The sequence below is a fragment of the Chitinophaga tropicalis genome, assembly GCF_009758205.1.
In the GTDB taxonomy this organism is placed as follows: domain Bacteria; phylum Bacteroidota; class Bacteroidia; order Chitinophagales; family Chitinophagaceae; genus Chitinophaga; species Chitinophaga tropicalis.
The window spans coordinates 230687-288357 of the sequence record NZ_WRXN01000006.1 but is presented as its reverse complement, the minus strand read 5'-3'; the positions used below and the strand labels follow the sequence as shown (position 1 = coordinate 288357).

Here is a 57671-nt window from a genome sequence, read left to right as displayed (position 1 = left end):
TTCTGTAGTGTCTACTTCAAAGCCATTTTCTTTTCCTAATTGCTGAATAGCTTTTATTCCAGCCGGTATAGAGGCGTGGCGGAAACCCGCGGTTTTTGTAAATACCAGTACTCTGGGGTTTCCTGGCCGGGTTTTCTTCTGGCAGCCGGACATTACTGTTCCCAGTAATGCCAGCAGGATAATAGCATACCTGATTTGCATGATGGTTTTTATGTTGATTTACATATTATGTTTAGTCTTTCGATCGTATGTTCATCGCGTAACGAAGCCCGCCCAGCACATGCTGCAGGTATACCGGATCAGCATAGGACTCTTTAGTATGTCCCAGTTCAGTATAAAAAGCCCGTCCACCCTCAAAATCATGGTACCAGCACATGGGATGTTCTGTTCCGTTGGTGCCGCCTTCATAAGAGCTTTCATCTATTTTTATCAGCACGTGTACGTCAGGGTTCAGGTCTTTGAAATTGTACCATTCGTCTTTCCGTACCCATTTCTCCTGGAGGTGTTTTGTAGCGCCGTTATTCCTGTCTACCACCAGCAGGGTAGCTTCCTGCTGTTTCGGGTGACTGGTAAACCAGGCGCCGGCCAGTTTATTATACCAGGGCCAGCCGTATTCTGTGTCTGTTGCTGCATGGATCCCCATATAACCGCCGCCGTTATGGATATATTTTTCCATAGCAGCCTGTTGTTCATCATTCAGTACATCGCCGGTAGTGTTGAGGAACAATACGGCGGCATACTTCTTTAAATTTTTGTCATTGAATACGGAGGCGTCTTCCGTGGTATCCACACTAAACCCGTTTTCTTTTCCGAGGTTTATCACGGCCAGCCTGGCTGTGGGGATACAGTCATGCCGGAAGCCGGCGGTTTTGGAGAATACGAGCAGCCTGGGTTTAGCTTTGGCAATTGCGGCTGCCAGGGGAAAAGCTGCCAGCATTGACAAAAGCAATGCCGGCAGTATATATTTCTTTACGTGGAGGATCTTCATGTTCATAGTTGATTATTACAGCACGAGGATTTTGATATTGCGGTACCATACGCCATCACCATGGTCCTGCAGGGCGATGTGGCCTTTTGCATATTCCCCGAAACCTTTCCAGGTCTTGAACTTGCTGTTGGCAACTAACTCTTTCCATTCATCTGTGCCCATAGTTGTTTCCACTGTTTTGGTACCGTTGAGCCAGAAGGTGAGTTTACCGTCTTTCTTCCTGATCTTCACTTTGTTCCATTCTCCTACAGGTTTTGCTGCGAAGGATGTTGATTTCTTCAGGTCATACAGATCGCCGGAGTTGTGTTTAACGATCTTTCCGTCTTTGTGTTTTGCGTCGTCCAGCACCTGCATTTCGGGGCCGGTCAGGTAAGTAGCGCTAAACTCAGGCGCTTCGTGTACGCTGAAAATGATACCGCTGTTACCGCCTTCTGAAATCTTCCATTCCAGGGTCAGTTCATAGTTTTCATATTCATCGTTGGTAACGAGATCACCACCGGGAGCTCCGTTTTTCTTAGCCTGCTGATCCAGTGCCAGGGCCCCATCTTCTACTTTCCAGGCTGCGCTGGCTTCTTTCTTCTGGTAGGTATGCCAGCCATCGGTGTTGGCGCCATTGAATAACAGTTTCCAGCCAGCGGCTTTTTCCTGTTTGGTAAGTGTGTTTAATTTTTGAGCTGAGGTAGAAACAGTGATCAGACTGAGTGCCAGAACGGGAATAAAATGCTTCATTGCAATGAGTTTTTTTAAGGACCGTTAGTCTGCAGGCTGAGAGCTTGCAGACTAACGGTATATTGAAAGTTGAGAGACCACTTAATAAAATAAAAAATAATGGGGGCCACGGGGGCCATCCTCTATTTCAATGAGAGGATATACTTCACCATTTCTTTCGCATCGTCTTTGGAGAGGTCGGCATGCGGCGTCATTGCCACTTCACCCCAGTGACCGCTGCCACCGCTGATGATCTTGTCTGCCAGCATCTCTATATTGGCATCTGTAGCTTCATATTTCTGTGCTACTTCCTTGTAGCCCGGGCCTACCAGTTTGGTATCTACTTTATGGCAGGTTTTGCAATCTTTCTGCTCTATCAGTCCTGCACCTTTCGATGCTGCTGCCTCGGCTGCCTTGGTATCTACCATTGAATTGTCTACAGGCGCTTCGCTGGAAGCTTCTTTCTTTTCAGTTTCAGTGGTTTTGCTGTCGCTTCCACCGCCGCAAGCGGCAAGTAATACTGCACTTAATACTACAGGCGCCAAAAAACGCATTCTCATTTTTTTCAATCGTTTATAAGTTCCTAAATACAAATTTGACTATGGGTAAAAATAGTGACGAATCATGAAAATACCTTGTCCGGCCTCACGAATATGATAGCCGGTAAATAGTCCCTATGTCCATCTTTTTTCATGTTCGTATTTACAGTTTACAGGCCCAGTATTTTCCTGTTCATGGCTTCGTCAGCCCCTGTACCTGCAAAGTCGTCAAATGCCTTTTCAGTAACGCGGATAATGTGATCTTTGATGAAAGGCGCGCCTTCTCTTGCTCCATCTTCCGGGTGTTTGATACAGCATTCCCATTCCATAACGGCCCAACCGGAAAAATCGTATTGGGTGAGCTTACTGAATATGGCTTTAAAGTCTACCTGTCCGTCGCCGAGGGAGCGGAAGCGGCCGGGGCGGTCTATCCATCCCTGGTAACCTCCATATACGCCGGAGCGGCCTGTAGGATTGAATTCTGCATCCTTTACATGGAACATTTTAATCTTTTCATGATAGATGTCGATGTATTGCAGGTAATCCAGGCATTGCAGTACAAAATGGCTGGGATCGTAGAGGAGGCAGGCACGGTTGTGGTTGCCGGTTGCTTCGAGGAAGCGTTCGTAGGAAGCTCCGTCGTGCAGGTCTTCTCCGGGGTGGATCTCATAGCAGACGTCTACGCCGTTCTCTTCAAATTCGTTGAGGATAGGCAGCCAGCGTTTGGCCAGTTCTTTGAAACCGGTCTCTACCAGTCCGGCGGGACGCTGAGGCCATGGATATACTGTATGCCACAGCAGAGAGCCGCTGAAAGTAGCGTGCGCATTCAGTCCGAGGTTACGGCTGGCTTTGGCTGCATATTTCATCTGGTTTATGGCCCATTCTGTGCGGGCAGCGGGGTTGTTCCGCTTATCAGCAGGCGCGAAGCCGTCAAACAGTTCATTATATGCCGGGTGAACGGCTACCAGTTGTCCCTGCAGGTGCGTGGACAGTTCGGTAATTTCCAGTCCGGCAGCATTTACAATGCCTTTGATCTCATCTGCATAGGTCTTGCTTTCGGCCGCCTTCTGCAGGTCCAGGATCTTAGGATCGTTGGTAGGGATCTGTACCCCTTTAAATCCGAGGCTGGCAGCCCATTTACAGATATTCTCCAGGGTATTGAAAGGAGCGCTGTCCCCCAGGAACTGCGCCAGGAAGATCCCGGGTCCTTTGATCGTTTTCATGTATCTGGTTATTTATGTGGAATGAGAAGATCAGATTTCGAATTTGGTCCACTTTTCAGTGCTCTGGCTGGAACGTACTACGTTGTCGATAAACGCCATGCCACGTACGCCTTCTGCAACGCCGGGGAAGTCCAGTGATTCAGGAGAAGGGGTGGTACCATTGATCTTAGCCTGTAATGTCTGGGCAAAGTTGCGGTACAGGTTGCCAAAGGCTTCCAGGTAGCCTTCCGGGTGTCCGCCGGGAGTACGTGTGTTGTGTACAGCGTAGCTGCTCAGGTGGCCGCCATAGTTTCCACCTGCGCGGTAGATCTCTGCAGGTTTGTCCAGCCATTTTACCAGCAGGGTGTTAGGCTCATGCTGTGCCCATTCCAGGCCGCCTTTTTCTCCGTATACCCTTATTTTGAGGGCGTTCTCTTCACCTGCAGCCACCTGGGATGCCATGAGCACTCCGGTAGCGCCGGTATCAAAACGCAGCAGTACGGCGCCGTCGTCATCCAGTCCGCGGCCTTCCACAACAATGTTCAGGTCGGCGCACATCTGGTCTATTTTAGCGCCGCTGATATATTCGGCCAGGTTAGCGGCGTGGGTGCCTATGTCTCCCATACAGCCGCTTTTGCCGGAACGTTTGGGGTCTGTTCTCCAGGCGGCGCCGGCGCTTTCTTTTTCTGCCGGTTTGCTGAGCCAGCCCTGGGGATATTCCACCCATATCTTGCGGACCTTTCCAAGGGCTCCGTCTGCTATCATGCGGCGGGCCTGTTTTACCATTGGGTAACCGGTGTAAGTGTGGGTCAGCAGCAGGGAAAGACCTGTCTGCTCAACTTTAGCTTTCAGCTGCTTTGCTTCTTCGAGAGTGAAGGTGATGGGTTTTTCTATCACCACGTTAAAACCATTTTCCAGCGCCAGCATAGCGGGCTCGAAGTGGGCGAAGTTGGGAGTAACGATGGTGATGAAGTCGAGCCTTTCTCCTTCAGGCAAAGCGGCTTCTTTTTCCAGCATGGTCTTGTAATCAGTATACGTACGGGCAGGGTCAAGGAAGATAAGCTTTCCGGATTCAATAGCTACTTCAGGATTAACGCTCAGGGCGCCTGCTTTCAGCTCTATCAGCCCGTCCATATTGGCTGCTATACGGTGAACAGCACCGATGAAGGCATCTTTACCGCCCCCGATCATTCCCATTCTTAACTTACGGTTCATTGGCAAAACTTTTAATTCTTTATAATAGGATTTGAGTTGTCAGTTGTTTAATTAATTAACGCGGAAATAACGTTTACTTCAGCTACACCAGTTGGCAGTGCAGTATCTGCGGGCACACTACATCATAACGTTTTTCAACAGCTGAGACCAGGCTTGCAAATATAAATCCTTAAATGTAGAAAACTCCATGCACATTTTCATGTGATATTTTTCTGAGGAATTGAGGGGTAACCTCTACAACCTGATAGAAAATTATCCTACGAAAGTGTTATAAATAACACTATTCTGCACAACTTTATACCTGGAAAAAAGGCGGGGAAGGATCTTAAGAAGCAGGAGATAATCAATTTGGAAACAAGGGGTTATAAAAAAAAGAAGAGCCAAATAAGACTACCCGGCTCTTGTTTTACTATCCTATGAAAACCCTAATGATGTAAAGGTAAAATGTTGTAACAAATAAAGGTGTTAAGCAGTCGTTAATAAATGAAGATTTTTGGGGACTGTGCTCAGAAGTGGGGGGAACATGCTTAGAATAAGCCTGGAACGTGCTTTGCACCACGCCTTTGACATGGATTTGATGTGGAGATGATGAGAAGGTTGTGTGCTGTTTCTGACAGCTATAGAGGGGGAGCTGCAGATGGAAAGTACTACTTTCTTTCAGAAAGCACTGTGGCGCTAAAGTGATACCGCAATGCATACACTATCCATACTTTATAGTAGGCTTTGAGTGGAAGTATCCCTACAGTATCTATACTTTGGACGGGGCATAAGTTAACCTGCCTTTTGGGGTGAAAGTTCTTTTTGAAAGGGGGCTTTCCGTCTGGTTATATTTAAACAGCCCGTTATGTTACTTATTTAATATTTTTTTTCTACATACTTTTTTTGCTTCTTTGCGGACATTTAGGGGTAATCCTCAATAGAAAATTGTCATTATGTCAGAATACCTGCTTTCCGTGATCATTCCTGCGTACAATGAAGAGAGATATATCTATGATATACTTGAGCGTGTACAGGCTGTAACCCTTATCGGAAATGTACAGAAGGAACTGGTGGTAGTGGATGATCATTCAAAAGATAATACCGGTGCGGAAGTAGCCCGGTTCAGCGCTGCCTATCCGCATGTAAAGCTGCAATATGTACGACATGAGGTAAACCTGGGCAAGGGCGCCGCCCTGCGCACGGGTATACAGAAAGCCAGCGGCGACTTCACTATTATACAGGATGCTGACCTGGAATACGACCCGGAGGAATTTAACAAGCTGCTGAAACCTATGCTGAAAGGCGTGGCTGATATTGTATACGGCAGCCGTTTTATGGGAGAAGGTCCTCACCGTATCCTTTTCTTCTGGCATACTATAGGCAACAAGATACTGACCTCTCTCTCCAATGCGTTGACCAACCTGAACCTGACGGATATGGAGACATGCTATAAGCTGTTCCGCAGTCATATCATCAAACAGGTAGATCTGAAGGAAAACCGGTTTGGGTTTGAACCGGAAGTTACCGCCAAAATAGCCCGCGTACAGGGCATCCGTATTTATGAGGTAGGTATAGCCTATTATGGCCGTACTTATGCGGAAGGTAAGAAGATCAACTATAAAGATGGTTTCCGTGCTATCTATTGCATTATTAAATACAATATCTTCTCCAGGCAAAAACGCCGGATTGAGCTCAACTAAATAAACGGCCATGCTGTTCCTGCTTTTAAAGTTCCTGTATATTATCATACTGTCATACCTGTATGGATATCCTATACAGCAGTTATTACATAATAAAGTACTGAAGAACACAGCAGCACGGCCGTCCTTTGCACTTACGGCGCTGACGGGCTTCTTTGGCATTACTGCGCTGGGAGCCATCCTTTCACTCTTTATGCCGATAGCGGCCACTGCTCATGTTATTATACTGGCAGGCGCTGTTGTCTTCTACCTGTTACAGCGAAGCAGTATTAATGCTGAGGTGAGTGTTTATGTGCAACGGGCGCGCAGCGCATCTCCGGGTATACAGCTGTTCTTCCTGGCAGCGGTATTATATGTGACATATCTTTCGGCTCAGCAATCCTTCACATATGATGAGGGGCTTTACTATGCGCAATTTGTTAAGTGGATACAGCATTATCCCGTTGTACCGGGGCTTGCCAACCTGCATTACCGTTTCGGGCTGAATTCCCACTGGCATGTGCTGGCTGCCGTATTTAACTTCTCCTGGTTTACCGGCACGGGGGATAATCACCTGAATGGTGCACTGTACCTGCTCACAGTACTGTACATGCTTCCCGGCAAACAGGATTCTCCTTTTATTACTTTTCTGAAAACAGGTCTGCTGGTTATGATCAACATGCCACAGCTCTGTGTATATAATATCATTGCTCCTGCTGCTGATCTGCCTGTATTTTATATAGGCCTGCTGGTTATACTGGTATGGCTGGAGCAAAGCGCCCGCAGGGAATCGCTCACAGAAGGGGCAGACAGTGTATTCCTGCTGCTGGCACCTATCTACCTGGTTACTGTAAAAATATCTGCGGTCCCGATATTACTGCTGACAGCTATACTGTACCTTCAGTTGCTTCGTAAAAAACAGGTTGTGCAGTTTGCCTTGTTACTTGTGCCGGCTGTATTGATCATGGGGCCCTGGGTGGTACGCAATATTATCCTTACAGGTTACCCGGTATATCCTATGCAGCTGCCGGCATTCTTTCATACCGGCTGGGAAGTGCCGGCAAGCGTTATACATACGCTCAGGCTTCATATTACATCATTTGCCTTTTACCGTACTGCGGATGTGGAACGGCTGATGTCAGACTCTGTCATACAGCGTTTCAGTGCCTGGTTTATGCAGAATCTGCGTATATATGATAAGGTGATGGTATTGTGTGCTTTTATTTCTCCGCTGATAGTGTTCCTGCGCCGTAAGCAGCTGCCGGCGGGTTTTCTGTCGCTCTATCTTTTCCTGATGCTGGGACTGTGTTTCTGGATCATACAGGCTCCGGACCCTCGTTTTGGTTATAGTTACCTGGCGCCGTTGCTGGTGCTGACAGCTGTGCTCTGCATACCTGCTCTTCAGAAGAAAACTGTTTTTACGCTTGCATTATTTGCTGCACTGTTATTTGAAACAGGTACGCTTTTCCTGCAGGCACGTCTTCACAGGGCTTTTGCAGCTGAGGGACTGATCACTTCTGTTTCAAAACAAAACTGGATAACACCTGCTCCATATACAATACAGCCTGTTAATACGCAACAAGCTCCTTTCCTTATGTATGTTCCTGTGGCTACGGAATTATGCTGGGATAATCCACTGCCTTGTGTAGATCATCTGCCAACAGGGATTAAGATGAGAGGGAGTTCTCTGGCGGATGGTTTTGCTCCTGTGCAATAATATAAAAATATAAATGTGTTGCAGTATAGAAACTCACACAAGAAAAAAGGTTTCGCCGGCGGCGAAACCTTTTTTCTTGTGTGAGTTTCTGACTGGCCTGCGGCCAGTCAGAAACAATTTTACAAACATTTTGTACTTTTATTTAATATTTCAATTTCTATGAATAAGATCCTATTATCCTTATCCCTCGCAACCGTGATATATGGCTGTGGTGCAGCTGAGCGGGCGCGGAATCCGTTTCTGGAGAGAGACTACGTAATGGCAGACTCCATGCACTACGATCACCTGGTGATCGATGAGCTCAGAAAAATTGTTCCGGGCACTATCAGCGGGATAAAAAAATCGACGAACAATGAAACAAAGACAGGTGGTATTACAGAAGCAATGCAATTCGAGTATGAAGCTACTCCGGACAACAACAACGACTATGATAAGGTAAAAGCAACTTTGAAGAAGAAAGGTTACCTGCTTTTTAAATCGGAAGAGAATTTTGGTAACGGGCCTGATAAATTTGCGGTGATCAAAACAAAAGACCAGTTTGATATACTGCGGTTCAAAGCTACCAATGGCCGCAACTACGACATTACAACAGACAGCATACTGACAAAGCTGAAAGCATGGTATACCCGTTTTCAGTTTGAGATAACCGGGGCTGATGATGACTGGGTGGAAATAAAGCTGGGAAATATCTCAGCACCGGACGCTACTGAATTTGCAAAGGAAGTGTATGAGTTCTGCCCTGGTATTGCCGAACAGGACGAAGAAACAGTGGATAACCTTGCTATTGATATCCTGCAGACGAAGATCATGTTCCTCTGGTGGCAATAACATCGTTTACTCCCGTCAATATTGCTGGTCCCGCTCAATGCGGGACTTTTTTTATTCTTAACCGCCACAATACCGCATTTAGCCTTCACTATGTGCAAATAATTCATAATTTTACACGCCTTGCCTGAATCTTACGCATGACAGCTTGTCATTATAAGTTAGTAAGCACAATATTTGGGTAAGGAACGAACAGACCATTTCCGCCGGCAAGTACCAGTAATGCCAATGCTAACCGGAGTCCTGGGGCTGTATCGCAACTGTTTTAACAATCATTCGTAATAAACTAGACATGTTAGGTTTTTTAACTAAACTTTTTGGCGGGCATAAGTCGGAGAGAGATATCAAAGCTATTGAACCTCTGGTGAGACAGATCAATGAAGCGTTTGAAAAGCTGCAATCCCTGCCTGTAGACCAGCTCCGTGCCAAAACACAGGAGTTCCGCCAACGTATAAGCGTACATCTGTCAAAGATCGACGGCACCATTTCTGAAAGGAAAACGGATGCTGAAACTGCACAGAATGTAGCAGATAAAGACGCCATCTACCAGGAAATAGATAAGCTGAAAAAAGAACGTGACACCCAGCTGGAAGAAGTGCTGAAGGAGATCCTGCCTGAAGCCTTCGCTGTTGTGAAAGAGACTGCACGCCGTTTTTCACTGAATCCTACCATTACAGCTACCGCCACTCCCCTGGACAGGCAGCTGGCAGTGGTAAAAGATTATGTCACTATTGAAGGTGACAATGTGACGTGGAAAAATTCATGGACCGCTGCCGGTAACGTAGTGACCTGGAACATGGTACATTATGATGTGCAGCTGATAGGTGGTGCGGTACTGCACCAGGGTAAAATATCCGAAATGGCCACTGGTGAAGGTAAAACGCTTGTTTCTACCCTCCCGGCCTATCTCAACGCCCTGGCAGGTGAAGGTGTACACGTGGTAACCGTGAACGATTACCTGGCCCGCCGTGACTCTGAATGGAACGGTCCTATCTTCGAATTCCTCGGTATTACAGTAGATTGTATCGATAAACACCAGCCTAATACTGCAGATCGCCGTAACGCATACCTGGCAGATATCACCTATGGTACCAACAACGAATTTGGTTTTGACTACCTCCGTGATAACATGGTGCATAACCCGGATGAAATGGTGCAGCGCAAACACCACTTCGCCATGGTGGATGAGGTGGATAGTGTATTGATCGACGATGCGCGTACCCCGCTCATCATCTCCGGTCCTATTCCCCGTGGTGAAGAACAGGAGTTCCATATTCTGATGCCACGTATCCAGAAACTGGTGGAAACCCAGCGTAACGCTACCAACCAGTATCTCCAGGAAGCCAAGAAACTCATTGCTGAAGGTAAAGACGATCCTAAAACAGGTGGTCTGGCCCTGATGCGTGCATGGCGCGGCCTGCCCAAGAACAGCGCGCTGATAAAATACCTGAGCGAGCCCGGTATCAAAGTACTGCTCCAGAAAGCAGAGAACTACTACCTGGCAGACCAGCAGCGTGAAATGCCTAAAGTAGATGAAGGACTTTACTTCAGCATAGATGAAAAGAACAACAGTGTAGACCTGACTGAAAAAGGTATTGCCCTGATCACCAAAGCAGGTGAAGATCCTCACTTCTTCATCATGCCTGATGTTGGTTCCGAGATCGCCGAGATTGAAAAGCTGGCTATCAGCGCAGATGAGAAACTGCACCGCAAAGAGACCCTGCTGAAGGACTTTGCCCAGAAATCAGACCGTATCCACTCCGTACAGCAGCTGCTGAAAGCATATACCCTCTTCCATAAAGATGTGGAATATGTGGTAATGGACGGTAAAGTGAAGATCGTAGATGAACAGACAGGCCGTATCCTGGATGGACGCCGTTATTCTGACGGTCTGCACCAGGCTATTGAAGCGAAAGAGAACGTAAAGGTAGAAGCTGCAACACAGACATTTGCTACCGTTACCCTTCAGAACTACTTCCGTATGTATCACAAACTGGCTGGTATGACCGGTACAGCGACTACAGAAGCGGGTGAGTTCTGGGAGATCTACAAGCTGGATGTGGTAACCATTCCAACTAACCTGCCTATTACCCGTAAAGATGCGGAAGACCTGGTTTACAAAACCAAACGTGATAAATACAAAGCGGTGATCGAAGAGGTGAGGACCCTGCAGAATGCTGGTCGCCCGGTACTGGTAGGTACTACTTCTGTAGAAGTATCTGAATTGCTCAGTAAGATGCTGGCTTTTGAGAAGATCCCTCACAACGTACTGAACGCCAAACAGCATGCCCGTGAAGCACAGATAGTAGCGGAAGCTGGTCTGGCAGGCGCGGTGACTATTGCTACCAACATGGCGGGTCGTGGTACGGATATCAAGCTCGGACCTGGCGTGAAGGAAGCTGGTGGTCTGGCCATTATTGGTACAGAGCGCCATGAAAGCCGCCGTGTAGACCGCCAGCTGCGTGGTCGTGCCGGTCGTCAGGGAGATCCCGGTACTTCACAGTTCTTTGTATCCCTGGAAGATGACCTGATGCGTATGTTCGGTTCTGACCGTATAGCTGGTCTTATGGACCGCATGGGTTATAAAGAGGGAGAAGTGATCCAGCACAGTATGATCACCCGTTCTATTGAAAGGGCTCAGAAGAAAGTAGAAGAGAACAACTTCGGTATCCGTAAGCGCTTGCTGGAATATGATGACGTAATGAACAAGCAGCGTACTGTTATCTATAACAAACGTAACCACGCCCTGTTTGGCGAACGTCTGGCTATAGATACTGACAATGCTTTCTATGATGTAGCAGAGAATATCGTTACCACTCACAAAGATTCCGGTGATTATGAATCTTTCAAGCTGGATGTGATCGTCAACTTTGCTATTGATACAGATATTACCCAGGAAGAACTGGCAAGAACAGATATCAATACCCTGGCCGGCCGTCTTTATCTTCAGGCTAAGGAAAGCTACCAGCGTAAAACATCTGAGCTGGCGCAGAATACCCTGCCTGTAATAGAGCAGATCCACAGGGAGCAGGGCCATCATATTGAGAACATTTCCATTCCGTTCACTGACGGAACAAAAGGTATCAATGTACTGGCTAACCTGCAGAAAGTAGTAGATACCAAAGGCTTTGAAACGATCAATGCACTGGAGCGTTCTATAACCCTTTCCCTTATCGATGACGCCTGGAAAGAGCACCTGCGCGCCATGGATGATCTGAAACAATCTGTACAGGGAGCGGTTTACGAACAGAAAGACCCGCTGCTGATCTACAAATTTGAAGCGTTCAACCTGTTCAAACAGCTGACTGCCGATACCAGCCGTGAGATCGTATCTTTCCTTTGCAGATCAGGTATTCCTGTTCAGCAGGAAGATCGTCCGCAGCAACCACAGCAGATACGTGAAGGCCGTGAGGAAAAAACTGATATGAGCCGTATGCGGGCAACCCACCAGGAGTTTGAAGAAGCTCCTCAGAATGGGAATACTGCTGTAGCGCAGGAGTATGCCGAGCCGGTGAAACAGGATCCGGTGCGTAGTGGTCCGAAGGTGGGAAGGAATGATCCTTGTCCTTGTGGAAGTGGTAAGAAGTATAAACAATGTCATGGTAAGGATTTCTAAACCATCACTTTATAAAGAGAAAGCCTCCGCAATGCGGGGGCTTTTTTTTTGTTACTAGCGAGCATTTGCAGGATAACATAAGTCATGTTATTGTGCAAAATGCCTGTTAGTATCGGGTTATTTCCCTGTTCTACAGGCAATAAAAGCCTGACACCACTATTTGCGTTGCTTTACGTTATAACCAGTTAAAATTTCAGGGGAAGTGATTACTGGAATTGACAGGGGGTACTTAAAAATCAATAGGATTTTGCAGGAAGAAAGAACGGCGCATAGCGGCGTATTCAGTGCCATCTTTGAGGCTATCTTCATAATACCGGGTAATTACATTCTTTGCGCTGCGTTTTAATTCAGGAGTAGTATCAGGATAACCTTTTGCCAGGTTGTACAGATCCCTTATCATATTCAAAGTGCTTCTTCTCTGCTCATTTAAAGCCTCTCTATCCAATCCCAGTCTGGAAATAGTTATAGTACCTCTTTCATTTCCATCAACTGAAACCGGAATTTCCTGATTAAAAGAGATAAGTATTGATGGATCATCAACTACAGGATGTACAAATAACGGATCTTCATTTGTAATATCATCAGTGTGCGATAATGCCCGGTTGGCAGTATTTCTAACCGGGAAAAGGTTCTTTTTATGTCGCTGATTACACATCTGACATGACAGTAATAAATTATCCCAATTATAAGATAACCAATAATATCCCGGCTTATTCAACGCCTCGTTATCCTGTACCCAGGCAGCTTTAGGTCTGTAATGCTCGACATCACCGTAACTGATATGTGTTATTTTAGATTCGCAAAAACAGCATTTACCTTCCTGGACATCTATCAATGTGTTTTTCACATCTTCATGCCCATAGATCTTCCCATCAAAATCATCTTTTGTAAATGTCCGTTCTCCATTATTATAACGTGCAATCAGATTGTTTGTGGCGTTAACACCTTTATTTAATAGGATATCCGGTACAGGAACTGTAGTTTTTCTAACGATTTTTATCATTCTCGTCCCTTATGTTGTTTTTCTTTTAAGTAAGCAGCTGCTTTGCGGATAATATCCATTGCCTCAATGTCTTCTTTATTTGCAGCTGTAGGTAATGAGTGGGCCATTTCATTCAGCTCCTCAAGCCTTGCTTTTTCTTTTTCTGAAAGAGGTGATCTTTGTAGTAAAACAGTTCGTTCTTTAAGCAATTCAGCTGTTTCTGTATCACGGGCACTGTCTATTCCAAAGAGATCGCTTGTAAGTATCTGGTCTATTCTCCATCTTCTGACATTTTCTACTTCCTGATCAATCACGACAGTATCTCCTTTCTTCTGCAATACAACAAGGTTTACATCTTCCGGTGCAGCCTGAACAATCAATGGGCTGTGTGCGGTGACAATAAACTGAGCAGCTGGGAATCTGTCAGAGAGATATTTGAAGATATTTCTTTGCCATTTGGGATGAAGATGAAGATCTATTTCATCTACGAGAACAATAGCGGGTTCTGCTAATGGGTTTTCACTATCGGGATACTTTATAAACATCCTGGCAGCAAGGTCAACAACCCAGGCGATCATAGTTTTATACCCAAGGCTTAGCTGATCAAGATTTAGCCAGCCGAAACTTGTTTTGAAAGCAACGCTCGGCTTTAACTGATCCTTAGTTGGATCTAATATTTTGATGTCCTCTATATCCGGCAACAGATCTATCAAAATTGATTTAACCTGTTCCCTTTTTCTTATTGCAAGTTGTTTAACATCAGAATCTTTACTAGCAGCATAATCCAATTGCAACAACCATTCCTCTGCATTGATCAAAGTTCTGTTCTCGAAAAATAATGTTTCGGAATTCATTTTAATAAAATCATTTGCAAGAGAAGTCTTGCTCATAGTTCGATTGGCTCCGTAAGAAAATACTACGAAAGATCTTGCTACATCTCCACTTATGGAGCTTGCTGTAGAACTTTCATCAGAAGATAGAATTTCACGTTCAATATATGATCTTAAATGGATGTCGGCTAACGGAGGTTTAATAAATTTCCCTTCTAACTTAAATGCTACTTGTCCTAACTGCGTCCAATTGGAATATCCATAATCCACAAAAGAATATCTGGCAAAATCAGTTCCCTTATTCTCAACCGGCTCCAGACTGGCTATCGCCTGTAACAATGTTGTCTTTCCCACCCCATTATCCCCCAAAATCACGGTCCACTTCTTCCAGTTCTTCTTCTCCTTATCAAGAAAACTCAGTTTAACCGGCTCTTTAAAGCATTTAACATTCTTCAGATACAACTCTGAGAAATAAACACCCTTATTTTTTGCATTTTCTGCCATAAAACAAAAATAACTATAAATCCCCCTATAAGTTACCCAAAATCCCATTCCCCCTCCCCTCATTCCTTAATTTCCATTACTTTCGCTCCTGAAACCTGTTGTTATGCAGCTGAACAAATATATTGATCATACCATCCTGAAACCCACCACCACCCTGGAGGATATTAAAAACCTCTGTATGGAAGCCGTGGAATATGATTTTGCCGCCGTATGCGTGCCTCCACCGTTTGTGAAGCTGGCCAAGACCTTTACAGGTAGTACAGACGTTAAAGTAGCTACCGTTACGGGGTTCCCTTTCGGATATTCTGCGATAGAAGCTAAAGTAGCGGAAACGGTGCTGTGCATCGTTGACGGAGCTGATGAAATAGATATGGTAGCCAATATCCTGGCCATCAGGAATAATGACTGGGAATACCTGGAGAAAGAGATCGCTACTGTTATGCCGCTTATCCGTAATCACGGCAGGGCTATCAAGGTGATCATCGAAAGTGGCATATTATTGGAAGAAGAGATCATTAAGTGCTGTGCGTTATATGCTAAATACCAGGTGGATTTTGTAAAAACCTCTACCGGGTATGCTGAAAAGGGGGCTACTACAGAAGCTGTCAGACTGATGAGGGCCCATTTGCCGGCAAATATTCAGATAAAAGCTTCGGGCGGTATTCGTACCTTTGCATTTGCACAGGAGCTGATTGCGGCCGGCGCTACCAGGCTGGGATGTAGCGGAAGCGTGGCCATCATGAAAGAATCTGCTGTAACAAAATGACAATGAAACACTTACTAATATTATTCTCCGGATTACTGACCGGTACTTTTGCATGGGCGCAGGATGCACCTATAGCCAGCACCGGTAGTGTTAAAGTGGTAAAAGACAGCCGGCTGGACCTGCTGATCAAAAAACAGATCTATATCAACACCCTGGCCATCCGCAACCAGCCAGGATTCAGGGTACAGCTGATCTCTACCAATAAAAGGAATGAAGCCAGTGATATAAAAGCACGCGCCATGCAGCTTTACCCTGAGTACCGTACTTATATGGATTACCAGGCGCCTTATTTCAAGGTGCGTATTGGCGACTTCAAAAACCGCGATGAGGCGGCAGAACTGCGTGAAAAATTATCCAACAGCTTCCCGGGCGGCGTATTTGTAGTACCAGCCATTATTAACTTGTCACCAGAGAAAGAAGCGGGGAATGAAGAATCGTATTAAGGAACTGGCGCAGCAATATGCGCCGGAATTTGTTGCTATCAGGCGTCATATCCACTCTCATCCTGAGTTGTCATTCGAGGAATATGAGACATCTAAATTCCTGCAGCAGAAACTGGATGAATATGGCGTTACCTATACCGCAGGCGTTGCCGGCACCGGCATTATTGCCACTATCGAAGGAAAAAATCCATCGTCCAAGATCATTGCATTAAGAGCAGACATTGATGCGCTTCCTATTACAGAGGCCAATGATGTTCCCTATAAATCACTTAATAAGGGCGTTATGCACGCCTGCGGACATGATGTACACACTACCTGTATACTGGGCGCTACCCGCATCCTGCAGGAGCTGAAGAATGAGTTTGAAGGCACTATCAGAATATTATTCCAGCCCGGGGAAGAGAAACATCCCGGCGGCGCCAGCCTGATGATAAGGGAAGGCGCACTGGAAAGCCCTCGTCCGGATGCTATCCTGGGTATGCACGTGCAGCCTTCCATGGAAGCGGGTAAACTGGGTTTCCGTGCAGGGCAGTATATGGCCAGTGCAGATGAGATCTATATTACCATCAAAGGGAAAGGCGGACATGCCGCCCAGCCTCACCTGACCATAGATACCATCCTGGTGGCATCACACCTGGTGGTAAGCCTGCAGCAGGTGATAAGCCGGAACAACAATCCCTTCTCTCCTTCCGTATTAAGCATTTGTGCTTTCAACGGCGGTTACACTACCAATGTAATACCCAGCGAAGTGAAGCTGATGGGAACTTTCCGTGCTATGGACGAGACCTGGCGTTTCAAGGCCCATGAGATCATCAAAAAGCAGGCAACCGAACTGGCACATGCCATGGGCGCCGAAATAGAGATAGATATACTGGTAGGTTATCCCTGCCTGTATAACAATGAAGCGGTAACGGGCCGCGCCCGTTCACTGGCGGAAGAATATATGGGGCTGAGCAATGTAGAAGATACTGAAGTGCGTATGGGGGCGGAAGATTTTGCCTTCTATTCCCAGATCGTTCCTGCCTGCTTTTTCAGACTGGGTACCGGCAATGTGGCCAGGGGCATTACTTCCGGCGTACATACGCCTACTTTTGATGTGGATGAAAACGCAATAGAAGTAGGTATCGGTACAATGGCATGGCTAGCTACACAGTTCTAAGATATAAAAAAAGGCCCCGTAAAAACGGGGCCCTATCAACATAGCCTTTTTGTCTTATCGTTATTGAAAGCGTTTGTTAGCTACTATTTTGATTGCATTTCCTTCATAGAAGACAGTGAGCTACCTGTCACCGATAATTCCCTCAGACTGTCCAGCTGCAGATGTGTATAACGGAATGGCACATCATACATGTACAGCGCACTATGTTTACCCAGTGCCAGGTTTAAGGAATCTATCGCGCTGTTATTGCTGAATTCTACGGTAGCGGAGTTTCCTACTTCCATATCCAGATGGTCTATATTCGAATTCACCACTCTTACTTCAGCTCCATTCCCTGCCACTATTTTCAGGCGGTCCAGCTTCATCTCGCTGAGATATACATTCGTATTTACCAGTACGAGAGCTGACAGGTCCGGGCATTCCAGGAGCCTGAAGTCAAGATCTTTTTCGTATTTCAGGAACAACGTATCGTCCCTGCGGGAATACTCGTAATGCTTATAGTTCTGGTTCCCGAAGATGATCCTGGCTGAATCACCATAGGAAATTGTCAGTGTATGGGATTCCTTTCCTTCTACCTTCAACACTTTAAATGGGGGCAGGCCTTCTATCCATGTTTTTTTGTCTCCATCTTTTGCTTTGTCACTAAATCTCCCATTATTGTAATTAGCCCGCAGTATAACATCAGATGCTATCATCAGGAGAACGACGAAGCCTATAAAAGAGAACAATAGCTTATTGCTTGTCTTCATAAATTTCTTTTTGACAAATTATCTGAAATGGGATTTTTTATATTTCTCATAATGTGGTTTCAGTTCATCCAGCTCCACATCCAGCAGGTAAATATTGCGGAAGAACTGTGGTAATTCGTTGACCAGGAAGCGCTCTTTCTTCAACTGTTTTATCTTCTTAGCGGCAGCTGCTTCCACGAAATACCCGATCCCTCTTTTATTGTAGATGATCTCGTACTGTTGCAGATATTCACAGGTACGCATAACTGTATTGGGATTTACTTCCAGCTGCACAGCCAGCTCCCGCACGGAAGGCAGCCTGTCTTCCGGCTTCCATTTTTCCAGCAATATCTGTTCGCATATGTGGTCTGCTATCTGCAGATAAATAGCCTGTGATTCTTTGAATTCCATGATCCCTATTTTTTATATCTCTTTATCTCTCAGCCGGAAATAAGCCATTGTCCACAGGCAGGGCGCTACCAGGTACTTCCCGATGAACAGCAGGAAATCCGCGTATTTCTTTGGTACTACCAGGAAGTCATCCATCGGATAAGCGGCATGGCTTACTGACTGGTCTATCATCACCCTTACACCAACGAAGGGAATATGTTCATTCCATTTGTGCAGTTTGCTGCCGAAGAACGTATAGGCAGTAACGGTATGCAACAGGTAGATCGCGCCTGCAAACAAGAGGAAGAAGAACACTGTTTTAATAAAGCTGTACTTATGTGTATAAATAGCTCCCAGCAGGAACAGCGCCTGTACAATAAACCAGAAATAGTAGCTGTACCACCATTTGTTATCTGTTGTATATCTCTGCAGGTCGTTATTGATATGGTTACCAAAGCGGGCAAAGGCGATTGATTCACTCATTGTTGCTGCGAAGTAAAAGGCGACATGATACATTACCAGGAAACCGACTACTGTTACCAGTAATGTGCTCAGAAATTTTTCCAGGTGGGAGGCCGGGAATAACAGGTAATCAATCCCCCTGGGATTAGTGCCCAGCTCCGAGAAAGACATGCTGGTAAAGATGCCTCCGGCCAGGAACATACCAACGAGATAGATAGGTATCAGGTCACTGTATTTTCTTTGCGGGTTACCATCATTAAAAAAATAGAAGCCCATTATGAGGAGCAATAACCCTGTCAGTACTATCAGGGCCATGCCATAGAACCGGTAATTGTCCAGCAGGTGTTTCCTGAAATAGGCGCCGAGCCTGCCGGCACTGAGAATATTGTTTGCTTGCATAAGGTTAGTTGAAGATTTGGGTGATACGCTCAGATTTCTCCAGTACAGCGTTGAATAACAGTTCCATATCGATGCGGCTGTGCTCCAGGCCTCCGTTCTCTGTGATAACGGTATGACCGCGCAGGGAACTGTCTGAGAAGATCACATTGCCTGCATCATCTATTGAGCTGACTGTTTTGAAACAGAGTTTCTCTGTTACGGCTTCCACATTCTGCCGGAAAATGATCCTGTGATTGTCGATGATGACGATACTGTCTATCAGGTTATCCAGATCGCGTACCTGGTGAGTGGAGATGACAATACATTTCTCATCGCTTACAGCGGCGGCAATTACTTTACGGAACTGGCTTTTGGAAGGGATGTCAAGACCGTTGGTAGGTTCGTCCATGATCAGTGTTTTTGTGTTGGTTGCCAGGGCAAAACTGATCAGTACTTTTTTCTTCTGTCCATAGGACATTTCTGTTAACCGCTGGTCCTGCGGAATGTGGAATTCTTCCATGTAGCTGCCAAATGCTTTCCTGTCAAAGTTGGGATAAAACGGTGCATAGGTGCTCAGGTAGTTCTTAATGTGTACAGGGGGCAGGTAAAATTCTTCCGGTACCATGAAGATGTTCTGCAGGAATGCCGGCTGCCGACGAAAGGTGTCGAAGCCCTGTACTTTACAGGAGCCGCCCTGGGGGAATAATAATCCTGCCATGTGTTTCAGCAGACTGGATTTTCCGGCACCGTTCTTTCCCAGCAAACCATAGATGTGACCGGCTTCAAGCTGCAGGTTCAGATGCTCGAACAGAGGTTTGTTCTTCCTGTAGCTGAAGGAGAGGTTCTGGATGGATATCATATAGGTAAGTGCTTTAGTGTACTACTTAACTAGTACACTGTAAAAGTAAGTTCTTTTTTGAGACTTCCAAATATTTTTTACTGAGGGAGGTCTGGCCATTACTTATGGCTAATTAAACTGAGTACCCGGAGGCAGACAATTATCTAACCGATTTATTATATTATACTATACTTCGTACAATGCAAAACTGTAGACGCAATTCTACACATTAGTTTTTTTTAATAGGTTATATTTGCCCTGTGGTTTAAATTAAATACTATCCCCTATGAAAGGTAACCTATCCGCCTTGCTTAGTTTAAGCCTCTTATTATCAGTAATAACAACCTCTGCGCAGTTCGTAAAAATGAAAGACCTGGAAAAAATGAGAAAGCGGACTAAGATCATTGTGGTGAAAGAAAAACCTGATAAGAAGATACTAAAGCAACTGGCCCGAAAATCCTCTGCCGAAGCTGATGCTTACCGGCAGGCCATCAAACAGTTAAACCAGGACTTCCCTGAAGCGGTCAGGCAGTTCTGGACAGTAAACGGAGATGCGACCATAGAACAGAGAACAGAAAAAGAACTAGCCCGCATCAGGAAAAGAAATGACAGGAATTACATTGTGATGGATTGTCAGTCGTTACATGTAAAACCAGGAGTAAGAAGCCGTTATGCCCGTTCACGCTATGCACAGACCTATACTGCTTCCCTGGCCTGGGAATCGGACACCAACAACCTGAGCGTACCGGTCATCAACATGTCTTTTATAGAAAGTGATCTGGCTTATCCTTTCTATATACAGAACATGTCGGAAAGATTCCCTGCCTTCATGGACCTGGCCGTAGGCCTGCGCCTGGCCACCTATGTGTTCTCTGAACAGATTGATGGCAAAAGCAGTACCATCCTCCAGAATGAGATGAAACACAATGCCATTTTCATGAAAGGGAAAACACTGATCCTTTGCAGTGACTGGCTGGATGAGGCATTCTCGCTCAACAAAGCAAAATCAGATTACCCCTTCCCCATCCGCCTGGTCAATGGAGATGAACTGGAAGGCCTTTTCCGTAAAGATTCGTTTGACAGCACCGTACTGGCATATGTACCAGCCGGCGTGTTCTCTACATTTGACCGTAAAACACCATCTATGGAAGTGCATGTACCGGTTGTAGTAGATCCCGATAACGGCATGCCGCTCTGTCATTCTGATATCAGTGATGAAATGTTCCAGGCATGGGGTTATTCACTGATCCCCAATATGGGAAAGAAAATAGTGGGATTTAAAAAAATCAGGAATGAAGATATTGTGAACTTTGCAAAATCGATGAAAGAATAACATCAATATAACGTTATCGTATATCCGCATCGCAGGAATTGTTAATACAATTCCTGCGATCTTTTTTATGACCGGGTTGGGAACACACACATTGTTTACTAATTTTAGCACGTAAACCTATTTTATTATCCCTCATTAAAGGAACATGCTTAAGCGAATTTATCTGTACTGCCTGACGGCAACCCTCATGCTATCTTATTATAGCTGCTCTGAAAAAGAGACTACTAAGATCCCAAACTCTGATACTGAGAGCTCCATCAACGAAAACGATCCTGTTATCCAACGTATCCTTAAAGCCGGATTCAAAAAAGAGGAGATCGTAGCGTTTAAGGATTACTACATGGTACAGGGAGATATCATGTTCGACAAAAAAGATACTGTTTCCCGTGGCGTGCATACGGAACAGGGTATGTCAGACTACCTGGTAGTGTATGGTATGCGTACCATCAACGTATACCTGGCAGGTGGTTTCAGCAGCATCAATCTTGACGGACCGCTGAATGATGTTATACGCGCTTACAATGACATTGGCTCAGAACTGAAGTTTGTAAGAGTATATTCCCAGGCACAGGCGCATATCTCCATTGTACGGAATGATGGCTTAGAGCCTAATGTATGTGGCGCCGCAGGCTTTCCCAGTCCTGCAGGCAAGCCATACGGCACTGTGAACATCTCTGAATCAACATTAACGGGCAACAATTTAGCAAACGCATTGCAGCTCACACAGCTGCTGGCTCATGAAATGGGTCATTGTATAGGCTTACGTCACACCAACTACCTGGCTCTTTTTGAGCCTACGCCACGTCCTATTCCTAATTCGCCTACTTCAGATCCTTTCTCTGTTATGAATGGCAATTCCTGCGGAAAAGAATGGTTTGGCTTTCCATTTTTTGATCAGATGGCTGTTCAGTTCATGTACGCTCCAACCAACACCAGCATCCCTTCTATACTGAGCCCTGGCCAGACCCTTACCCAGGGACAATTTATCCGCTCTTCCGATTACCGCTTTACACTGGTAATGCAGACAGATGGTAACCTGGCGTTGTATCATTTTAACCAGCCTATCTGGGGAAGCGGTACCCATGGCGATCCCAGCATCAATCGCTGCGTGATGCAGACAGATGGTAACCTGGTATTGTATGATGCAAATAATGTTGGACGCTGGAGCACTGGTACACACAGGTATCCTGGTGGCTCTCTCACTTTACAGCCGGATGGTAATCTTGTTATTTACCAGAATGGTGTGTCAAGATGGAGTTCTAATACTTGCTGCCGCTAAATTATAAAGAGGAGAAATTGCACAAAAAAACGGGTTTGGCCTTCGGCCAAACCCGTTTTTTTGAGGGAGAAGGGATCACCGGCCTTCGGCCAGTGATCGGGGTTGGCTATTAACCAGCCAACAGCCGGTTAAAGAGATTTTCTAAAGAGCATTTGGAATCAGCGCTTTGTTTACTATATTTAATACGTAAACCCTATTATTACCCCTCAAATCAACTGAAATGCTAAAGCGCATCTATCTCTATTGCCTGGCGGCAACCCTCATGTTAACCTATTACAGCTGCTCTAAGAAAGACGCCCCTAAAATCCCCGGGGATGGCACTGAGAGCTCACTGAACGAAGATGATCCCGTTATCAAACGTATCCTTAAAGCCGGATTCAAAAAAGAAGAGATCCAGGAATTCAAGGATTACTACATGGTACAGGGAGATATCATGTTTGACAAAAAAGCTACGGATGACCATGACGTACATACGGAGCAGGCTATGTCAGACTACCTGGTAGTATATGGTATGCGTACCATCAATGTGTACCTGGCTGGTGGTTTCAGCAGCATCAACCTGGATGGCCCGCTGAATACAGCTATTGCTGCTTACAATGCCCTGGGCTCAGGACTGCAGTTTGTAAGAGTATATACCCAGGCGCAGGCTAACATTTCTATTGTGCGGAATAACAACATTGGGACCAACGTATGCGGTTCTGCAGGTTTTCCCAGCACGGCAGGCAGGCCTTACGGCACTGTGAACATCTCTGAAACTACGTTAACTACCTATGGGTTAACAAGCGCTTCACAGCTGACATTCCTGCTGGCTCATGAAATAGGCCACTGTATCGGCTTACGTCATACCAACTGGCAATCTGCCGGTGAGTCTTCCGCCTATCCTGTTGGCGGTACACCTTCTACAGATGGCTCTTCTGTTATGAATGGCTCTACCTGTGGTAATTCCTGGAATGGCTTCTCTTATTATGACCAGGTAGCTATCCAGACCATGTACACCACTCCGGCAGCCGGCATTCCTTCTTCTCTGAGTGCGGGACAGTCGCTCGGCCAGGGAGGATATATCCGTTCTGACGACTACCGTTTTACACTGGTATTACAGGGAGACGGTAACCTGGTATTGTATCATTTCAACCAGCCTATCTGGCATAGCAATACCTGGGGCAATCCGCAGATCACACAGTGTGTAATGCAGGGAGATGGTAACCTGGTTTTATATGATAATAATGGTACTGCTTATTGGGATAGCCAGACTTACAACTATCCAGGAGCTTCACTTCATTTGCAGTCAGATGGTAATCTTGTTATTTACCAGAATGGTGTGGCAAGATGGGCTTCGAATACTTGTTGCCGGTAAGTTGTAACAGAGTGGAACTCTCTCAACAAAAAGGGTTTTGCCTTCGGCAAAACCCTTTTTGTTGAGAGAGTTTTTTGCGCTGCGCGCGGCTGATTTTTTTAATGATGGAGATTGAGCCTCCGGTCAGCCATAAATATTATAACTCAGGATAGAGTGTGAACTGTTTCATAAAGTCATTCACAGCACCTCTTACCTTAGTGATCAGCGCTTCGTTGTCAGCATCCATCAGCAGCTCATCGATCCAGGATACTACCTGTCCCATATGTTCTTCCTTCATACCACGGGTAGTGATAGCAGGAACACCTACACGGATACCGGAAGTCACGAATGCAGACTTATCATCGAAAGGCACCATGTTCTTATTCACAGTGATATCAGCTTTCACCAGTACCTGCTCGGCTTTTTTACCGGAAATATTCTTGTTACGCAGGTCTATCAGCATCAGGTGGTTGTCTGTACCGCCGGAAACGATCTGGTAACCTTTATCTGTCAATGCTTTGGACATAGCCTGGGCATTTTTTACGATCTGTTTTGCGTAAGCAGTGTAATCGTCGCTCAGGATCTCGAAGAAGCTCACTGCTTTAGCAGCGATCACGTGCTCCAGCGGACCACCCTGGATACCTGGGAATACAGCAGTATCGATCAGGGAACTCATCATGCGGATCTCACCTTTTGGTGTTTTCAGGCCAAAAGGATTTTCAAAGTCCTTACCCAGCAGGATCAGACCACCACGTGGGCCACGCAGTGTTTTATGAGTAGTTGTTGTAACAAAGTGACAGTGGTCAAACGGAGAGTTCAGAAGACCTTTTGCTATCAGACCTGCCGGGTGAGCAATATCTGCCATTACGAAAGCACCTACCTGGTCTGCAATCTGGCGGATACGTTTATAGTCCCAGTCGCGGCTGTAAGCAGAAGCGCCACAAACGATGAGCTGTGGTTTCTCTTTCAGCGCAATTTCTTCCATTTTATCGTACTCGATCAGACCTGTTTCTTTATTTACACCGTAAGAAAATGCCTGGTACAGTTTACCGGAATAGTTTACCGGAGAACCGTGTGTCAGGTGACCGCCCATGCTCAGGTCCAGGCCCAGGATCTTATCGCCTGGTTTCAGGATGGCAAGCATTACTGCTGCATTGGCCTGTGCGCCGGAGTGAGGCTGTACGTTGGCATACTCTGCATTAAAGATCTGTTTAGCTCTGTCTATGGCCAGTTGTTCACTCTGGTCCACAATCTCACAGCCACCATAATATCTGCGTCCGGGATAACCTTCAGCATATTTGTTGGTCAGAACAGTACCCATGGCCTGGATCACCTGCAGGCTGGTAAAGTTTTCCGATGCAATCAATTCTATACCATGACGCTGACGCTCCAGCTCCTGGCCGATGATATTAAATATTTGCAGATCTCTTTGCATTGTACTTTGAAAATTTGCTGCAAAGGTAATCGAATTTGTGAATAGTGCATAGTGATTTCGGGATAGTTGATAGTTTTTTTATCTGGTTAAAGAGACTTCGTCAGATATAAATACTGGCAATGGTTATATTATCAAATTTTTACACTACTGATTAATGACGGAGTTCGATTATGAGTTGTGAGCAGAAAAGAAAGAATTGCTCAAAAAAATCACTTTTATCGAAGGCAAAAGTGATTTTTTTGAGAGGGGAGTGAACCGGCCTCCGGCCGGTTAAGAATTTAAACGGATCCACCGGAGAGGAAAGTTATTTTCAAATTTTGTTTACCTTCACGCCCTCGGTACGAGAATGATCATCCTAAACCAGACCTGCGGACATGAAGGCGATTATACCTGTAGCCGGTGCGGGCACCAAGCTACGTCCACATACATACACACAGCCTAAGGCATTAATTCCCCTCGCGGGCAGAACAATACTCAGTATAATTATTGACCAGGTAGTAGAAGCCGGTATTACAGAATTTGTATTTGTAATAGGTTACCTGGGAGAAAAAATACAGCACTATGTGCAGAAGAAATATCCTCACCTGACCTGTCACTTTGTTCAGCAAAACAGCCGTGAAGGTACAGGGCATGCTATATTGCTTACCAGGCAGGTAGTACAGGATGATGAGATACTGATAGTACTTGGGGATACCATCTGTGAAGGTAACTTCGAGGAACTGATCAACTCTCCGGTATCTCTCCTGGGACTTAAGAAAGTTGATGACCCGCGTAACTTTGGTGTGGCTGAGCTTAGTGAAAGCGGGGATATTATCCGCGTAGTGGAAAAGCCGCAGATACCTAAATCGAACCTGGCGCTTGTTGGGGTTTATAAAATAAAGGAAACAAAACAACTGTACGATTGCCTGGAACAGAATATTCTTGAGCAACGGAAATCGCATGATGAGTTTCAGCTTACTGATGCGTTACAGTGTATGATAGATCATAATGTGCAGTTCAGGCCTTTTAAAGTCAGTAACTGGTTTGATTGCGGGAGGAAGGAGACGCTGCTGGAAACGAATGCGATTCTGCTTAGCAAGTATAAAATGGGGAATAATCCTGTTCTCCCGTTTGAGAATACGATTATCATTCCTCCTGTTAGTATTGGTGAGGGGTGTAATATCAAGAATTCTATTGTAGGGCCTAATGTTGCTATAGGCGATAATACTGTGATCAACTACTCTATCGTTAAAGATACTATTATCGGATCTTTCAGTAATTTGTATGAAGTGGTTTTGAAATCTTCTCTTATAGGGAGTGATGCGAATATCAGAGGGCTTAGTCAGAGTCTGAATATCGGGGATAATACGGAGATAGATCTGGGATGAAATTTTTTCAGATAGCGGGGAACTGCACAAAGAAACGGCTTTCACCGGAGGTGAAAGCCGTTTCTTTGTGAGAGGACCTGCGGCCGGCTTTAAAAGAGATTTTTTTTGCGCGGAGATTAAACTCAGGATGATAGCAATCATTCATCTGTTTTGCGTTTTTTACATACTTTCACCCCATGAACCGCATTACACAACTCTTCCACATTCAATACCCTATCATCCAGGCAGGTATGGTCTGGGCCAGTGGCTGGAAACTGGCAAGCGCAGTCAGCAATGCAGGGGCGCTGGGGCTTATTGGCTCTGGCAGCATGTACCCTGATGTACTGCTTGAACATATACGGAAATGCAAACAAGCCACACAAAATCCCTTCGGCGTTAACGTACCATTACTTTACCCGGACATCGACAAGCTGATAGATATCATCATAGCAGAAAAAGTTCCCATCGTATTCACTTCAGCAGGCAACCCCAAAACATGGACGCCGGTGCTGAAAGCTGCGGGCATTACCGTAGTACATGTAGTATCCAGCGGATTGTTTGCCGCCAAAAGCGAAGCAGCCGGAGTAGACGCAGTAGTAGCAGAAGGCTTCGAAGCCGGCGGACATAACGGCAGAGAAGAAACCACTTCCATGGTGCTCATTCCTTCTGTATGCGAACAGGTAAAGATCCCCGTTATAGCTGCCGGAGGTATTGGCTCCGGCAAGGCCATGACAGCGGCTTTTGCACTGGGAGCAGAAGGCGTACAGGTAGGCAGCAGGTTCGTAGCATCACCGGAGGCATCGTCACACCCTCACTTTAAACAGGCAGTGCTGGACGCCAAAGAAGGCGATACCATGCTGGCCATGAAAAAACTTACACCGGTAAGATTACTCAGGAACCACTTCTATGAAACAATAAAAGCAGCGGAAGATAACGGGGCCGATCCTCTCCTGCTGAAAGAACTGCTGGGAAGAGCGCGGGCCAAAACAGGCATGTTTGAAGGAGATCTTAATGAAGGAGAACTTGAAATAGGGCAGGTAAGTGCATTGATACATACACTTAAACCTGCCGGAGATATTGTAAAAGAAATATGGGAAGAGTTTAACCACACAAGGCGGCAACTCTGTCTTTAAGATTTACGTCCTATCCACCTGATAGCTTCCTTCCAGGTGATCTTCTTACCATACATTAATATACCTGTACGATAGATCTTTCCTGCCAGCCAGGTAGTGGCCAGGAACCCGAGGATCAGTAATGATATGGAAAGACCCAGCTGCCAGTAAGGCACTGTGCCCGGTACACCATAAGGTAACCTTGCCATCATGACCATCGGTGAAGTGAAAGGAATGATACTGCCCCATACCGCCAGTGAACTGGTGGGGTTCTGCACAGCAGAGATCATCACCATAATACCAATAATAATAGGTAGCGTAATAGGGAATGTCAGCGCCTGCGCATCTGAAGGGTCTTCATTTACCAGGCTGCCCACCGCTGCAAACAGGGCAGAATAGAACAGGTAACCACCCAGGAAATAAAAGATGAAACAGGTGATTATCACCGTCCAGTTAATACTGCCCAGCACAAAGCTGATCTTTTCCATAGCCTCTATGGCAGCGGCATTACCTGCACTCTGCATACCTCCTTCCTGGAGAGAACTGATACTGTCTGCAGAAAAGAATAAAGGTAACAGCAGCTGTACACCGATGATCAGCACTACCCAGATCAGGAACTGCAAAAGTCCCACGCCGGCAATGCCTATGATCTTACCCATCATCAGCTGGAAAGGTTTTACACTGGAGATCATCACTTCTGCAATACGGCTCACTTTCTCTTCCATTACACCACGCATCACAGACATCCCGAAAAACATCAGGATAATATAGATGATAAATCCGCTGGCATATCCTACTCCATAAGCTACAGCAGAATTGCCTTTCTTACCTTCTTCACCTGTCTGGAAATCTATGTTGATGTCAGACTTAAAAGCATGTACCTTCTCTACATCAATATTCGCCTGTTTCATTCTCTCCTCTTCTATCAGGTCGTTTACATGACGGTTCAGGCGGCTCTCAGTAGCAATACCAGGCTGTGCGTCGCTGTAATAGGTAATACCGGAAGGACGGTTAATGTCCAGCCGGGGAATGTATAACAACCCGGAATAACCATATTCTTTGTAGGTGTGCCTGAAAGTATCTACCGATATATTTTCAAGGTATTTGTAATACACGCCTTTATTGTCAGGGAAGCGGTTCAGGAACAGGTGACTTTCATCTATCACTGCTATCCTTTTCTCGTCTTTGGAATTAGTGGCGATGAGGATAGGGATGACGATCATTGCAGCAAAGAACAATGGCACCAGCAGCGTTACAACCAGGAATGAACGTTTGCGTACACGGGTAGTGAATTCTCTTTTTATTATAAGCCAGATCTTGTTCATAGTATCAGATTGTAGCGGGTTGTAACGCAGGTTCTGTTTGCTGTACCTGCTGAATAAATACTTCGTTGATAGAAGGTAATATCTCGTGGAAAGAAGTGACAGGAATATTATATCCTATAAAATGCTTCAGTATATCGTTGGTGTTGCTGCCGTCAGCCAGCTTTACGGTCAGGTCTGCTCCCTGCTGTTTAATGATCTGGAAATGATGTGTGGCTACCTGTGCAAAGTTAGGTTGCTGTCCCAGGCCGATACGGAATACATGCTGTTTGAAATCCTGCTTGATCTGTTTCACTTCTCCGTCCAGGATCTTCTGTCCTTTGTTCACCAGTATGATCCTGTCACATATCTCTTCTACCTGTTCCATCCGGTGAGTAGAAAAGATAATAGTGGTGCCATTGCGGCTCAGGTCGAATATTTCCTGTTTGATGAGGTTGGAGTTGATAGGATCTAATCCGGAGAATGGTTCATCCAGGATGAGCAGGTCAGGGTTGTGCATGATAGTTGAGATGAACTGCACTTTCTGCTGCATGCCTTTACTGAGCTCTTCTACCTTTTTGTTCCACCAGCTGTTGATCTCAAATTTATCAAACCAGTATTTTATTTTTTCACGGGCTTCTTTTTCTTTCAATCCTTTCAGCTGTGCAAGGTAAAGTGCCTGCTCCCCTACTTTCATCTTTTTGTACAGGCCTCTTTCTTCCGGCATGTAGCCTATGGCATGAATGTCAGTATGGGAATCGAAGGGGCGGCCTTTAAAGAGTATCTCTCCCTGATCAGGATAAAAGATACCTGTTATCATGCGGAGTAGTGTGGTTTTCCCTGCGCCGTTGGGGCCTAATAATCCGAAGATGCTACCCTGTGGAATTACGAAGCTGATATCATCTACAGCTTTATGTGTGGCATAGTCTTTTCGCAGGTTTTTAACTTCTATGAGGTTCATGGAATAAATATATATAAAAAAAGCGCAGGAAATGAGGAGGGGAGCGGGGAAACTGCTCAAAAAAATCGCTTTTGCCTTCGGCAAAAGCGATTTTTTTGAGTGAGGGAGTTAACCGGCCTCCGGCCGGTTAAGGTGATTTTCTTGAGTGAGGAGAATTTTGTTCTACGACCGGTTAAGACGTTTTTTTGAAGGGGGGACTGCGACGGCCGAAAGATTATTTGAAAATCCTTTCTGCGGCAGCGGCGTATGCAGCCCCTATACTTACCGGCACCTGGCCTATGTATAAACAATTCCTGTCTGCCCTTGCTATTTTGTTATTCGCTACAATGAAAGAGCGATGTACCCTTGTAAACTTATCAGGTGGCAAAAGCGCCAATGCTTCCTGCATAGATAAGCGGGAAAGAATGCGTTTATCTTTTAATACAAAACTGATGTAATTCCCTGCGCTTTCCATGTAAAGAATATCTTCCAGCTGTACTTTATATTGTTCATACCCGCTTTTGAGAATAACATATGAAGGCGCATCAGGCTGTGTATTCTGTTGTTTCAGTTCCAGCAATGCCTTTGCTTTATTGCATGCTTTCAGGAAACGTTCAAAGGAGAATGGTTTCAGCAGATAGTCCAGGGCATCCAGCTCAAAACTCTGTACAGCATGTTCTGAGTAGGCAGTTGTAAAGATGACCAGCGGCCCTCCCGGCAGCGTAGCCATCAGCTCCAGCCCGGAGATATCCGGCATGCGGATGTCCAGGAAGAGGAGGCTGACAGGTTCCTGCTTCAGATAGGCCAATGCCTCGAAGGGATCAGTGAAGTACCCTTTTATTTCAAGGAAAGGTACCTGCTCTGCATGTGAGCGTATAATGGACAATGCCACCTGTTCATCATCTATTGCAATAGCTGTCAGTTTCATACTATTTCAATGGTAAGATGCACAAAAAATTCTGTAGTGGTTTCGCGGATGTTCAACTCATGCCTGTGAGGGTACAGTAATGCCAGGCGCTGCTGTACGTTATGTAATCCTATGCCCATGCTTTCTTTTTCTACTTCGCTACCGCGGTTACTATGCACAGTATTACTGATATCAAAATAGATCTTTTCCGGTGTACATGATAAGGAGAGGATGATGCGCGATTTATGCCGCAGGCTCACTCCATGTTTGAACGCATTCTCTACGAAGGGGATCAGCAGCATGGGCGCTATTTCATGCTCACAATGTTCGTCATTGATATTCACTTCTATTAATATATCCGGCGATGCCTGTGTGCGTAAGCGCTGTAAGGAAATATAATTTTCAAGGTAGGCTATTTCTTTGGAGAGGGAGATCTTTTCCAGCAGGTTATCATGTAGCATAAAGCGCATCATATCTCCCAGTTTCTGTATGCCTTCGCTGGTGGCGCCGGCTTTCTCCTGCAATGCGGTGCCGTATAGGGTGTTCAGTGCATTAAAGAGAAAGTGCGGGTTGATCTGCCAGCGCAGGAAGTCCAGCCCTGTTTCAGATTTATTCAAAGCTTTCTGCAACCCGAGAATGGTATCTGTATGCGCATGTCTTATCCTGTACATCCAGATAGTAAGCGGGTACAATAGCAGCAAAGTGATAAAGTAGGTAATGATACTCATAACGATCATAGCTCCTCCCGGGTGGTCCATCACTACGCTATAAGGCAGCATAAGCAGGAAAGCTGAAAGATTGATCAACGCTACCCGGAGTGTAAGCTGACGTATGGTTAACCTGTTATAATACTTTGGTAAAATAATATACATCAGCACCAGGTACATGGCTCCCAGGTAAGTACTGGTAAAGAACAGCAGTCCCATTACTTCATGATGCCGGAAACCGGTCGATGTCAGCATCACAATGATCACCGCTATGCACACCAGTTCGGTGCGGGTTTGCCTGAACCAGGGTGAGCTTAGTACTTTAGGATAGAGATGTATCAGGAACAGGTGACGGCCTGCATAGTAGAGGGCATACAATGTGGCGTAAAATATAGTGATAATAAACGCTGATTTTGCACAGTGCGTATGTACACCTTGTACAGTTTTGTAAACACCGAATAAATAACCATTATACCATGTGCTGGCTATCATGATGGTGAGGAATACCACGCCGGTTACAATGGCCAGGAACAGGCTGCCCATCTTCCATCGTTCTTCTTCATAATAATAAGGGATGATCCACAGATGAACAGCCAGGAAGGCCAGGTACACAACGGTGATATGCGCCATCAGGGGCAGCAGGTAATGTTTGTAGTAATCAAATACCTGGTGATATCTTCCAAACTTATATCCGTATTCATGCTGCAGTTCAAATACATTATATGATATACTTCTGTATAAGAGAAAGAAGATGAGCAGCAGGAAAATGCCGGTGGCTATGCTCAGTTCTGTTTTTCTGATCTGGTTCATAAGGATAAAATCTTTCAGCAATGATAGTTATCCCAGCTACACTTTTTCTATTTATGTGATAAAACGAGCAGTATCAGTGATAGAAAGCGATAATACGTTCTGCCACGCGTTCTCCGTCCATGGCGGCAGAGACGATCCCGCCCGCATAGCCGGCCCCTTCTCCGCAGGGATAAAGACCTGTTATCTGCGGGTGCATTAAAGTGTCATCCTGACGGGGAATACGTACGGGTGAAGAGGTGCGTGATTCTGTTGCCACCAGTATTGCATCTGATGTATAGTATCCTTTCATCTTGCGGCCAAATGCTTTGAAGGCTTCTCCCAGGCGGGTGTGTACACTTGCGGGTAAAACTTCCCGCAGGTTTACGCTTTTTACACCGGGTATATAAGAGCAATCGGGCAGGGTTGTGGACACCTTACTGTGTACAAAATCCGTCATTCGTTGAGCAGGCGCTACAAATTGTCCGCCGCCGGCTTTGAAGGAATCCTGTTCTACCATTTGCTGATAATACATGGCTGCTAAAGGGCCTTTATCTGCGAAGGGAACAAAATCATTTTCATCAACAGTAACGACCATACCGGAATTAGCGAAGGGGTTATCACGTCTTGAGGGCGACCATCCATTCACCACCAGTTCTCCGGGATCTGTAGATGCGGGAGCGATGATGCCGCCGGGGCACATGCAGAAAGAGAAGACGCCGCGGCCTTCTACCTGTTCAACAAGACTGTAGCTGGCAGGTGGTAAATATTCGTTACGTACAGGACAATGATACTGAGCGCTGTCTATCAGCTGCTGTGGATGCTCTACACGTACGCCTAAAGCAAAGGGCTTAGCGGTGATAAGAATATTCTTCTTATGCAGCAGTCGGAAAATATCCCTGGCAGAGTGCCCTGTGGCAAGGACCACCTGTTTTGCGGAGAATGTTTGTCCACCCGCGGTTTCCACTCCCGTCACTTCTCCGTCTTTCACAACGATATCTGTGACTTTCTGATCAAAGTGTACTACGCCGCCGCTATTGATGATCTGTTCTCTCATGGCAACGATAATGTGTGGTAATTTATTGGTGCCTATGTGAGGATGTGCGTCGTATAATATTTTTTCTGTTGCTCCGAAGTGAACAAAAATACTGAGTATACGGTTTATATTACCGCGCTTGTTCGAGCGCGTATACAATTTACCATCTGAGTAGGTGCCAGCCCCGCCTTCTCCGAAACAATAATTCGAATCAGGATTCACCACCCCTGTTTTGTTTAACGCTGCCAGGTCACGCCTGCGGGAACGTACGTCTTTGCCCCGTTCCAGCACTATGGGCCTGATACCAGATTCTATGAGCCGTAATGCGGCAAACAGGCCTGCTGGTCCTGCGCCTATGATGATAGCTTCAGGAGCGTTGGCAGGTAAAGTGTCATATATGGGTATGATGGTCTCTCTTTCCCGGAAGGGTTCATTGATGAAAACCTTCAGGGTAAGGATGAAAAATGTTTGCCTGGAACGTGCGTCAATAGAGCGTTTCAGCAGGTGAAAGCCGGTGATGTCTGCAGGTTTTATACCCAGAGATGCTGCCGCTTCTTTTATGATGGCGGCGTCTGAATCTGCCCGGGAGGGCAGCAGTTTAAGTGAGATCTGTTGTATCATACTGAAGGTTAGGTAGTTATCCCAACAATTGCGGGGCAAAGATAATAAACTAAAAACGGATACCTGTATTCAGCAGGTACCCGTTCTAAATTTATTTTGTTAATGAGTTGTTATTCTCAGATGATCAGAATGGCAGGTCATCGGCCGTACCACCACCGGAAGAAACTTCCTGGGAAGCGTTGTAGTTTGGCATTGAATCCTGTGTAGCGCCGCCGGCAACAACAGATTCCATGCGCCATGCGTCGAGGTTGGTGATGTAATTCACCCTGCCGTCTTTTTCCCAGCGGGTGCCTTTGATGTTGAAGTATACCTTAACGGTTTCACCTTCATTGAACCGGTCTACGATTGCTGTCCTGTCCTGCACCGCCTGGAACTTGATATAGTTGTTTATAACGCGGCCATTGATATCATCGGACTTTTCGATAACGAACTCCCGTGTCTTAAAGGTTTCGCTACGTTGCATCGTATTATACTTCACGATCAGTTTTCCGGTTATTTCAAAACTCATATAAAAAAATTTAACTGTTCAGAGGGTCAAAGATAGGTTTTTTAAGCAGAAGTAGTGCGCAATAAAATTTAAAACAGACAGTTATAAAAGAAAGACACGAGCACATGCGCGTATGTTAAGAATTTTGCATGGTATTTGCTAACTATAAGCACATTTTTTTAAATGCAATTACTAACATAGTTTTGCACGCCCGTACGGAATTATTAACATTTCGGGCAACTCGGAAAAGTTGAGTTTTACCTTGCTTGTTATCTGTACAATAGTATTTTATCAGTAAGTACACATATCTATGACAAAGTTGTTAATGTCAACTGGAAAAGCCTGGATATCAAACCAGTGTAGTACTGGGTTTTATGGGATTTTAAATTACAATGCGCGAGCGTGAAAACACATTAAAAAACAGCAAAAAACAGAGGCGACAATCTGTAATCTGAGAATGAGAAACAAGGGTAGATAAATTTTTTTTTTCAACATTTTCTACAGATATTCGTCGTCCTGTCTGAAAATCTATCAACTCCCCACGTTGAAAGATTTACAATTCGAGAACAATCCTTAATTCAAGAACAACATTAATTTACATTAGCTCAATGAATAAAACTTGCGACCAAGTTTGGGAAAGGTGTCTTAATATAATTAGGGATATTGTGGAATGGCAGCCATTTAAAACCTGGTTTGAACCGATTAAACCCATCCAGCTTGAAAACAATGTTTTAACCATTCAGGTGCCCAGTCAGTTCTTTTACGAATACCTTGAGGAGCACTACGTAGGATTACTTGGGAAGACAATTAAAAGAGAACTGGGCAAAGAAGCCAGGTTAGAATATCGTATAGTGGTTGAAAACGGTACTCCGCATCAACACCCTAAAACAGTAAACATGCCAACGCAGTTTACTAAAACAAAAAAAGACAGCGAAGTTGATTTTCCTTTAACGATACAAAACCCGGTAAAGAACCCCTTTGTTATTCCCGGTATAAAAAGAGTACAGATAGATTCTCAGCTGAATCCTCACTATACTTTTGAATCTTACATTGAAGGAGACTGTAACCGTGTTGCCCGCAGGGCCGGTAAGACCGTATCTGAAAAACCAGGTGGTACTTCCTTCAATCCTCTTGTTATATATGGGAGTGTAGGTCTGGGTAAAACACACCTTGCACAGGCAATAGGCAATGAAGTAAAACGCATACATCCCAACAAAGCAGTGTTGTATGTAAGCGCTGAAAAATTCATCAACCAGTTCATTGATCACTCAAAGAACAGTATCATCAATGACTTTATTCACTTCTATCAGTTAATTGATGTATTGATAGTAGATGATATACAATTTTTTGCCCGTGCAGAAAAAACACAGGATGCGTTCTTTGCCATCTTCAACCACCTGCATCAATCCGGTAAGCAGCTGATCCTGACTTCAGACAAACCACCAAAAGACCTGGACGGTTTGCAGGAAAGATTGCTCAGCCGTTTCCGCTGGGGCCTTTCTGCAGATATGCAGATGCCTGACTTCGAAACGCGTATGGAAATACTGGAAATGAAGATGCGTAACGACGGCCTGGAAATGCCGAAAGAAGTAGTGAAGTATGTTGCATATAATATACAAAGCAACGTACGCGAGCTGGAAGGCGCACTTATCTCCCTCCTGGCACAGTCTTCCCTGAACAGGAAAGAGATCGACCTGGAGCTGGCAAAACGTGTACTGAAATCTTTCGTGAAAACATCTTCCAAAGAGATCACCATCGAAAGCATCCAGAAAATGGTATGCGAATACTTCGATGTTCCGTACGATAAACTGCTGCAGAAAACACGTAAACGTGAGATCGTGCAGGCCAGGCAGATCACTATGTATCTTGCCAAATCCTTTACCAAGAATTCATTGAAAACCATCGGCGAACATTTTGGCGGCCGTGACCACACCACCGTGATCCACTCCTGCCAGACCGTAAAAGACCTGATGGACACAGATAATACTTTCCGGGACAGCGTAATAGAATTGCAACAAAAAGTGCAACTCGCTGCCATGTAACCATTGCTATCCGATATTCCTCAAACCCTAAATAACCTTATTGGTCCCGGGAAAAACTCCCGGGACTTTTTATTATCTTAGTTATTATCTTGTGCTTAACAATTTCATAATCACCAGGGACATCCGGCGCTTAATAACAACCAATAACTTTGTGCCGTAACGTATGCCAAAGGAATATCAACACATACTATGGGGTTCCATCAGGTCAGGCAATGAAAAGGCCTTCCGTCAGCTATTTGATGAATACTGGGAAGATCTGTTCAGCTATGCCAGTAAGATCACAAAAGATCACTCACTGGCACAGGACATTGTACAGGGTCTCTTTATTCATCTCTGGGAAAAGCGGGACAATCTCCCGGAAGTAACCGCCGTCCTTCCTTACCTGCGCTGCGCACTTAAGAACCGCCTGCTCAATGCGCTGCGCGATGAACATGTTTACCAGCGTCATGTAGATACCTTCACACAGGTTTGCGAAACCAATACCAGGGCAGCTTCAGACCAGCTCCAGTTTAAAGAGACAGAACAACAGGTATTGCAGTCCATCAACAGCCTGCCCGGCAAAATGAAAGATGTTTTCTATTTACACAGGATAGAACATCTCTCTGTTGCAGAGATCGCTTCAAAACTTGGCAGCAGCCCGCAGACCATCAGGAACCAGTTAAACACCGCCCTGCAGAGAATGAAGAATGCCTGGGCACTGGACCTGCTGATCGTTCTTTTCCTGGTTGAAAGGATACTGTAACCTCATCCCAATATTACCGAATTGTTAATCCCTCCCTCTCAATAGTTATTTCCTTTTACAGCCGTGTCTTATAATAAACCAACGCGCAGACTTGGATAAAGGGACATTATCATCATTATTGGAAAAATTCCGTCAGGGCAACTGTACCAAAGAAGAACAGGAACTATTATATAAATGGCTGGACGCCCTGGAACAGGAAGAGAGCATTCCGTTACTTACCGCTGCTGAAAAGCACCGGATCAAACAGGATATGCAGCAGCATATCTGGCCGCTGCCACGCAGGACCAGCCGCATAGGCTTACGCCTGGTGAAAGCAGCAGCCGTCATCATCCCGCTGATAGTAGCAGGCTATTTCCTGCGTCAGCATAGCCATCAGTCTTCCATAAAAGGACAGCTGGCCTTAAAGACAGTATGCAATAACAGTGGCAACATGCAAAAGCTTGTACTTCCGGACAGCTCGGTAGTACTTTTAGGTCCTTATTGTACCATACAATTCCCTCCGCAATTCCCTCAACATGCACGCCCGGTACATATCACCGAAGGAAAAGCCTTCTTTGAAACAGTGACAGATGCACGGCGGCCATTTACCGTGGAAGATAATAACGGCACACGCACTACCGTTCTGGGTACTTCCTTTACTGTAGAAACGAACAGTACTTTACAGATATCCCGGGTAGCGGTAGCTACCGGTAAGGTAAAAGTACAGGGCACAGGCGCCGCTCCCGCCACACTGGGGCCGGCACAACGTCTTACCGTTCAGGGTAAAGGAACAACTGTACAGGACAGTATTGCTACTGCAGATCTTCTGGCATGGACCCAAGGCGAGATCGTATTACGCAATGCTACATTGCACGAATTACTTTTAACCATAAAAACTCAATACGGGATCGAGACAACCACAACACTTGACTTAAACAAAGGGAACTACACGTTACGCTTCCCCGCCAGTATGGCGCTGACGGAAGTACTTGACATCATCGGAAAAATCAGTTACAAACCAAAAATCCATTTCACTATGCTGAAGGACAAACTGGTGGTCGACTAAAACACCACGGCTGTTTCAATCTACTCTGGTTTAAATTCCGGGTTACCATGTAAATTGCGTAGCCGCGGCCAACTCATGCCTTTACCTTAATAACAAACATTATATGCAAAAAGAAAAGTTACACATTACTGCACACATCAAAACCGTACTCATCACGGGGATGGCGCTGCTTGTACTGGCATCAACCACCTTTGCGCTGCCTACAAATGCACAGGCGCTGCAAAAGATGATGCAACACTTCCAGGTACAGCAGGGCAGCCTTTCCGCTGCACTGAAAAGGCTGGAATCAGCTGCCCAGATCAGCTTTGCATACGACGAAAACGCACTGAAGAAAATACAGGTGCATGCGGCTACCTATCAGAAGAAGACGGTAGTGAACATCCTGAAGGACCTGCTCAGCCAGTCCTCACTGAAATACGAAGAACGCTATAACACCATCCTGATCTATGACAGCGCCTCCCAGGCGCAGGCATCTGCATCTGCTGCAATGACACAGGAACAGGAGAAGATCACACTTACCGGTACTGTGTCTGACAAGAACGGTCCGCTTATCGGCGCTACTGTACTGATAAAAGGTACTTCCAATGGTACTGGCACAGATGCTACCGGTCACTTTAAGCTGACCGTTGCACAGGGCGGTAACCTGGTGCTGGTAGTAAGCATGATAGGATTCAAAACACAGGAGATACCAGTGGGCGATCAGAGGAACTTCCAGATAGTACTGGCAGACAATAGCCTCAACCTGAACCAGCTGGTAGTAGTAGGTTATGGTACCCAGCGTAAAGCTACCGTATCCGGCGCCGTAGCTGACGTTCAGCTGGACAGGCTTACTTCCCGCTCCCTCAACGATGCAGCAGAAGCATTACAGGGTAAAGCGCCCGGTGTTACCGTTCAGAACAACGGCGGTGACCCCACCTCTACTCCTAAAGTATATATCCGTGGTATGGGTGGTATTAACGGTGAAGAGCCGCTGTATGTAGTAGATGGTTCTATCTACACCGGCGGACCAATCAACCCGAACGATATAGAATCTATCAACGTACTGAAAGACGCATCTGCCGCCATCTATGGCGCCAGGGCTTCCGGCGGCGTGGTGCTGATCACTACCAAAAAAGGTAAGGAAGGTACCGCTACTATCACCCTTGACGCTAAAACAGGCTGGCAGTTTGCTGCCAAAAAACTGGACGTGCTCACGGCCAAACAGTTTGCTGATGTAGAGAACATCGCTTATACCGCTGCAGGAAAAACGCCTGCTGATGCGTTCAATGCTTCTGTATATCCCGACGGACAGATAACCCGTACTGACTGGCAGGACGAGATCTTCCGTACCGGCAAGATACAGGACTACAACATCGGCGTAAAAGGCGGCACAGATAAAAACCGTTATTATATGGGCTTCGGCTACCGCCGTAATGAAGGTATCCTGCTCAACACACATGCTGAACGCTACTCTTTCCGCATGAACTCAGATGCACAGATCAAGCCCTGGCTGAAGGTAGGTGAGAACCTCTCCTTTACCTATACCAACGGTAATGGCGCTAACACTACCAGCCCTTATACCGGCGCTATCTTCACCGCCCTGGGTTACCCACGTAATATCACACCATACACTGCAGACGGATCTTTCAGCGGTATGCCCGCTGCCTATGCAGGTTCTTACGGCGACCTGGCCAACCCGGTAGCTATCCTGCAAAGACTGGATTCCCGCACACCGGTAAGCAATATCAACATCAACCCATATGCAGAGGTTAAATTGATGAAAGACCTGGTATTCCGTTCCAACTTCGTTGTTACCAAATCTTTCAGCGATCAGAAAACCTTCACCACCCGTGCACTGGAAATAGGTAAGATCAATAGCAATAACGGGCTGGAAGAAAAGATCAACAACTTCACAGAGATCCTGTCAGAACAGACACTGAACTATACCAAACAGATAGGCAACCACAACATCAACGCACTGGCAGGCTATACCTACCAACATCATGATGGTACCTTCCTGACTGTTAATGCCAGCTCTTTCAGCGATGAAAGGGAAGCTTACCGTTACTTTGACAACGCTTCCACCTGGGCTAAACCTTCCAGCGGAAAAGATATGAACGCTATGGAATCTTTCCTGGCAAGGGTTAACTATGACTACAAGGCCAAATACCTGTTGTCACTGATAGGCCGTCGTGACGGTAGTTCCCGTGTAGCGCCTCAGAACCGTTACCAGAATTACTATTCAGTATCCGGTGGCTGGGTACTTACAGAAGAGAACTTCATCCCTAAAAATGATGTGCTGACCTTCATGAAACTGCGCAGCAGCTACGGTGTACTTGGTAACCTGGGCAGTCTTCCATCCAACGCTATCAACGTAAACCTGAAATCTACCAGCATCTTCATAGGCAGTAACGGAGCACAGGTAACTGGTCTTGCAGAAGATGCGCTTTCCAATCCTAACCTGCGCTGGGCAGAATCCAAACAGGTGAACTTCGGTACAGACATCGCGCTGTTTAAGAACAGCCTGTCTATCAATGCTGACTACTTCATCAAAACTACAGACCAGATGATCCTGCAGGTAGATCCTCCAAGTACTGCAGGTGTTACCACCGGTATGTACAAGAACATGGGTAAGGCGCGTGACAATGGTATTGAGTTAGGCATCACCTATAATGGTAAAGCAGGTCCCGATTTCACCTATAACATCGGCGCTACTTTAACCAAAGTGAACAACAAACTGCTGGCACTGGAAGAAGGAAGGAACGAAGTGGTAAGCTCTTCCAACATCAACGTGCGCAGCACCCTCAACCCTATTGTAACACGTGTGGGCAATCCTATCTACGCCTATAATGTGATCAGGACCGCTGGTATTTTCCAGTCGCAGGCTGAAGTAGACAGCTATGTAGGACCCGATGGCGTTACACCTATCCAGCCTAATGCAAAAGCGGGCGACCGTAAATTCGTTGACCGTAACCATGATGGCCAGATCAATAACAACGACCGTGAGGTTGTAGGCAGTCCGTTCCCCGGTTTCTCTTATGGTTTCAGCTTCAACGCCAGCTATAAAGGTTTTGACCTGAACATCTTTGCACAGGGCGTACAGGGTAACAAACTGTTCAATGCGCTGAAGTACACTAACATGAACCCAAGCGTTGGTACCAACTATAACATGCTGTCAGGCATACTGAACGCGTGGACGCCGGAGCATACGAATACAAACGTAACACGTATCACCTCTACAGACCTGAACGGTAACTATGGTAATACTTCAGACTGGTATATTGAGAACGGTTCTTACCTGCGTATCAAGAATATCACCCTGGGCTATACGCTGCCTGCTTTGCTCACCAACCAGGCGCACATCGGTGCAGTAAGATTATATGTAACTGCTACCAACCTGTTCACCTTTACCAAATATGACGGATACGATCCTGAAATTGGTATGGATGAACTGGGTATAGATAAAGGCCGTTATCCACAGGCTAAGAGCGTATTGGTAGGTCTGAACGTTAATTTCTAATAAGTACAAACGAGGAATACAATGAAACATATTATAAAACACATCGCACTTTCACTGGCTGGTATCTCTATACTGGCTGCCTGCAATAAAAAGCTGGACATTACACCTGAAGGAGCGCCTACCAGCGGTAACTTCTGGCAAACGGAGGCTGACGCTGTATCCGGCGCCAATGCCATGTACGACCAGTTTGACAATGAGAACTTCTATGGCCGTGGTTACTGGTGGTTTATCAACGCCAGCGATGATATGGTGACAGGCCGTGTGAAAGCAGAAGGCGATAATATCAAGAACTTCAACAGCAGCTTCATTGGCGGTTCCTATACGGAAACACAATGGAAAATGAGGTATATTGTTATCAAACGTGCTAACGACGTGATCACCCATGTACCATCTATCAATATGGACGCAGACCTGAAGAACCGCATCCTGGGTGAAGCGTATTTCTTCAGCGGACTGATGTACTTCGAACTGGGGTATACCTACGGAGATGAAAGAGCCGGCGTGCCTATCGTGAACCGCGACAGCATCACCGGCGATAAGCCTATTCCCCGTTCTGCCAACGTGAACCTGGTATATGAGTATGTAGAGAAAGAACTGAAACAGGCGGCTGCACACCTACCTTATTTTGATGAGTATTCTGCAGATGAATATGGCCGTCCGCATAAAACCGCTGCCTATGCTTTTCTCAGCAAAATGTTCCTGTATAAAAAGGATTACGCCAAAGCCGAGCAATATGCTGACTCTGTAATACTGAGCGGCAAGCATCAGCTGCTGGATAACTTTGCAGACGTATTCACTATCGCCAATAACTGGTCAAGTGAATATATCTGGTCAGTTTACTCCAACTCTAAAGCACCCAGCGGCTGGGGCAGTATCCTGCCTGGCGTAATGCTGGAAAACAAAGGCTGGGGCAAATACAATGGCTGGGGTTATTACATGCCTACCAAAGAACTGTATGACGCCTACGAAACAGGCGACCTCAGAAGAGAGGCCACTATCCTGAAACCAGGCGATCACTTCACCTTCTACGGTGCAGACCAGGTGTACGCTTCCAGCAACAGCCTGTCAGGTTACCAGTTCCGTAAATACATGGAGCCGTTCTCTTATGCAGGTGGCATACACCTGAGCCCTAACGGAGACCATCCTACTACAGACCTGAACCTGCCGCTGATCCGTTATGCAGAAGTGATCCTGATCAAAGCGGAAGCAAAGCTGATGCAGGGTAAGAATGCAGATGCAGAGATCAACATGATCAGGCATCGTGCCGGACTGACCGATGTTACCAATGCCGACATGACAGAGCTGAAACGCCAGCGCCGTTGTGAACTGGCGGGAGAATGGGCTAACCATCACTTTGACCTGGTACGCTGGGGCGATGCACAAGCTACTTACGCACAGCCATTACACGGTTATAGTGGTAGCGTAATATGGCCTGCAAGGACCTTCAAACCTACCATTCATAATGTATGGCCGGTGCCAAGAAGTGAGGTGACCAGCAGCAACGGTATTGTGAAACAGAATGCCGGCTGGGAATAAGAACCATAAGACAAGTATTAAAACCATAGAGATTGAAAGTAAGAAACAGCTTATTAGCTCTTTTCCTGACAGCAGCCGCCACTCCGGTGGCTGCCCAGGAAAGGGCCTATACAACGATCAATGCACATGCGCATAACGACTATATTCATCCTATCCCCTTCCTCACTGCCTACCATCGCCATTTCGGCTCTATAGAGGCAGATGTGTTTGAAAGGGATGGGAAGCTGTTAGTGGCGCATAAAGAAGAGGAAATTACAACAGACCGTTCCCTCGAAAGCCTTTACCTGCGTCCGCTGCAGAACATTATCCGGAAAAATGGGGGTACCGCCTTCCATAACAGCAAGGCCACCCTGCAGCTGATGATAGATTTCAAGACTACCGGCATTCCTACCATGAAAGCGCTGGTACAGCTCTTAACCCGTTACCCGGATATCACTAAAAATCCTACCGTACAGATCACTATCAGCGGAGATCAGCCGTTACCATCTTTATGGGCGCAATACCCTGCGTATATTCACTTTGACGGTAAACGCAACGGTGTGTATACTCCCGCGCAGTTACAGCGTATAGCCATGTACAGCTGTGACCTGCAACAGTTCACCAAATGGAATGGCAAGGGTATCATTGTAAAACCGGAGAGGGATAAGCTCCAGGGATGGATAGACAGCGTTCACCAGGCAGGTAAAAAAGTACGCCTCTGGGGCACGCCGGATAACGTCAACGCCTGGAAGACCCAGATGAACATGAAGGTTGATTACATTGGTACTGACCTGCTGGAAACGCTTTCCGATTTCCTGAGCAACCGGGAGAATGTAGAATATAAAGGCACTGCCGCTCCGCATACACTTTACAAGGCACGTTATATTAACAACGACAGCCTTACCAAAGTGAACAAAGTAATTTTCCTGATAGGAGATGGTATGGGGCTGACCCAGATCTATGCCGGTTTTACCGGCAACCGCGGGCAACTCAACCTGCTCCAGATGAAGAATATAGGTCTCTCTAAAACATATTCGTCAGATAGTTATATCACTGATTCTGCTGCCGGCGGTACGGCTATGGCCACCGGGCATAAGACCAACAACCGCTACATAGGTGTAGATGCTACCGGTGTGCGCCTGCCGGCCATACCTGATATCATTGCGCCTAAAGGCTACAGCAGTGGCCTGATCAGCGCAGGAGATATTACCGATGCCACTCCTGCTGCCTTCTATGGTCATGCGTATGACAGAAGTGAGGAAGAGATCATTGCGAAAGATTTCCTGTCCAGCCCTGTCAGCATTATGATAGGTGGCGGGCCAAAGCATTTCAACGCACGTCCAGACAGCCTGGATATTCCTGCGTTGCTGCGTGCCAAAGGGTATACCTTCAGCACCCGGTTACAGGATATGGATAGTATCAAAGCCGATAAATTCCTGGTGCTGGATAGCGCTGCGGAGCTTTCCATGCTGAAGGGCCGCGGGGAGTTCCTGACCCGTTCCCTGCAAAAGACCATGTCTACGCTGAACCGAAATCCTAAAGGCTTTTTTATCATGGCTGAAGGGGCGCAGATAGATTATGGCGGGCATGCTAATAAAGTACCTTATGTAACGACAGAGATGATGGATTTTGATAAGGCTATCGGCGCTGCGATGCAGTTTGCTGATGAAGATGGGCATACATTGGTTATTGTTACTGCTGATCATGAAACGGGAGGGCTGAGTTTACTGGATGGTAATATTGGTAAGGGAGAAGTGGATGGTCATTTCAGTACGAATGATCATACTGCTGTGATGGTGCCGGTGTTTGCGTATGGTCCGCATTCGCTGGATTTCAGAGGGGTGTATGAGAATACGGAGATATTTGAGAAGATTATAGCTTTGTTGAATTAAGCGACGAGAAAAATTGCACAAAAAAAGCGCTTTTGCCTTCGGCAAAGCGCTTTTTTTGTGTTGGGGCGCTGCGCGGCTTTTGGGGGAGAAGAGCGAGTTTTAGCGGTTGGTTAAAGCGGCTTTTTAGGAGGAGACTAGCTATCTGACTGGCTGAGAAATAAAAATTGTTCACATCAGCCAGGTATTTTAATTTTACATGAAGAATACATAACCCCAAAGCGTTTTAAAAACACCCCAATGACACAGGATACACTGGAGGCCGTTGCCCCTGCATCGCCTCTGTCTGCAATATCTCCTTGTGAAGATGTGATTAACGAGAACATCGCTAAGAACCTTCCTGTTAATGACCGGGACTACGCCATTATTGTAGGAATTAATCATTACAAAAGCTTACATGCACTGGAAGGCCCTATCACTGATGCCTGCGCATTCCGTAACTGGCTCATCAGTGCAGATGGCGGCAACCTGCTGCCGGAACATTGCTTTTTCATTACATCTAAAGAAGATGATGATACGCCGGACCAGCAAAAGATAGACCTGGCCCTCTCCGAGGTGTTCCGCATGGCGGAAAAGCAACCCGGCAGAAGGCTGTACTTTTACTTTTCCGGTCACGGTTTCGGCGCCAGCTGGGACGTAAACGGCATGTGCCTGCCTATCTGGTCAGAACGGTTCTATAATGCAGCCCTGTCTTCCAAAGCTTATTTCGACCTGCTGATGGAGCAGGACCTCTTCGAAGAGATCTACTTTTTCCTTGACTGCTGCCGGGAAAGGAAGATCAACACCAAGCCCCTCCATTCCATGCTGGGCGGCAAAGGCATCGGTGGAGGCAAAGCCATGGCCGTTGTCATGTATGCGGCGGAATATGAGAACCCTGCCCGGGAAGGCATCACCATCAGCGAGGGGAATATGAGCGTACGGGGATACTTCTCCCGTGCCCTTATAGAAGCTTTTAAAGGCCTTGCAGCGGATGAGCATGGTAAGACCAGCATGCTGCAGTTTGAGAACTATGTACGGTCTAAAACAGAGGCTTATGCGCATGAACAGCAACATGTGCAGACCGTCAGGACAGATGTACGGAACAGCAGCAATAACCTGGACTTTATCATTGTACAGCACCGCAACCTGGACGTGATCACTTCTACAGCACTGACCATACGCTTTAAGCAGGCAGGCACCTACAGGCTGGAATCTCCCAACCTCGACATTCTCCGGGAAGACACCGCCAATGCCGGAGATACCTGGCAATTCAACCTGACCAAAGGACTTTATGGTATTTCTGATGGCACGGTACAGGGCAGTAAGCCTATCAAAATAGATCTCTCCCGCAAAACAATGGAATATGAGTACTGAGCTTTATAAACTTACCGTAGCTGCTACGGGTGTGATGTCTGAGTTTGCACACTTAACCCTGTATAACGGTTACCTGGATGTAATAGCCAAAGGATATGAAGTGCTGGAAATGGAACTGCCCCGCGGACTTTACAGCGTGACAATGAAACTGGACGGGAACATCATCAGTGAGAACATCCGCCTGGAAAAAGAGACCCGTCATGAGATAGCCACCCCTCCTATCTACTCTTCCCTGGTAGCAGCGCAGTATCAATCCACGCAGGATTATTACAAAGGCTATGCTACCCTGTACAGCAAGATACCTACTGTTGGCGCGCAGATAAAAGACGCGGGCTCACTCTTCCTCTTCTTCCGTTATACTGACGAACAAAACAACAAAAGCATTAACCAGGAGCATGCCCTTCCCATGGGAGAAGGCTTTTCACTGCTGAATGCCGGGCGGCAGGTGCTTTATAAACTGGAACACGATAATGTGCAGCAGGACCTGGATGAAGGCTGGCTGGCCTTTCATGTTTGTCTGCCACCGGGATTCTATTATCTCCATTACGAGGGAAGGCCTATCAATCCGCTATGGGAGAAGGATAAAGGTCAACCGCCCCGGGAAATACCGTTGCAGGTATTTAAGAGCGATGACAGCCTGGAAGCATTGAAAGATAAATACTGGCAGACACAGGTTTTCCTCACCTTTGGCCACGGGCCTATTTTTCCCAGCATGAGTGTTTTTATCATGCCGAAAGAGAGTGGTTTTATCAGCAATGATGAAAGCTATTACCGGATAGATGGGGTCAGGCATAAATTTCATAATGGCGTGTATTTCCTGCCGGAAAAAGTGATGCGGGAATTTGCTATAGGCCAGTTCACCTCTCCTATGAAAGGGTTGCTGGCAGCCTATATTTATTTCAACAACAATGAGACCCAGGACGATGCCCTTTTCCGGGAGCTGATGCAAAACCTGCCCGCCCTGCTGGGCGAAGGCTGCCCTGACCTGGAAGCGCTGAAGATACTTTCTGCGTGGTATTATAAGGAGCCGGTCCCGCAAGTAGATATGAGCCGGCCGGGCATGTTCATCGACGGGGTACGGGCGGCTATACAGGCATCACTCAATCAACCGGGCATCATCAAAGAAGATAGTCTGCTGGAAGACATCACTGACCGGCTGTATTGCGATATGGTGTGGACGTCTTATGAACCGTTGCCCCTTCCCCGGAAAGCGCCTGAACATACTTTCGTGCCCAACAGCATCCTTTATGCGCTTGAGCAGGCTATTCCCGCCAATGCCACGGCAGAACAGATCAGCGCGGGAATACTGAACAGTAATACTATCAGCACCGTATTGTATTACATCGAGAAACTGGATACTGAGATAGAGATCAACGACCTGGCAAAGCGGCTGCAACTTCCGCCCAACGTCATCAAAAAAACGATCCGAAATATCCTGGCATTTCCTGATAGTCTTAAAGATATCAGGAACCAGGCAGTACTCTTTCAAATCAATAAACTCAAAGAAAGCATATGAAACCACAACCCCAGGGCTATTCACTACACATCGGCGTAAATGCCGTAGACCCCAACAGTTATGAAGGCTGGGACGGCAGGCTCGACGCATGCGAGAATGATGCCGCCGTTTACAGATCTATCGCTGAAAAAGCAGGCTACAGTTCTATCAACACACTGTTAACTGAAAAAGCCACTACTGCTAATGTACTTTCCCATCTGAAGAAAGCTGCCGGCAAGCTTAAATCCGGCGATATCCTGCTGCTCACGTATTCCGGTCACGGGGGAGCGTTGGTAGATTCCAACAACGACGAACCGGATAAACAGGATGAGACCTGGTGCCTGTATGACCGTCAGCTGATCGATGACGAGCTGCATGATGCCTTCAGCAAATTTAAAGCTGGTGTGCGTATACTGGTGTTTTCGGATAGTTGTCATTCGGGAACGGTTTCCCGCGCTCCACTGGAAGCAGATACTACTTCCGGCAGGAAAAGCCGGTTAGCGCCGATACGTTCTCTTATCACTACCTACAACAAGCACAGGGCCATGTATGATAGTATCCAGAGCCAGATCAGCACTTCTCCTGCTGATATTAAAGCTTATGTGGTACAGTTTGGCGCCTGCCAGGATAATGAGGAAGCTATGGAGGCAGATGGTAACGGGTTATTTACTGCTAAAGTGAAGAAGGTGATGAAGCGTCCCGCTCCTAATTATACTTCCTTCCTGGGCGCTATACGCAAGGATTTTGACAGCGGGCAGCATCCTCATCTGCATCATTACGGTAATCAGACCTATAACTTTTTAGCGCAGGCTCCGTTCGTTATTCATCGTTAATTTTTTCAACTTTGACTCGTACAGGGCTATCCAGTCCTGTACGGTCATTCTGCCAGCCAGTTTACCTATAAGCTCTACCGGTACATCTTCCGGTTTCTTGAAACGGATGCAGGCCTTTCCCATGTCCAGCTTACGTTTGCCCACCTTCGCATATTCAGCGGTGAACCATTTCAGCAGCTCTTCATCGGCATACAATCCCATATGATATACTGAAATATAGTTCTTCTGTGAGGCGATGTTCATGAAAGGCAATGCCTGTTTAGGATCGCAATGATATCCTGCAGGATATATGATATGGGGCACAACATATCCCAGCATGCCATATACCATCCCTTCCCTGAAACCTTCGGGAATATTCTTAAGTACTACAGCGCGTAATGCGTGCATGACGGGCTGCCGTTCTGCAGGCAGGCTGCTGATATATTCTTCGGGAGTAGCGGCGTTTGATTGCATATCCTAAGTTAAGCAAATTCCGGCTGTCGCAATCTCCCCCCAGCTTTGACACATTTCCCCCCCGGATAGCAGCTGCAACAGCTCTACCTTTGAATTCAATGTTCAAATAACCTAACATGCAAACGAAAGAAATATGCTACCTGGCAGATAATGCGCTTACGGCATTGATAGACCAGCTGGCTTCATTTGACCAGGGGCAGCTGAACCTGGAACCCTTTAAAGGCAGCTGGACGGCGGGACAGGTGGGAGAGCATATGATCATGGCTAACTCGAGATTTGTAGAGATGATCAACGGAGCGGTCGCCGATACTGAAAGAGCACCTGACCAGTTCGTAGCTCAGATCCGGGATGACTTTTCCAACTATCATATCAAAATGCATGCGCCGGATTTCGTGAAGCCAGCTCTTACCAGCTACAATAAAGAGTACCTGATCCACTCGCTCAACTACATCAGGACCGATCTGAAACGTGCTATCACCACGCTGGACCTTAACATGACCTGTACCTCTTTTGCTATACCGGTCATGGGTTATATTACGCGGCTGGAAGCTGTAACCTTTGTGATCTATCATACTAAGCGGCATGTGCATCAGCTGAAGAACATACAGTTCAGTATATTGAATATGCAGTAACAGGACCATGCCGTCCACTTATTGCGCGCTCATGGTCCTGCGATATTATCTTATTTTCACGGCGTATATGTCACACTGCTTCCGTAGAGAATATTTGATACTCCGGAGAAGAATGTAGCTTTATTTGTGCTTCCCAGGTTGTACCAGAGGTATACGCCATAGCCGTTGTTTTTTGTCTGCGTAGCTAATGAATTGGCTGTGCTCTGACTGGTGGATGCTATATTCACTGCTGCCGGGGCCAGTTCGCTCTTTGTCAGTCCGGCTACGTTGGGTACTGAATATGTTCCATAAATTGCGTTCCAGCTGTAATCTATCAGATCGCCTACTCTCTTTCCGCCATATGAAAGTCTTGAGGCAGCTGGTCCGTAGTAATAGAACGAGATGATCTTTGCCGGCATGAGTTTTCTCAATTCATCTACCAGCAATACAAACGAGCTATCATTTGGCTGACCGGTACCATTATTTCCATAGTCTGCATATTCATCGTCAAAGTCTATTCCGTCCAGGCTGTAATAGTTCACAGTATCTACCAGCTGCTGTGCAAACGCTTTTGCAGATGCTCTGCTGGTGAAATTGCAGAAGCCAGCACCCTGGTGGTTGCCGAGTATTGACAGCAATACTTTCATGCCTTTATTCTGCAAGGGTACTACCTGCGTGTTTCTATTCACCAGTACGTTCCTTACATTCGGATTGTTGTATAGTACCGCTTTTTGTGTAGTAGTGTTGTAATTGATGTTAGCTGCGAAAATGATGGCAATGTCGAAGAGTTGTTGTCCGCCGGTAGTAAGGGTGTATTTACCGGTGTTTAATAAACTGTTGCTGTTTACTTCTACATAACAGACAGATTTGCCTCCGCTTTTAGTGACAGCGTTGGGAGATACGTTTGTTGATTCTGTAGTGGGTAAAGTTTCTTCTTTTTTTTGACAGGAGGTGATGAGAAGTAATGCAAGAGAGGTATGCATGATGGGTTTCAGTTTCATTGTACGTGGTTTTAATAGTTAGGATTATTAGTGCAAACGTGGAATTACCGCAATGTTTGGGTTTCAGGGAGGGTAATGCAAAAATCCCGCCTTTTTGGGAAGCGGGATTTTCTTAATAAAAGTTGACGACTTGTAGCAAGGCTGACAATTTCCAGGAAAGTCAATAGGATAAATTTCAATAATTAATTGATAATCAATTATATTCAAATTTATCAATTCACGATTCATGAATCATGAATCATGAATCGTGAATTATTAGTATCTTTCTAATATGAATCAACATAATGGAATGCGGCCGCAAGACATAGCGGTCCTGTTGAAAATACTGATATCTGATCCGAACTGGATGAATAAAGCTATCGCTGAAGATCTATTCCTAAGCCCTGCAGAAGTGAGCTATTCTCTACAACGATCAGCATTAGCAGAGTTATTAGATCCTTCAAAAAGAAAGGTTATGCGGAAGGCCTTTCTGGAATTTATTCAATACGGATTGCCACGGGTATTTCCCGCGATAAGGGGGGCTATCGCAATTGGGATACCCACTGCTTTTTCGTCTCCTCTCATGTCTTCATACCTTATGACCAATCAACATGACGAGATGGTGGTTTGGCAATATCCAGAAGGAAATGTGAGAGGAGAAACAATAAGTCCATTGTATCCCAATGCGGTTCAAGCAGCTTTGAAAGATCCTATACTATATGAATTACTATCGCTGGTCGATGTTATGCGCCTGGGTAAAGTCAGGGAAAAGGAAATTGCACTTAAACTATTGAAAGACAAATTTAGCATTCACCATGCATGAGAATATTATACGGATCAAAGCTGTTGCTCAATCTTTGAAGGGACTTGATCATCCTTATGTTTTTGTCGGTGGAGCTACGGTTTCTTTGTATTCAACCCAAAAAGCCCTTATTTTCTGGCTACTAAATGGGAAGCCCATAAATCAAGAGGTGGGGATTTACGTACAAGCCGCGACTTCGAGGATATGGTCTATGTTTTTGAAAATTGTAAAGACTTTGATGAACAGTTATCAAATGGTCCGGAATCCGTGCGGAAGTATCTTATGGACGAACTTGCTCCCATCCTTGAGCATCCTGATTTTGAAGAAGGTCTGTATTGTCACATGGAAAGTGCAAGATATGGTGCAAGTGTCAGCAAGCTAGTAGCCAAGATAAAAGCTGGCTTAAACTTACCTACTTAATATTATGTACCTTCGGTGAATCATTACTGTTAAGCTGGCCCACTATCTTCCTGTTAACAATAGCCTAACTGTGTGGATGTACTGATTTCATTTAATATAATCTTCAATCAGGAATTTCAGTTGAAGTAATTGCGCAATGACCTTGTCTTTTTCTGATTGTTTCGCATTAGCATTAGCTTGACTACGAAACTGCTGAAAAGCTACTAATCTTTCAGATCGTCCTTTAGTATTTCCGCTAAATACAAACGATTCAGCAATTTCTTCGGATTTGTATTGTTTTTCAATCTTCTTATAGGATCTCATACTCTTTTTTAGCGTTCTAAATAATATAAATGAAGACAAATGGGATCTTTGTGTTTCCCTCATTAATAAGTACCCTAATTTTGTAAGTGTAACATTTTCCTATTCCGTCCCAAACCTGACTTATCTCATTTTTCATTTTTCGCCCCTGTCCTACCTTTAATCAGCCTTACAATCTATCCATATGACTCACACCGAAATCCTTCAGAAAGTCTACTGGAAAGACTTAAAACACCTTTCCCTGAAAGAAATGCTCATTGAGAACAACCTTACTATCCCCTGGGCATTAACCTCCTGGACTTTAGCCTACTTCGGCTATTACATCCTGGCATTGCCTTTTTCCGCATTCTTTTTCCTGACAGGGTTAAGACAAGTACACAATGGCTTCCATAATTCATTGGGTACAAACAAGTTCCTTACATGGTTTACGCTTTTCAGCAACAGTGTACTGATGATGGCATCTATACATGCAGTTAAATTCAACCACATCCGTCATCATAAGTACTGCCTGTCAGAAGAGGATTATGAAGGGAAATCAGCAGGTATGAGCTGGTACGGCGCCATTTTATATGGCCCTATACATATGTTCCTGATACATAAGGTCACTTTACAATTAGGGAATAAGAAATATGTGCGGAATGTATTGCTGGAACTTGCAGCGATAGCTCTTTTTGCTTTCCTGGTCTTTTATTTTAAGATCGCTTTCTTAATGTATCATATCATTGTCATGGTGATAGGCGAGTTCCTGATGGCATTCTTTGCCGTATGGACAGTGCATCATGATACAGAAGAACATCCTGAGTTTGCACGGACGCAAAGGGGTGGCTGGAAGAATAAGATCACGTTCAGTATGTTCTATCATCTTGAACATCACTTATTCCCTGCAGTACCAACTATTAAGCTGCCGGAGTTAGCGAAGAGAATTGATGAAGTGTTGCCGGAACTGGAGAAGAAGAATACTTTTTAATACATTCTTTTCATAAATAAAAACGGTTTTTTGCATTATAGATAATGGTGAGAAGAAAGTTGATTTAGAGGATAGGTAAACGACGGGGGCAGGAAGTGAAGATTCACACAAGGAAATAATTAGCTACATTTACGCAACGTTTATGATTTACCTATGAAGTCGTATTGCTATATTCTGGGCATTGTATCTCTTATCTTACTGGTTTGCTGTAAGAAAGAGAAAGTTAAGGATACACCCCTACCACCAGTCGTTGAGCCCCCTCCAACACTTACATTAAGTTCTGCTGACATCGAAAATAATGATGCTGTCCGTATCGCAGGTAAAATCATTGCGCCGTCCTGGTTAGACAGCCCCGTTTGTGGCATCGTGTATAGTACAGATTCAATCCCTACTGTGAACAGCCCAGAGAAAATTATTCTGGGCAGTATCCGCGATTCTATTAATATAAGCTATACTGTCAAAGACTTGTCACGTTGGAAGAATTATACTTTTCGGCTATTTATAGCAACAGCAAAAGAAACCTGGTACAGTCAACCCAGACAGGTTATTCCTCCCCGCTTTCAAATAGCACCGCTTAAAGATTCAGTCATCTCCAGGAATACCATACTAAGACTTTATTTCACTGAACCTATACCCAATGACCAGACAAAAGGGTTTGAAGTATATGTCGGTGACAAAAAGATAGATAGTATAAATGTTGTTGTTGGATCTGGAAGTATTGTTTTCCTTGTACCAATCGACTACAGCCAAGGCACACCGATCACAATCAAAAAAGGCGCATATAGTCAAACTATTATTCCTGATATTCCTGTTCTCCCAGGTTACTGGAGGCGGATCTCATCGCATGAAGGCTCGCTGTCTGAAAACGCCGCTTATTTTACACTTGGCAATAATGGATATATTGTAGGAGGACACAAGTACTTGTCGGCAACACAACCAACCAATGTTATTTGGGAGATCAACCTAACTACTTACCAGTGGAAAAAGAAGAGTCCATTTCCGGTGCCATTACACAGTGCTATGGCAATCACAGTTAATAATAAAGCATATTTATTTGGAGGCGTAGTAGACGGTTCAACACCCAATGACAAAGTTTGGGAATACGATCCGGTATCTGACAGCTGGCAAAGCATAGGTAACATGAACGATGTTGATTTTGGCAATGCAATTGGTCGCCTGAGAATGTCAACCGCAGTTTACAATAATAAGATCTACATGGGGGGTGGGATAAGACTGGGGGGAGCACCTAACTTCTTTGAATACTGGTATACCAAATATTGGGTAATTTTTAATCCGGTTACGCATAACTGGGAAAATCTCCCACAATCACCAGCTATTAATTCGATACAAAGCATGACTGCCTACGTGTACGATAATACGTTATATTTATCCGGAGGTGATAATAGTAGTCATGAATCGACTGAGAACTTTTCGCTCAATTTCAGTAACAATAGTTGGTCCAAACCTGATATTGCACAATCATTGCCTCCAAGAACAGGAGTGTCCGTTATTAATAAAAATAACACGACATATTTCTTCGGCGGGTACCAATATATTCCGAGTACTAGTCCTGCCGGAGGTAGATTTGGAGTCATACCGGAGTGTTGGAAAATGGATGCCAATCAACAGTACACACAACTGGCAAGTGCCAGCACACCAGAGTTTGTATCTGAGCTGAACAGAGATGCTCCGATATTTGCAACGGCCGGTGGGCTTATCGTATACAATGTGCTCACGTGGAATGGAAACAATACATTAACGGGAGCGGTAATAGAATATGTACCAGGGAATTAATCATACATTACTAAAATAAGGAAAAGAGCACATGGAGATTTACCGGGTATTGAAAAGTGGAAATGGCAGATCAGATAGAGAAACGGCTTGTGGAGGAAGGCTTTGAAGCCTGTATTGAAGAAAGCCGGCCAGCCGGGCCCGGGAATGAAAAGCGGAGGAGGAAATGACGAGATGGCTAAGATCAGAAAGAAGTTGGGAATTGAAAAAGAGGTGACGAGGATTGATAAAGTGTTGCCGGAGCTTGGAGAAGAAGCATACTTTTTAATATGTAGGCCTGAAAAGAGGCTCATCAGGATACCAAACATCTGCCCAATTGATACATTCTTCAGGGTTCACTTCAATGCCTTTATTGACATGAAAAGTAAAATAATCCGGAATCCATGAAAATAAAATGCGTTTATTAGGTTGGCGGATCATATAAAACCATGTATCAATAGGAGGATAATTGTAATCGTCCAGTAGGCCATTAGAGGCTAAAGCGGCAGCTCCATCAACCAATGTTTCATCCAGGCTACAAGCTAAGATCCGTCCTTTATATTTTTTTCCTGTATCTAACAGCTTCCGTTTCTTGATTTTGAATGTCCGCTGGATTTCAAAAAGACGATCAAAATATTGCTCATTGTCACCCGGAAGTGTACCCCATTCTACAAGAGTAGCATATACAGGAGGGACTATATCCAGCATTTTAAATTTGAACTTAAATGTATACCCTTTATCATCCAGTGGATTGATAGATCTGAAGATCGCTGCATAGTTCTTATATGTATGCTGCAGCTGTTGTATGCAATATTCCTGTGTAAGTTTAAGTTGATCTTCAAACTCCTGCCGATCTATTCCTTTTATCATAACTATTTAAAAAAACATCCGGAAGTAATTGCTTCCGGATGTCCTGTTATCGCTTAGATTTAAACTCTGACCCTTCCTTCCATTGCGGAAATTTATCTTCTCCCGCCAATGTTACTCCCACATCGAATAAGAAGCGGGTATCTTCTACCATACCAGACAACTCCCAGTCAGGATCTACCTGGTCAAACGGTGAGTGATAACGCTCGCGACCATAGAACGCTGCATGATCAGGCGCCCAGGCGGAATCGTGCGCTACAGATCTCATACCGCTGCCGGGGTAAAGTGCAGGTACACCTACTTTTGCAAAGTTGAAGTGATCTGAGCGGAAGAACCAGCCTCCGGAAGGATTAGCTTCACGGACAGTTACACGTCCCTGCTTTTCTGCCGCACGGGCAGCGTAATCATCCAGATCAGATTGTCCCTGTCCGACGATGGTGATGTCTTTCGTACGACCAAAGAAGTTCAGCACATCCATGTTTATATCTGCTACGGTCGATTTCAGAGGGTAAATGGGATGAGTAGCATAGTATTCCGATCCTAATAAGCCCTGTTCTTCGCCAGTCAAAGCGAGGAAGAGGATGGAACGTTTGGGCGCTTCATTCAGCTTTTTGAAGGCAGTGGCCAGCTGGAGGAGAGCGGCGGCGCCGGAGGCATTATCCAGAGCGCCGTTGTAAATAGAATCTCCCCTGATGGCTTCACCAACTCCCAGATGATCCCAATGAGCGGAATAGATAATGTACTCGTTCTTTCTCTCAGTACCCGGCAGCAGCGCAGCTACGTTATGAGAGACAGACTTCTTAATGCGGTTATTTACAACAATTGAGGTAGTTACATTCAGCGGAACAGGTTTAAAACCAGGATGTTTAGCCTGTTCCATCACGCTCTCCGGAACACCGGCCAGCTGGAAGATCTTCTTTGCAGATTCCAGCGTGAGCCATCCTTCTATTGCTGCGCGGGATTTATTATCGTCAGCCGTCTGCAGATCCAGTTTAGGTTTTGACCAGCCGCTGCGCACTACATTCCAGCCGTAGGCGGCGGGAAGGATATCATGGATGATCAACACGCCGGTAGCTCCCTGGCGGGCGGCTTCTTCGAACTTGTACGTCCACCGGCCGTAGTAGGTCATGGTATGGGTCTTGCCTTTGAAGAGGGTACTGTCATAGAAACCGGGATCGTTCACCATTACCACTACGGTCTTGCCTTTTACATCGAGGCCTTCATAGTCGTTCCAGTTGTATTCCGGCGCTACTATCCCAAAGCCGGCAAATACCAGCGGAGATTTATCTACAGCTACTTTTTCCTGTACACGTTTGGTACCTATTACGTATTGATCCAGGTAGGTCAGGCTAACATCGCCGTTCTTACCATAGAAGTGCATATCTCCGTTGGGTTTGGAGAGGATCTCTACCATAGGCACTTCCTGCAGGAAGCTGTTACCATTACCGGGTTGCAATCCTATTTCCTTAAAGCGTTTTTCAAGGTATGCCAGCGTTTTCTCTTCTCCTATGGTAAAG

50 protein-coding genes (2 of these 50 running past the window's edge) are annotated in these 57671 nt (G+C 45.7%); 25 read left to right on the top strand and 25 right to left on the bottom strand.

The window, feature by feature from the left end:
• The 6 genes from GO493_RS15835 to GO493_RS15810 form a co-directional block, all read right to left on the bottom strand.
• A protein-coding gene (locus GO493_RS15835; protein WP_157307181.1) for a ThuA domain-containing protein crosses the window boundary here: on the bottom strand, positions 1-201 show its start. 3216 nt of this gene lie to the left of the window's left edge; the window shows 201 of its 3417 coding nt (coding positions 1-201); its start codon is at positions 199-201; the stop codon falls past the left edge of the window.
• A gap of 31 nt (positions 202-232) precedes the next feature.
• Complete coding sequence (locus tag GO493_RS15830) at positions 233-988, bottom strand: ThuA domain-containing protein (RefSeq protein ID WP_198315729.1); 756 nt, start codon at positions 986-988, stop codon at positions 233-235.
• 15 nt (positions 989-1003) lie between these two features.
• Complete coding sequence (locus GO493_RS15825; protein ID WP_157307179.1) at positions 1004-1717, bottom strand: 3-keto-disaccharide hydrolase; 714 nt, start codon at positions 1715-1717, stop codon at positions 1004-1006.
• A gap of 122 nt (positions 1718-1839) precedes the next feature.
• Positions 1840-2256, bottom strand: a complete 417-nt coding sequence (locus GO493_RS15820; protein WP_157307178.1) for a c-type cytochrome — start codon at positions 2254-2256, stop codon at positions 1840-1842.
• A gap of 149 nt (positions 2257-2405) precedes the next feature.
• The gene (locus GO493_RS15815; RefSeq protein WP_157307177.1) at positions 2406-3458 is read right to left on the bottom strand and encodes a sugar phosphate isomerase/epimerase family protein; all 1053 of its coding nucleotides are present in this window, start codon (positions 3456-3458) and stop codon (positions 2406-2408) included.
• 30 nt (positions 3459-3488) lie between these two features.
• A complete protein-coding gene (locus GO493_RS15810) occupies positions 3489-4652 on the bottom strand; it encodes a Gfo/Idh/MocA family protein (RefSeq protein WP_157307176.1) in 1164 nt (387 codons plus the stop codon).
• Positions 4653-5584: 932 nt separating this feature from the next.
• On the opposite strand from GO493_RS15810, the gene GO493_RS15805 reads away from it, so the two are divergent.
• The 4 genes from GO493_RS15805 to secA all read left to right on the top strand — a co-directional run bounded on the left by GO493_RS15805 (position 5585) and on the right by secA (position 12468).
• The gene (locus GO493_RS15805) at positions 5585-6331 is read left to right on the top strand and encodes a glycosyltransferase family 2 protein (protein WP_157307175.1); all 747 of its coding nucleotides are present in this window, start codon (positions 5585-5587) and stop codon (positions 6329-6331) included.
• Between the two features lie 10 nt (positions 6332-6341).
• The gene (locus GO493_RS15800) at positions 6342-8027 is read left to right on the top strand and encodes an LIC_10190 family membrane protein (RefSeq protein ID WP_157307174.1); all 1686 of its coding nucleotides are present in this window, start codon (positions 6342-6344) and stop codon (positions 8025-8027) included.
• A 159-nt stretch (positions 8028-8186) separates the two neighbouring features.
• Complete coding sequence (locus tag GO493_RS15795; RefSeq protein WP_157307173.1) at positions 8187-8855, top strand: DUF4253 domain-containing protein; 669 nt, start codon at positions 8187-8189, stop codon at positions 8853-8855.
• A 289-nt stretch (positions 8856-9144) separates the two neighbouring features.
• Positions 9145-12468: a preprotein translocase subunit SecA gene (gene secA, locus GO493_RS15790; RefSeq protein WP_157307172.1), complete on the top strand. Its 3324-nt coding sequence runs from the start codon at positions 9145-9147 to the stop codon at positions 12466-12468.
• A gap of 229 nt (positions 12469-12697) precedes the next feature.
• On the opposite strand, the gene GO493_RS15785 is transcribed toward secA, so the two are convergent.
• Both GO493_RS15785 and GO493_RS15780 read right to left on the bottom strand, forming a co-directional pair.
• The gene (locus GO493_RS15785; RefSeq protein WP_157307171.1) at positions 12698-13471 is read right to left on the bottom strand and encodes an HNH endonuclease family protein; all 774 of its coding nucleotides are present in this window, start codon (positions 13469-13471) and stop codon (positions 12698-12700) included.
• Positions 13468-14784: an AAA family ATPase gene (locus GO493_RS15780; protein WP_157307170.1), complete on the bottom strand. Its 1317-nt coding sequence runs from the start codon at positions 14782-14784 to the stop codon at positions 13468-13470. Before GO493_RS15780 ends, GO493_RS15785 begins: the two co-directional genes overlap by 4 nt.
• A gap of 103 nt (positions 14785-14887) precedes the next feature.
• Here GO493_RS15780 and deoC point away from each other — a divergent pair, with 103 nt between their 5' ends.
• From deoC to GO493_RS15765, 3 genes are read left to right on the top strand one after another with little or no spacing between them, the layout of a single operon-like run.
• Positions 14888-15550 carry a deoxyribose-phosphate aldolase gene (gene deoC / locus GO493_RS15775; RefSeq protein ID WP_157307169.1) on the top strand — a complete coding sequence of 221 codons (663 nt, stop codon included), beginning with the start codon at positions 14888-14890 and terminating at the stop codon, positions 15548-15550.
• A 2-nt stretch (positions 15551-15552) separates the two neighbouring features.
• Positions 15553-15993 carry an SPOR domain-containing protein gene (locus GO493_RS15770; protein ID WP_157307168.1) on the top strand — a complete coding sequence of 147 codons (441 nt, stop codon included), beginning with the start codon at positions 15553-15555 and terminating at the stop codon, positions 15991-15993.
• Positions 15977-17152, top strand: a complete 1176-nt coding sequence (locus tag GO493_RS15765) for a M20 metallopeptidase family protein (RefSeq protein WP_157307167.1) — start codon at positions 15977-15979, stop codon at positions 17150-17152. Before GO493_RS15770 ends, GO493_RS15765 begins: the two co-directional genes overlap by 17 nt.
• An 83-nt stretch (positions 17153-17235) precedes the next feature.
• Here GO493_RS15765 and GO493_RS15760 read toward each other — a convergent pair whose 3' ends face one another.
• The 4 genes from GO493_RS15760 to GO493_RS15745 are packed head-to-tail and all read right to left on the bottom strand — an operon-like array spanning position 17236 to position 19969.
• Positions 17236-17901 carry a hypothetical protein gene (locus tag GO493_RS15760; protein WP_157307166.1) on the bottom strand — a complete coding sequence of 222 codons (666 nt, stop codon included), beginning with the start codon at positions 17899-17901 and terminating at the stop codon, positions 17236-17238.
• An 18-nt stretch (positions 17902-17919) separates the two neighbouring features.
• A complete protein-coding gene (locus tag GO493_RS15755) occupies positions 17920-18291 on the bottom strand; it encodes a GntR family transcriptional regulator (RefSeq protein ID WP_157307165.1) in 372 nt (123 codons plus the stop codon).
• Positions 18292-18303: 12 nt separating this feature from the next.
• Positions 18304-19131, bottom strand: a complete 828-nt coding sequence (locus GO493_RS15750) for a hypothetical protein (RefSeq protein WP_157307164.1) — start codon at positions 19129-19131, stop codon at positions 18304-18306.
• Between the two features lie 4 nt (positions 19132-19135).
• Positions 19136-19969, bottom strand: a complete 834-nt coding sequence (locus tag GO493_RS15745; protein ID WP_157307163.1) for an ABC transporter ATP-binding protein — start codon at positions 19967-19969, stop codon at positions 19136-19138.
• A gap of 265 nt (positions 19970-20234) precedes the next feature.
• Here GO493_RS15745 and GO493_RS15740 point away from each other — a divergent pair, with 265 nt between their 5' ends.
• The 3 genes from GO493_RS15740 to GO493_RS15730 all read left to right on the top strand — a co-directional run bounded on the left by GO493_RS15740 (position 20235) and on the right by GO493_RS15730 (position 23914).
• A complete protein-coding gene (locus tag GO493_RS15740) occupies positions 20235-21281 on the top strand; it encodes a hypothetical protein (RefSeq protein WP_157307162.1) in 1047 nt (348 codons plus the stop codon).
• A 145-nt stretch (positions 21282-21426) separates the two neighbouring features.
• Complete coding sequence (locus tag GO493_RS15735; protein WP_157307161.1) at positions 21427-22560, top strand: M57 family metalloprotease; 1134 nt, start codon at positions 21427-21429, stop codon at positions 22558-22560.
• Positions 22561-22780: 220 nt separating this feature from the next.
• Positions 22781-23914, top strand: a complete 1134-nt coding sequence (locus tag GO493_RS15730) for a M57 family metalloprotease (protein ID WP_157307160.1) — start codon at positions 22781-22783, stop codon at positions 23912-23914.
• Between the two features lie 136 nt (positions 23915-24050).
• Here GO493_RS15730 and GO493_RS15725 read toward each other — a convergent pair whose 3' ends face one another.
• Complete coding sequence (locus GO493_RS15725; protein WP_157307159.1) at positions 24051-25328, bottom strand: serine hydroxymethyltransferase; 1278 nt, start codon at positions 25326-25328, stop codon at positions 24051-24053.
• Positions 25329-25702: 374 nt separating this feature from the next.
• Between GO493_RS15725 and GO493_RS15720 the strand changes: the two genes are divergently transcribed.
• Positions 25703-26695, top strand: a complete 993-nt coding sequence (locus tag GO493_RS15720) for a sugar phosphate nucleotidyltransferase (RefSeq protein WP_157307158.1) — start codon at positions 25703-25705, stop codon at positions 26693-26695.
• 7 nt (positions 26696-26702) lie between these two features.
• Here the strand turns inward: GO493_RS15720 and GO493_RS31100 are convergent, their stop codons facing one another.
• Entirely contained in the window at positions 26703-26840 is a 138-nt protein-coding gene (locus GO493_RS31100) for a hypothetical protein (protein ID WP_232538863.1), read from the bottom strand.
• Between the two features lie 31 nt (positions 26841-26871).
• On the opposite strand from GO493_RS31100, the gene GO493_RS15715 reads away from it, so the two are divergent.
• On the top strand, positions 26872-27807 hold the full coding sequence (locus GO493_RS15715) for an NAD(P)H-dependent flavin oxidoreductase (RefSeq protein ID WP_157307157.1): 936 nt from the start codon (positions 26872-26874) through the stop codon (positions 27805-27807).
• Here the strand turns inward: GO493_RS15715 and GO493_RS15710 are convergent.
• The 6 genes from GO493_RS15710 to GO493_RS15685 form a co-directional block, all read right to left on the bottom strand.
• A complete protein-coding gene (locus GO493_RS15710) occupies positions 27804-29111 on the bottom strand; it encodes an ABC transporter permease (RefSeq protein WP_157307156.1) in 1308 nt (435 codons plus the stop codon). The genes GO493_RS15715 and GO493_RS15710 overlap by 4 nt on opposite strands.
• Positions 29112-29115: 4 nt before the next feature.
• Positions 29116-30048 carry an ABC transporter ATP-binding protein gene (locus GO493_RS15705; RefSeq protein WP_157307155.1) on the bottom strand — a complete coding sequence of 311 codons (933 nt, stop codon included), beginning with the start codon at positions 30046-30048 and terminating at the stop codon, positions 29116-29118.
• Positions 30049-30262: 214 nt separating this feature from the next.
• Complete coding sequence (locus GO493_RS15700) at positions 30263-30955, bottom strand: LytR/AlgR family response regulator transcription factor (protein ID WP_157307154.1); 693 nt, start codon at positions 30953-30955, stop codon at positions 30263-30265.
• The gene (locus GO493_RS15695) at positions 30952-32451 is read right to left on the bottom strand and encodes a sensor histidine kinase (protein ID WP_157307153.1); all 1500 of its coding nucleotides are present in this window, start codon (positions 32449-32451) and stop codon (positions 30952-30954) included. The genes GO493_RS15700 and GO493_RS15695 overlap by 4 nt, the downstream gene beginning before the upstream one ends.
• 73 nt (positions 32452-32524) lie before the next feature.
• Complete coding sequence (locus GO493_RS15690; protein WP_157307152.1) at positions 32525-34084, bottom strand: NAD(P)/FAD-dependent oxidoreductase; 1560 nt, start codon at positions 34082-34084, stop codon at positions 32525-32527.
• Between the two features lie 124 nt (positions 34085-34208).
• The gene (locus tag GO493_RS15685; RefSeq protein ID WP_157307151.1) at positions 34209-34592 is read right to left on the bottom strand and encodes a DUF3127 domain-containing protein; all 384 of its coding nucleotides are present in this window, start codon (positions 34590-34592) and stop codon (positions 34209-34211) included.
• 587 nt (positions 34593-35179) lie between these two features.
• On the opposite strand from GO493_RS15685, the gene dnaA reads away from it, so the two are divergent.
• The 9 genes from dnaA (at position 35180) to GO493_RS15640 (ending at position 48984) form a co-directional block, all read left to right on the top strand.
• Positions 35180-36613, top strand: a complete 1434-nt coding sequence (dnaA, locus tag GO493_RS15680) for a chromosomal replication initiator protein DnaA (protein ID WP_157307150.1) — start codon at positions 35180-35182, stop codon at positions 36611-36613.
• Between the two features lie 163 nt (positions 36614-36776).
• Positions 36777-37355 carry an RNA polymerase sigma factor gene (locus GO493_RS15675; RefSeq protein WP_157307149.1) on the top strand — a complete coding sequence of 193 codons (579 nt, stop codon included), beginning with the start codon at positions 36777-36779 and terminating at the stop codon, positions 37353-37355.
• 91 nt (positions 37356-37446) lie between these two features.
• The gene (locus tag GO493_RS15670) at positions 37447-38400 is read left to right on the top strand and encodes a FecR family protein (protein ID WP_157307148.1); all 954 of its coding nucleotides are present in this window, start codon (positions 37447-37449) and stop codon (positions 38398-38400) included.
• 103 nt (positions 38401-38503) lie between these two features.
• Positions 38504-41899, top strand: coding sequence for a SusC/RagA family TonB-linked outer membrane protein (locus GO493_RS15665; protein WP_157307147.1), 3396 nt, complete (start codon positions 38504-38506; stop codon positions 41897-41899).
• Between the two features lie 21 nt (positions 41900-41920).
• Complete coding sequence (locus tag GO493_RS15660) at positions 41921-43435, top strand: RagB/SusD family nutrient uptake outer membrane protein (protein WP_157307146.1); 1515 nt, start codon at positions 41921-41923, stop codon at positions 43433-43435.
• Between the two features lie 32 nt (positions 43436-43467).
• Positions 43468-45306, top strand: a complete 1839-nt coding sequence (locus tag GO493_RS15655; RefSeq protein ID WP_232538862.1) for an alkaline phosphatase — start codon at positions 43468-43470, stop codon at positions 45304-45306.
• A 237-nt stretch (positions 45307-45543) separates the two neighbouring features.
• Positions 45544-46656, top strand: a complete 1113-nt coding sequence (locus GO493_RS15650; protein WP_157307145.1) for a caspase family protein — start codon at positions 45544-45546, stop codon at positions 46654-46656.
• The gene (locus tag GO493_RS15645; protein WP_157307144.1) at positions 46646-48172 is read left to right on the top strand and encodes a hypothetical protein; all 1527 of its coding nucleotides are present in this window, start codon (positions 46646-46648) and stop codon (positions 48170-48172) included. Before GO493_RS15650 ends, GO493_RS15645 begins: the two co-directional genes overlap by 11 nt.
• The gene (locus GO493_RS15640; protein WP_157307143.1) at positions 48169-48984 is read left to right on the top strand and encodes a caspase family protein; all 816 of its coding nucleotides are present in this window, start codon (positions 48169-48171) and stop codon (positions 48982-48984) included. The genes GO493_RS15645 and GO493_RS15640 overlap by 4 nt, the downstream gene beginning before the upstream one ends.
• Here the strand turns inward: GO493_RS15640 and GO493_RS15635 are convergent.
• Entirely contained in the window at positions 48952-49437 is a 486-nt protein-coding gene (locus GO493_RS15635) for a DUF1801 domain-containing protein (RefSeq protein WP_157307142.1), read from the bottom strand. The two genes, GO493_RS15640 and GO493_RS15635, sit on opposite strands and share 33 nt — an antisense overlap.
• Positions 49438-49553: 116 nt before the next feature.
• On the opposite strand from GO493_RS15635, the gene GO493_RS15630 reads away from it, so the two are divergent.
• Positions 49554-50069: a DinB family protein gene (locus GO493_RS15630; RefSeq protein ID WP_157307141.1), complete on the top strand. Its 516-nt coding sequence runs from the start codon at positions 49554-49556 to the stop codon at positions 50067-50069.
• Between the two features lie 56 nt (positions 50070-50125).
• Here GO493_RS15630 and GO493_RS15625 read toward each other — a convergent pair whose 3' ends face one another.
• Positions 50126-51049, bottom strand: a complete 924-nt coding sequence (locus GO493_RS15625) for an endo-beta-N-acetylglucosaminidase H (protein ID WP_157307140.1) — start codon at positions 51047-51049, stop codon at positions 50126-50128.
• Positions 51050-51395: 346 nt separating this feature from the next.
• Between GO493_RS15625 and GO493_RS15620 the strand changes: the two genes are divergently transcribed.
• Positions 51396-51851: a hypothetical protein gene (locus GO493_RS15620; RefSeq protein ID WP_157307139.1), complete on the top strand. Its 456-nt coding sequence runs from the start codon at positions 51396-51398 to the stop codon at positions 51849-51851.
• A 486-nt stretch (positions 51852-52337) separates the two neighbouring features.
• Here the strand turns inward: GO493_RS15620 and GO493_RS15615 are convergent, their stop codons facing one another.
• Entirely contained in the window at positions 52338-52553 is a 216-nt protein-coding gene (locus GO493_RS15615; protein ID WP_157307138.1) for a hypothetical protein, read from the bottom strand.
• 181 nt (positions 52554-52734) lie between these two features.
• Here GO493_RS15615 and GO493_RS15610 point away from each other — a divergent pair, with 181 nt between their 5' ends.
• Complete coding sequence (locus tag GO493_RS15610; RefSeq protein WP_157307137.1) at positions 52735-53517, top strand: fatty acid desaturase family protein; 783 nt, start codon at positions 52735-52737, stop codon at positions 53515-53517.
• Positions 53518-53670: 153 nt separating this feature from the next.
• Entirely contained in the window at positions 53671-55311 is a 1641-nt protein-coding gene (locus GO493_RS15605) for a Kelch repeat-containing protein (protein ID WP_157307136.1), read from the top strand.
• A gap of 261 nt (positions 55312-55572) precedes the next feature.
• Here the strand turns inward: GO493_RS15605 and GO493_RS15600 are convergent, their stop codons facing one another.
• Together GO493_RS15600 and GO493_RS15595 are read right to left on the bottom strand one after the other, a co-directional pair.
• The gene (locus GO493_RS15600) at positions 55573-56157 is read right to left on the bottom strand and encodes a hypothetical protein (protein WP_157307135.1); all 585 of its coding nucleotides are present in this window, start codon (positions 56155-56157) and stop codon (positions 55573-55575) included.
• Between the two features lie 46 nt (positions 56158-56203).
• Positions 56204-57671, bottom strand: partial view of a M28 family metallopeptidase gene (locus GO493_RS15595; RefSeq protein ID WP_157307134.1) — the 3' portion only. It continues 176 nt past the right edge of the window; 1468 of the gene's 1644 nt are visible here — the last part of the coding sequence; its start codon lies off the right edge, out of view; it ends in the stop codon at positions 56204-56206.

What these genes read in the sequence shown, in the direction of transcription:
- GO493_RS15830 (WP_198315729.1), bottom strand. Translation starts at nt 988, where the DNA reads ATGAAGATCCTCCACGTAAAGAAATATATACTGCCGGCATTGCTTTTG.
- GO493_RS15825 (WP_157307179.1), bottom strand. Translation starts at nt 1,717, where the DNA reads ATGAAGCATTTTATTCCCGTTCTGGCACTCAGTCTGATCACTGTTTCT.
- GO493_RS15820 (WP_157307178.1), bottom strand. Translation starts at nt 2,256, where the DNA reads ATGAGAATGCGTTTTTTGGCGCCTGTAGTATTAAGTGCAGTATTACTT.
- GO493_RS15815 (WP_157307177.1), bottom strand. Translation starts at nt 3,458, where the DNA reads ATGAAAACGATCAAAGGACCCGGGATCTTCCTGGCGCAGTTCCTGGGG.
- GO493_RS15810 (WP_157307176.1), bottom strand. Translation starts at nt 4,652, where the DNA reads ATGAACCGTAAGTTAAGAATGGGAATGATCGGGGGCGGTAAAGATGCC.
- GO493_RS15805 (WP_157307175.1), top strand. Translation starts at nt 5,585, where the DNA reads ATGTCAGAATACCTGCTTTCCGTGATCATTCCTGCGTACAATGAAGAG.
- GO493_RS15800 (WP_157307174.1), top strand. Translation starts at nt 6,342, where the DNA reads ATGCTGTTCCTGCTTTTAAAGTTCCTGTATATTATCATACTGTCATAC.
- GO493_RS15795 (WP_157307173.1), top strand. Translation starts at nt 8,187, where the DNA reads ATGAATAAGATCCTATTATCCTTATCCCTCGCAACCGTGATATATGGC.
- secA (WP_157307172.1), top strand. Translation starts at nt 9,145, where the DNA reads ATGTTAGGTTTTTTAACTAAACTTTTTGGCGGGCATAAGTCGGAGAGA.
- GO493_RS15785 (WP_157307171.1), bottom strand. Translation starts at nt 13,471, where the DNA reads ATGATAAAAATCGTTAGAAAAACTACAGTTCCTGTACCGGATATCCTA.
- GO493_RS15780 (WP_157307170.1), bottom strand. Translation starts at nt 14,784, where the DNA reads ATGGCAGAAAATGCAAAAAATAAGGGTGTTTATTTCTCAGAGTTGTAT.
- deoC (WP_157307169.1), top strand. Translation starts at nt 14,888, where the DNA reads ATGCAGCTGAACAAATATATTGATCATACCATCCTGAAACCCACCACC.
- GO493_RS15770 (WP_157307168.1), top strand. Translation starts at nt 15,553, where the DNA reads ATGAAACACTTACTAATATTATTCTCCGGATTACTGACCGGTACTTTT.
- GO493_RS15765 (WP_157307167.1), top strand. Translation starts at nt 15,977, where the DNA reads ATGAAGAATCGTATTAAGGAACTGGCGCAGCAATATGCGCCGGAATTT.
- GO493_RS15760 (WP_157307166.1), bottom strand. Translation starts at nt 17,901, where the DNA reads ATGAAGACAAGCAATAAGCTATTGTTCTCTTTTATAGGCTTCGTCGTT.
- GO493_RS15755 (WP_157307165.1), bottom strand. Translation starts at nt 18,291, where the DNA reads ATGGAATTCAAAGAATCACAGGCTATTTATCTGCAGATAGCAGACCAC.
- GO493_RS15750 (WP_157307164.1), bottom strand. Translation starts at nt 19,131, where the DNA reads ATGCAAGCAAACAATATTCTCAGTGCCGGCAGGCTCGGCGCCTATTTC.
- GO493_RS15745 (WP_157307163.1), bottom strand. Translation starts at nt 19,969, where the DNA reads ATGATATCCATCCAGAACCTCTCCTTCAGCTACAGGAAGAACAAACCT.
- GO493_RS15740 (WP_157307162.1), top strand. Translation starts at nt 20,235, where the DNA reads ATGAAAGGTAACCTATCCGCCTTGCTTAGTTTAAGCCTCTTATTATCA.
- GO493_RS15735 (WP_157307161.1), top strand. Translation starts at nt 21,427, where the DNA reads ATGCTTAAGCGAATTTATCTGTACTGCCTGACGGCAACCCTCATGCTA.
- GO493_RS15730 (WP_157307160.1), top strand. Translation starts at nt 22,781, where the DNA reads ATGCTAAAGCGCATCTATCTCTATTGCCTGGCGGCAACCCTCATGTTA.
- GO493_RS15725 (WP_157307159.1), bottom strand. Translation starts at nt 25,328, where the DNA reads ATGCAAAGAGATCTGCAAATATTTAATATCATCGGCCAGGAGCTGGAG.
- GO493_RS15720 (WP_157307158.1), top strand. Translation starts at nt 25,703, where the DNA reads ATGAAGGCGATTATACCTGTAGCCGGTGCGGGCACCAAGCTACGTCCA.
- GO493_RS31100 (WP_232538863.1), bottom strand. Translation starts at nt 26,840, where the DNA reads ATGAATGATTGCTATCATCCTGAGTTTAATCTCCGCGCAAAAAAAATC.
- GO493_RS15715 (WP_157307157.1), top strand. Translation starts at nt 26,872, where the DNA reads ATGAACCGCATTACACAACTCTTCCACATTCAATACCCTATCATCCAG.
- GO493_RS15710 (WP_157307156.1), bottom strand. Translation starts at nt 29,111, where the DNA reads ATGAACAAGATCTGGCTTATAATAAAAAGAGAATTCACTACCCGTGTA.
- GO493_RS15705 (WP_157307155.1), bottom strand. Translation starts at nt 30,048, where the DNA reads ATGAACCTCATAGAAGTTAAAAACCTGCGAAAAGACTATGCCACACAT.
- GO493_RS15700 (WP_157307154.1), bottom strand. Translation starts at nt 30,955, where the DNA reads ATGAAACTGACAGCTATTGCAATAGATGATGAACAGGTGGCATTGTCC.
- GO493_RS15695 (WP_157307153.1), bottom strand. Translation starts at nt 32,451, where the DNA reads ATGAACCAGATCAGAAAAACAGAACTGAGCATAGCCACCGGCATTTTC.
- GO493_RS15690 (WP_157307152.1), bottom strand. Translation starts at nt 34,084, where the DNA reads ATGATACAACAGATCTCACTTAAACTGCTGCCCTCCCGGGCAGATTCA.
- GO493_RS15685 (WP_157307151.1), bottom strand. Translation starts at nt 34,592, where the DNA reads ATGAGTTTTGAAATAACCGGAAAACTGATCGTGAAGTATAATACGATG.
- dnaA (WP_157307150.1), top strand. Translation starts at nt 35,180, where the DNA reads ATGAATAAAACTTGCGACCAAGTTTGGGAAAGGTGTCTTAATATAATT.
- GO493_RS15675 (WP_157307149.1), top strand. Translation starts at nt 36,777, where the DNA reads ATGCCAAAGGAATATCAACACATACTATGGGGTTCCATCAGGTCAGGC.
- GO493_RS15665 (WP_157307147.1), top strand. Translation starts at nt 38,504, where the DNA reads ATGCAAAAAGAAAAGTTACACATTACTGCACACATCAAAACCGTACTC.
- GO493_RS15660 (WP_157307146.1), top strand. Translation starts at nt 41,921, where the DNA reads ATGAAACATATTATAAAACACATCGCACTTTCACTGGCTGGTATCTCT.
- GO493_RS15650 (WP_157307145.1), top strand. Translation starts at nt 45,544, where the DNA reads ATGACACAGGATACACTGGAGGCCGTTGCCCCTGCATCGCCTCTGTCT.
- GO493_RS15645 (WP_157307144.1), top strand. Translation starts at nt 46,646, where the DNA reads ATGAGTACTGAGCTTTATAAACTTACCGTAGCTGCTACGGGTGTGATG.
- GO493_RS15640 (WP_157307143.1), top strand. Translation starts at nt 48,169, where the DNA reads ATGAAACCACAACCCCAGGGCTATTCACTACACATCGGCGTAAATGCC.
- GO493_RS15635 (WP_157307142.1), bottom strand. Translation starts at nt 49,437, where the DNA reads ATGCAATCAAACGCCGCTACTCCCGAAGAATATATCAGCAGCCTGCCT.
- GO493_RS15630 (WP_157307141.1), top strand. Translation starts at nt 49,554, where the DNA reads ATGCAAACGAAAGAAATATGCTACCTGGCAGATAATGCGCTTACGGCA.
- GO493_RS15625 (WP_157307140.1), bottom strand. Translation starts at nt 51,049, where the DNA reads ATGAAACTGAAACCCATCATGCATACCTCTCTTGCATTACTTCTCATC.
- GO493_RS15620 (WP_157307139.1), top strand. Translation starts at nt 51,396, where the DNA reads ATGAATAAAGCTATCGCTGAAGATCTATTCCTAAGCCCTGCAGAAGTG.
- GO493_RS15615 (WP_157307138.1), bottom strand. Translation starts at nt 52,553, where the DNA reads ATGAGATCCTATAAGAAGATTGAAAAACAATACAAATCCGAAGAAATT.
- GO493_RS15610 (WP_157307137.1), top strand. Translation starts at nt 52,735, where the DNA reads ATGACTCACACCGAAATCCTTCAGAAAGTCTACTGGAAAGACTTAAAA.
- GO493_RS15605 (WP_157307136.1), top strand. Translation starts at nt 53,671, where the DNA reads ATGAAGTCGTATTGCTATATTCTGGGCATTGTATCTCTTATCTTACTG.
- GO493_RS15600 (WP_157307135.1), bottom strand. Translation starts at nt 56,157, where the DNA reads ATGATAAAAGGAATAGATCGGCAGGAGTTTGAAGATCAACTTAAACTT.